Source organism: Halomicronema sp. CCY15110, assembly GCF_016888165.1.
In the GTDB taxonomy this organism is placed as follows: domain Bacteria; phylum Cyanobacteriota; class Cyanobacteriia; order Phormidesmidales; family Phormidesmidaceae; genus Halomicronema.
Map to the genome: position 1 here is coordinate 1 of NZ_JACSWC010000370.1, position 57,671 is coordinate 57,671.

The 57,671-nt window shown below is 55.4% G+C and carries 48 protein-coding genes and 1 pseudogene; 23 read left to right on the forward strand and 26 right to left on the reverse strand.

The features are described from left to right. Positions 1-264: 264 nt before the first annotated feature. Complete coding sequence (locus JUK32_RS17645; protein WP_204140181.1) at positions 265-765, forward strand: YbjN domain-containing protein; 501 nt, start codon at positions 265-267, stop codon at positions 763-765. A gap of 5 nt (positions 766-770) precedes the next feature. On the opposite strand, the gene JUK32_RS17650 is transcribed toward JUK32_RS17645, so the two are convergent. Further along, positions 771-1,433, reverse strand: a complete 663-nt coding sequence (locus JUK32_RS17650) for a hypothetical protein (protein WP_204140182.1) — start codon at positions 1,431-1,433, stop codon at positions 771-773. Between the two features lie 279 nt (positions 1,434-1,712). Between JUK32_RS17650 and JUK32_RS17655 the strand changes: the two genes are divergently transcribed. The 3 genes from JUK32_RS17655 (at position 1,713) to JUK32_RS17665 (ending at position 4,867) form a co-directional block, all read left to right on the forward strand. Next, positions 1,713-3,743: an elongation factor G gene (locus JUK32_RS17655; RefSeq protein WP_204140183.1), complete on the forward strand. Its 2,031-nt coding sequence runs from the start codon at positions 1,713-1,715 to the stop codon at positions 3,741-3,743. Between the two features lie 240 nt (positions 3,744-3,983). Continuing rightward, positions 3,984-4,220, forward strand: coding sequence for a 50S ribosomal protein L28 (gene rpmB, locus JUK32_RS17660; RefSeq protein WP_204140184.1), 237 nt, complete (start codon positions 3,984-3,986; stop codon positions 4,218-4,220). A 230-nt stretch (positions 4,221-4,450) separates the two neighbouring features. Beyond that, positions 4,451-4,867, forward strand: coding sequence for an ACT domain-containing protein (locus JUK32_RS17665; protein WP_204140185.1), 417 nt, complete (start codon positions 4,451-4,453; stop codon positions 4,865-4,867). 192 nt (positions 4,868-5,059) lie between these two features. On the opposite strand, the gene JUK32_RS17670 is transcribed toward JUK32_RS17665, so the two are convergent. Further along, on the reverse strand, positions 5,060-5,224 hold the full coding sequence (locus tag JUK32_RS17670) for a hypothetical protein (protein WP_204140186.1): 165 nt from the start codon (positions 5,222-5,224) through the stop codon (positions 5,060-5,062). Positions 5,225-5,504: 280 nt separating this feature from the next. Here JUK32_RS17670 and JUK32_RS17675 point away from each other — a divergent pair, with 280 nt between their 5' ends. Continuing rightward, entirely contained in the window at positions 5,505-5,882 is a 378-nt protein-coding gene (locus JUK32_RS17675) for a rhodanese-like domain-containing protein (protein ID WP_204140187.1), read from the forward strand. Between the two features lie 75 nt (positions 5,883-5,957). On the opposite strand, the gene JUK32_RS17680 is transcribed toward JUK32_RS17675, so the two are convergent. The 5 genes from JUK32_RS17680 to JUK32_RS17695 form a co-directional block, all read right to left on the reverse strand. Further along, a complete protein-coding gene (locus JUK32_RS17680) occupies positions 5,958-6,575 on the reverse strand; it encodes a ribonuclease D (RefSeq protein WP_204140245.1) in 618 nt (205 codons plus the stop codon). A gap of 20 nt (positions 6,576-6,595) precedes the next feature. Continuing rightward, positions 6,596-7,879: a tryptophan synthase subunit beta gene (trpB, locus tag JUK32_RS17685; RefSeq protein WP_309224570.1), complete on the reverse strand. Its 1,284-nt coding sequence runs from the start codon at positions 7,877-7,879 to the stop codon at positions 6,596-6,598. A gap of 263 nt (positions 7,880-8,142) precedes the next feature. Then, complete coding sequence (locus tag JUK32_RS28075) at positions 8,143-8,265, reverse strand: hypothetical protein (RefSeq protein WP_255538286.1); 123 nt, start codon at positions 8,263-8,265, stop codon at positions 8,143-8,145. A gap of 111 nt (positions 8,266-8,376) precedes the next feature. Beyond that, entirely contained in the window at positions 8,377-9,900 is a 1,524-nt protein-coding gene (locus tag JUK32_RS17690) for a hypothetical protein (protein WP_204140188.1), read from the reverse strand. 214 nt (positions 9,901-10,114) lie between these two features. Further along, positions 10,115-10,486, reverse strand: coding sequence for a hypothetical protein (locus JUK32_RS17695; protein ID WP_204140189.1), 372 nt, complete (start codon positions 10,484-10,486; stop codon positions 10,115-10,117). A 393-nt stretch (positions 10,487-10,879) separates the two neighbouring features. Between JUK32_RS17695 and JUK32_RS17700 the strand changes: the two genes are divergently transcribed. Beyond that, positions 10,880-11,716, forward strand: a complete 837-nt coding sequence (locus JUK32_RS17700; RefSeq protein WP_204140190.1) for a photosystem II manganese-stabilizing polypeptide — start codon at positions 10,880-10,882, stop codon at positions 11,714-11,716. A 500-nt stretch (positions 11,717-12,216) separates the two neighbouring features. On the opposite strand, the gene ftsH is transcribed toward JUK32_RS17700, so the two are convergent. Then, a complete protein-coding gene (gene ftsH / locus JUK32_RS17705) occupies positions 12,217-14,133 on the reverse strand; it encodes an ATP-dependent zinc metalloprotease FtsH (RefSeq protein WP_204140191.1) in 1,917 nt (638 codons plus the stop codon). 364 nt (positions 14,134-14,497) lie between these two features. On the opposite strand from ftsH, the gene JUK32_RS17710 reads away from it, so the two are divergent. Continuing rightward, entirely contained in the window at positions 14,498-14,692 is a 195-nt protein-coding gene (locus JUK32_RS17710; RefSeq protein ID WP_204140192.1) for a hypothetical protein, read from the forward strand. A 22-nt stretch (positions 14,693-14,714) separates the two neighbouring features. Here JUK32_RS17710 and glmM read toward each other — a convergent pair whose 3' ends face one another. Beyond that, positions 14,715-16,157: a phosphoglucosamine mutase gene (gene glmM / locus JUK32_RS17715; protein WP_204140193.1), complete on the reverse strand. Its 1,443-nt coding sequence runs from the start codon at positions 16,155-16,157 to the stop codon at positions 14,715-14,717. 120 nt (positions 16,158-16,277) lie between these two features. Here glmM and JUK32_RS17720 point away from each other — a divergent pair, with 120 nt between their 5' ends. From JUK32_RS17720 to JUK32_RS17735, 4 genes are all read left to right on the forward strand, one after another. Continuing rightward, positions 16,278-16,736, forward strand: a complete 459-nt coding sequence (locus JUK32_RS17720; RefSeq protein WP_204140194.1) for a DUF309 domain-containing protein — start codon at positions 16,278-16,280, stop codon at positions 16,734-16,736. A gap of 159 nt (positions 16,737-16,895) precedes the next feature. Further along, a complete protein-coding gene (locus JUK32_RS17725) occupies positions 16,896-17,450 on the forward strand; it encodes an LptA/OstA family protein (protein WP_204140195.1) in 555 nt (184 codons plus the stop codon). Between the two features lie 312 nt (positions 17,451-17,762). Further along, positions 17,763-18,491, forward strand: coding sequence for an LPS export ABC transporter ATP-binding protein (gene lptB / locus JUK32_RS17730; RefSeq protein ID WP_204140196.1), 729 nt, complete (start codon positions 17,763-17,765; stop codon positions 18,489-18,491). A 51-nt stretch (positions 18,492-18,542) separates the two neighbouring features. Further along, positions 18,543-19,724, forward strand: coding sequence for an LptF/LptG family permease (locus JUK32_RS17735; RefSeq protein ID WP_239112795.1), 1,182 nt, complete (start codon positions 18,543-18,545; stop codon positions 19,722-19,724). 117 nt (positions 19,725-19,841) lie between these two features. Here the strand turns inward: JUK32_RS17735 and JUK32_RS17740 are convergent, their stop codons facing one another. After that, complete coding sequence (locus JUK32_RS17740; RefSeq protein ID WP_204140197.1) at positions 19,842-20,378, reverse strand: hypothetical protein; 537 nt, start codon at positions 20,376-20,378, stop codon at positions 19,842-19,844. Positions 20,379-20,595: 217 nt separating this feature from the next. Here JUK32_RS17740 and dxs point away from each other — a divergent pair, with 217 nt between their 5' ends. Then, positions 20,596-22,515 carry a 1-deoxy-D-xylulose-5-phosphate synthase gene (gene dxs / locus JUK32_RS17745; protein WP_204140198.1) on the forward strand — a complete coding sequence of 640 codons (1,920 nt, stop codon included), beginning with the start codon at positions 20,596-20,598 and terminating at the stop codon, positions 22,513-22,515. A gap of 308 nt (positions 22,516-22,823) precedes the next feature. Here the strand turns inward: dxs and JUK32_RS17750 are convergent, their stop codons facing one another. The 5 genes from JUK32_RS17750 to JUK32_RS17770 form a co-directional block, all read right to left on the reverse strand. After that, positions 22,824-24,104, reverse strand: coding sequence for a sensor histidine kinase (locus JUK32_RS17750; protein WP_204140199.1), 1,281 nt, complete (start codon positions 24,102-24,104; stop codon positions 22,824-22,826). A 23-nt stretch (positions 24,105-24,127) separates the two neighbouring features. Continuing rightward, positions 24,128-25,897, reverse strand: a complete 1,770-nt coding sequence (locus JUK32_RS17755) for an EAL domain-containing response regulator (protein WP_204140200.1) — start codon at positions 25,895-25,897, stop codon at positions 24,128-24,130. Between the two features lie 41 nt (positions 25,898-25,938). Then, complete coding sequence (locus JUK32_RS17760; RefSeq protein WP_204140201.1) at positions 25,939-29,034, reverse strand: GAF domain-containing protein; 3,096 nt, start codon at positions 29,032-29,034, stop codon at positions 25,939-25,941. Between the two features lie 257 nt (positions 29,035-29,291). Then, positions 29,292-31,820 (reverse strand): glycogen/starch/alpha-glucan phosphorylase, encoded by a 2,529-nt coding sequence (locus JUK32_RS17765; protein WP_204140202.1) that lies wholly within the window; start codon positions 31,818-31,820, stop codon positions 29,292-29,294. Positions 31,821-32,208: 388 nt separating this feature from the next. Continuing rightward, positions 32,209-33,807 carry a glucose-6-phosphate isomerase gene (locus JUK32_RS17770; RefSeq protein ID WP_204140203.1) on the reverse strand — a complete coding sequence of 533 codons (1,599 nt, stop codon included), beginning with the start codon at positions 33,805-33,807 and terminating at the stop codon, positions 32,209-32,211. A 333-nt stretch (positions 33,808-34,140) separates the two neighbouring features. On the opposite strand from JUK32_RS17770, the gene JUK32_RS17775 reads away from it, so the two are divergent. The 5 genes from JUK32_RS17775 (at position 34,141) to JUK32_RS28080 (ending at position 40,695) form a co-directional block, all read left to right on the forward strand. After that, positions 34,141-36,126, forward strand: coding sequence for an FAD-dependent oxidoreductase (locus tag JUK32_RS17775; RefSeq protein ID WP_204140204.1), 1,986 nt, complete (start codon positions 34,141-34,143; stop codon positions 36,124-36,126). Positions 36,127-36,152: 26 nt separating this feature from the next. Then, complete coding sequence (locus JUK32_RS17780; RefSeq protein ID WP_309224571.1) at positions 36,153-37,385, forward strand: esterase-like activity of phytase family protein; 1,233 nt, start codon at positions 36,153-36,155, stop codon at positions 37,383-37,385. Positions 37,386-37,627: 242 nt separating this feature from the next. Further along, positions 37,628-38,779, forward strand: coding sequence for an NAD-dependent epimerase/dehydratase family protein (locus JUK32_RS17785; RefSeq protein WP_204140205.1), 1,152 nt, complete (start codon positions 37,628-37,630; stop codon positions 38,777-38,779). Between the two features lie 154 nt (positions 38,780-38,933). Further along, positions 38,934-40,067 (forward strand): glycosyltransferase family 1 protein, encoded by a 1,134-nt coding sequence (locus JUK32_RS17790; RefSeq protein ID WP_204140206.1) that lies wholly within the window; start codon positions 38,934-38,936, stop codon positions 40,065-40,067. A 106-nt stretch (positions 40,068-40,173) separates the two neighbouring features. After that, the gene (locus tag JUK32_RS28080) at positions 40,174-40,695 is read left to right on the forward strand and encodes a DUF4864 domain-containing protein (protein WP_204140207.1); all 522 of its coding nucleotides are present in this window, start codon (positions 40,174-40,176) and stop codon (positions 40,693-40,695) included. On the opposite strand, the gene JUK32_RS17800 is transcribed toward JUK32_RS28080, so the two are convergent. Next, complete coding sequence (locus tag JUK32_RS17800) at positions 40,692-41,858, reverse strand: DNA double-strand break repair nuclease NurA (protein WP_204140208.1); 1,167 nt, start codon at positions 41,856-41,858, stop codon at positions 40,692-40,694. The genes JUK32_RS28080 and JUK32_RS17800 overlap by 4 nt on opposite strands. A 27-nt stretch (positions 41,859-41,885) precedes the next feature. On the opposite strand from JUK32_RS17800, the gene JUK32_RS17805 reads away from it, so the two are divergent. Together JUK32_RS17805 and JUK32_RS17810 are read left to right on the forward strand one after the other, a co-directional pair. Further along, positions 41,886-42,038 (forward strand): hypothetical protein, encoded by a 153-nt coding sequence (locus tag JUK32_RS17805; RefSeq protein ID WP_204140209.1) that lies wholly within the window; start codon positions 41,886-41,888, stop codon positions 42,036-42,038. Between the two features lie 83 nt (positions 42,039-42,121). Next, a complete protein-coding gene (locus JUK32_RS17810; RefSeq protein ID WP_375541581.1) occupies positions 42,122-43,066 on the forward strand; it encodes a succinylglutamate desuccinylase/aspartoacylase family protein in 945 nt (314 codons plus the stop codon). A gap of 40 nt (positions 43,067-43,106) precedes the next feature. Here the strand turns inward: JUK32_RS17810 and JUK32_RS27680 are convergent, their stop codons facing one another. The 5 genes and pseudogenes from JUK32_RS27680 to JUK32_RS17830 all read right to left on the reverse strand — a co-directional run bounded on the left by JUK32_RS27680 (position 43,107) and on the right by JUK32_RS17830 (position 46,950). Then, the gene (locus JUK32_RS27680; protein WP_239112796.1) at positions 43,107-44,219 is read right to left on the reverse strand and encodes a pentapeptide repeat-containing protein; all 1,113 of its coding nucleotides are present in this window, start codon (positions 44,217-44,219) and stop codon (positions 43,107-43,109) included. An 867-nt stretch (positions 44,220-45,086) separates the two neighbouring features. Then, a pseudogene (locus tag JUK32_RS28775) lies at positions 45,087-45,281 on the reverse strand (pentapeptide repeat-containing protein); the annotation flags it as partial. 87 nt (positions 45,282-45,368) lie between these two features. Continuing rightward, the gene (locus JUK32_RS17820; RefSeq protein WP_204140212.1) at positions 45,369-45,641 is read right to left on the reverse strand and encodes a DUF2442 domain-containing protein; all 273 of its coding nucleotides are present in this window, start codon (positions 45,639-45,641) and stop codon (positions 45,369-45,371) included. After that, complete coding sequence (locus tag JUK32_RS17825; protein WP_309224572.1) at positions 45,613-45,963, reverse strand: DUF4160 domain-containing protein; 351 nt, start codon at positions 45,961-45,963, stop codon at positions 45,613-45,615. Before JUK32_RS17825 ends, JUK32_RS17820 begins: the two co-directional genes overlap by 29 nt. Before the next feature lie 303 nt (positions 45,964-46,266). After that, the gene (locus JUK32_RS17830; RefSeq protein ID WP_204140214.1) at positions 46,267-46,950 is read right to left on the reverse strand and encodes a hypothetical protein; all 684 of its coding nucleotides are present in this window, start codon (positions 46,948-46,950) and stop codon (positions 46,267-46,269) included. Positions 46,951-47,027: 77 nt separating this feature from the next. Here JUK32_RS17830 and JUK32_RS17835 point away from each other — a divergent pair, with 77 nt between their 5' ends. Continuing rightward, positions 47,028-47,471, forward strand: coding sequence for a thioesterase family protein (locus JUK32_RS17835; protein WP_204140215.1), 444 nt, complete (start codon positions 47,028-47,030; stop codon positions 47,469-47,471). On the opposite strand, the gene JUK32_RS17840 is transcribed toward JUK32_RS17835, so the two are convergent. Genes JUK32_RS17840 through menA form a run of 3 tightly spaced genes read right to left on the reverse strand, consistent with a single transcriptional unit; the run spans position 47,371 to position 50,770 of the window. After that, complete coding sequence (locus JUK32_RS17840) at positions 47,371-48,864, reverse strand: AMP-binding protein (RefSeq protein ID WP_204140216.1); 1,494 nt, start codon at positions 48,862-48,864, stop codon at positions 47,371-47,373. The two genes, JUK32_RS17835 and JUK32_RS17840, sit on opposite strands and share 101 nt — an antisense overlap. Next, on the reverse strand, positions 48,861-49,853 hold the full coding sequence (locus tag JUK32_RS17845) for an o-succinylbenzoate synthase (RefSeq protein ID WP_204140217.1): 993 nt from the start codon (positions 49,851-49,853) through the stop codon (positions 48,861-48,863). The genes JUK32_RS17840 and JUK32_RS17845 overlap by 4 nt, the downstream gene beginning before the upstream one ends. Before the next feature lie 2 nt (positions 49,854-49,855). Continuing rightward, positions 49,856-50,770 carry a 2-carboxy-1,4-naphthoquinone phytyltransferase gene (gene menA, locus JUK32_RS17850; protein ID WP_375541582.1) on the reverse strand — a complete coding sequence of 305 codons (915 nt, stop codon included), beginning with the start codon at positions 50,768-50,770 and terminating at the stop codon, positions 49,856-49,858. A 278-nt stretch (positions 50,771-51,048) separates the two neighbouring features. On the opposite strand from menA, the gene JUK32_RS17855 reads away from it, so the two are divergent. Continuing rightward, positions 51,049-53,253 carry a SulP family inorganic anion transporter gene (locus JUK32_RS17855; RefSeq protein ID WP_204140219.1) on the forward strand — a complete coding sequence of 735 codons (2,205 nt, stop codon included), beginning with the start codon at positions 51,049-51,051 and terminating at the stop codon, positions 53,251-53,253. Between the two features lie 73 nt (positions 53,254-53,326). On the opposite strand, the gene JUK32_RS17860 is transcribed toward JUK32_RS17855, so the two are convergent. Beyond that, positions 53,327-53,980, reverse strand: coding sequence for a Uma2 family endonuclease (locus JUK32_RS17860; protein ID WP_204140220.1), 654 nt, complete (start codon positions 53,978-53,980; stop codon positions 53,327-53,329). 177 nt (positions 53,981-54,157) lie between these two features. Here JUK32_RS17860 and JUK32_RS17865 point away from each other — a divergent pair, with 177 nt between their 5' ends. Together JUK32_RS17865 and JUK32_RS17870 are read left to right on the forward strand one after the other, a co-directional pair. Continuing rightward, a complete protein-coding gene (locus tag JUK32_RS17865; RefSeq protein WP_204140221.1) occupies positions 54,158-55,054 on the forward strand; it encodes an ROK family protein in 897 nt (298 codons plus the stop codon). Positions 55,055-55,176: 122 nt separating this feature from the next. Further along, entirely contained in the window at positions 55,177-56,745 is a 1,569-nt protein-coding gene (locus JUK32_RS17870; RefSeq protein ID WP_204140222.1) for an OmpA family protein, read from the forward strand. An 82-nt stretch (positions 56,746-56,827) separates the two neighbouring features. On the opposite strand, the gene JUK32_RS17875 is transcribed toward JUK32_RS17870, so the two are convergent. Further along, entirely contained in the window at positions 56,828-57,136 is a 309-nt protein-coding gene (locus JUK32_RS17875) for an NfeD family protein (RefSeq protein ID WP_204140223.1), read from the reverse strand. Positions 57,137-57,671: the final 535 nt, after the last annotated feature.

Genomic DNA, 57,671 nt, shown 5'->3' on the forward strand with positions numbered 1-57,671 from the left:
ACCAGGCATTCGACGTCAGCCTCTAAAACTCACTCCTTAAGGATATATGCATTTCCGCCATGCGGTACTAGACAACGCGGGTTAAATCTAGGTGTATTGTTATTGACAACAATGCGCTCAGGCGTCAAAGCACAAGGCTCAGAACCCACTGGTGCCGCGCACAATCTGGCCGCTGCGCCTATGTGACCCGCAGGATCGTAGGCGATCGCGGTGCTGGGCTAATAACGGTGCCCATAATGTTTATCCAGTCTTGATCCTGACCCTATGGCCCTGACCTTCTCCAACACCGTACAACAGCTGACTTATCAAAAAGTGGCTGACTATTTGAGGGGGTCGGAGCTGTTTCAGGCGGCGCTGCGCGAATATGGCGATCGCCCCAAATTTGACATTCTCTACGGGTCAGCGTTGATCGAAATTGAGGTGCTGCCGTGGGAAGTGCATCCGTGGGAGGCGGGCGATTTGGCGACGGTGCGGGCGACCAGTTGCGTCACCGTGGGCAGCACGTTGGAATGTGAATTGCTGCAGTTCTTGCTAACGGAAAATCGCCGGATGCGCTTTGGCGCGTTTCACTTGGACGATGCCGGGCAAGTCGTCTTTTCGGAAAGTGTGCTGGGCGGCGAAGAGATGTCGCTCATCGAGCTGCAAACTTGCATCCTTTCAGTCGTCACCATCGCCGATACCTACGACGACATCATTGCCGAGCGCTTTGGCGGCCAACGGGCCAGCGATCGCCACCCCCAAACCTTTGCCACCGAGGCAGGCTAAAGCCTCTACGGCATCGCCGTCATCGCCGTCGTCATGAATGTCTCACCTCTCAAGCCTGGGGTAAATGTTAGCGCTTGGCCGGAGATGGTGATTTCGTCGGTATAGCCAACGCCCACCACAGACGCGTCCCGCCGCCTCATCGTCAAGCGGGGCCGCAGGTCTCCGTCCCACGCAATTTCTGCATCTAACCCAAAGTTCGCCAACATCACGTAAGGAAACACCGCATTACCACCAGTGTTGACAAAGACTTTGAGCACCTGAGTCCCGTCCGACAGTTGGCCGATGTTCTGATAGCTGGCAAAGCGTTCTTCTCCGAACTGCTCCCAAACGGCGGTTGCCCGTCCCGCTTCATCCACGAACACATCGGCGTAAAACTGATTGGTATCGGCGGTGCTGCCCTCAATGTCGATCGCGATCGCCCCCGGCAACCGATCAGACAACCAGGGCAACATCGCTGTTACCGCTCGCGGGTTAGTCGGTTCACCCTGAAACGTGAAGGACGTTTGCAGCTCCGTCAACGCCGCCTCATAGTCCAGCTCGACATCTTGGCCCGCGATTGATCCGCCTTGATCAGCTCCGGCGACCAGATCAAGATTGACCCATCCCAATCCACCCACCCAGATAGTGACTACAAGACCCAAATAACTTAAATATTTATTTAGCTTCATTATATTCTGGCCGCCAAAAGGCTGTTTTTATTAAGAATTTAATTTCACTTTGCCATGGGTATTCAACAGTCAAATTCATCTCCCAAAACCGTTCATTTTTCGCAATATAGGCTTACGCTTCTTAGTTCGGTGAATTTTTTTGTGGAAGATAATCCTCCAGTTTATGAGAGCGTTATTGTGAAACTAAGCCAGTCAATGTGCTGGTCATTGATGCACTCAACTCTCCAGACGCTACGGGTGAGTGGGTGAAGTCGTTTCACCTCAATGGAAGGGGTACTTATGACCCAGAAAGTATTAGCGGGGCCTCGCAATGTTGCCATTGTTGGCCCCTACTCTAGTGGCAAAACCACCCTGTTAGAAAGTTTGCTGTATGTCGGTAAAGCCATTACCCGCAAAGGCAAAATTGAAGAGGGAACGACGCTGGGAGACGCCACACCGGAAGCCCGCGATCGCACCATGACCGTTGAGTTAAACGCCGCCAGCGCTGAGTATGGCGGCGTTCGCTTTAATTTTTTGGATTGTCCGGGATCAGTAGAGCTGCAACAAGAAACCGACAACGCTTTGATTGGGGCCGATGCTGCCATCATCGTGTGCGAAGCCGATCCGAGTCGGGTGTTGACCCTAGCTCCATTGTTCCAGTTTTTAGACAGTTTGGAAATTCCTCACCTGATCTGGATTAACAAAATGGATCGGGCCACAGCGCCGTTTCAAGAAGTTTTAGAAGCGCTGAAAACCGTCTCCAGTCGGCCCATTTTGCCTCAGCAATACCCCATTCGCGATGATCAGCAGCTGGTCGGCTTTATCGACCTCATCACTGAGCAGGCTTACCACTACCATGCCAATGCTCCTGCCGACCCCGTGCCCCTACCCGAAGCTTTGAAGGAGCGCGAACACGCCGCCCGCGAAGAAATGTTGGAAGCACTGGCCGACTTTGATGATCACTTGCTTGAAGAGTTGTTGGAAGAAGTCGAACCGCCGCAAGCAGAAATTGTCCGAGATCTGAAGCAAGATTTGGGCGCTGATCTCATCGTGCCCGTATTCTTTGGCATTGCATCCGCCGATTTTGGCACCCGTCCACTCTGGGATGCCTTAGTCAAAGAAGCGCCAGCAGCAGATGCTACGGCAGCGAATCGAGGGCTAGAAGCCGACGGTGACGAGACCTTGGCCCAGGTGCTGAAAACCTTTTACACCCCACAGGGCGGCAAGCTGTCGCTGGTCAGAGTTTGGCAGGGCAGCCTCACCGATGGCGATAGTCTGAATGGCGATCGCATGGGCGGCATTTATCAGCTCATGGGGCAGCAGCAAAATAGCGTGACCCAGGCCCAGGCGGGCGATATTGTGGCGATCGCCCGGCTCGACAGCGCCCTCACGGGTGCCACCCTGACCACGGACGGTGAACCCAGCATCGCACTGCCCACCGCCGCAGTCCTCGCCCCCGTGTACGCCCTCGCCATCACCCCCGAAAAGCGCAGCGACGAAGTGAAGCTGACCGATGCGCTCACCAAGCTGATAGAAGAAGATCCCTCCCTGCGATGGGAGCAGCACGGCGATACTCATGAAGTCATTCTGTGGGGCCAGGGCGAAGTTCACCTCAACATCACCCTGGATCGCCTGCGCCGTAAATACAACTTGCCAATGACGACCCACCTGCCGCGCGTCCCTTACAAAGAGACGATTCGCAAAGCGGGCAAAGAAATTCGCGGTCGCTATAAGCACCAAACCGGCGGTCACGGCCAGTTCGGCGATGTCTATCTCGACATTCAACCCCTCGACCGAGGCGCAGGCTTCAGCTTTGAGCAAAAGATTGTGGGCGGCGTGATCCCCCGACAGTACATCCCCAGTGTGGAAACCGGCGTGCGGGAATATCTGAGCCAGGGTCCCCTCGGGTTCCCGGTGGTGGATGTCGCGGTGACCCTGACCAATGGTTCCTATCACAATGTCGATAGCTCTGATCAAGCGTTCAAGCAGGCGGCGCGCATTGCCATGCAAGAGGGCTTGCCCCAGTGCGACCCCGTGCTGCTAGAGCCCGTGGACGCGGTGGAAATCTCGGTGCCGACGAGCTTTACCGCTAACGTGTTGAAACTCATCAGCACCCACCGAGGCCAGATTCTCGGCTACGAAGGCAAGGCTGGTTGGCAAGGTTGGGATGTGGTTGCGGCCTACATTCCCGAAGCGGAAATGCAAAAGCTGATTCTGGAACTGCGATCGCTCTCCATGGGGGTCGGCACATTCAACTGGCAGTACGACCATCTCAACCCGGTACCGGATGAGTTGCGCGATCGCATCCTGGCCGACGCCAGCCACTCGTGATGGTGTCTGTTTCCTGACCAGCGATTGCCAGTTCATCAACATCAAGCGCCTCTCCCTGGGGTGAGCAGTACCCCAGGGAGATTTTTTCGGGCTCCGGTGGGTCGTTCGCCTCTAGGCCAAGAGCGCCACCGCTGGAAACAAGCTGGAAAGTCCGCAAAAGCTGCGATCGGCCTTCCGTTGACGAAAGATTTCGCCTATGATAATTATTTGTGAATAAAACCGACCGTTTTGGAGAAGCTGATGCCTCGTCATTGTGATCTCACTGGCAAAAAGGCCAACAACGCCTTTGCAATTTCCCACTCCCACCGCCGTACCAAGCGCCTGCAAGAAGCCAATTTACAGTCCAAGCGGGTTTGGTGGCCCCAGGGTAAACGGTATGTAAAACTCCGCCTCTCGACTAAGGCGATCAAAACGCTGGAGAAAAAAGGTCTCAGTGCCATGGCTCGTGAAGCTGGCCTTGACCTATCGAAGTATTAATGGTTTCACCCTGACGGTCGGTGATAGTCATTCAAGTTCCCTAAGGGCATCGCTCCTTGAGGGAACTTTGTCTTGTCTAGCGATGTAACACTGTCCGCACCCATGATGTTGGCTCACCGGCAATGATGGCTCTGATCAGTCATGGCATCTTTCAGCGGGGGTGAGCGTCATCGAGTCCCCTGTTTTATCAGCCGTGACCAACTGTTTTGATCAGGGACTTCAATCTCAGCATGTCTTCTTCACCAGTGGGCGAAACGCAGTTATCGGTCTTACTCAGCACGCTGCGACCGCAGCTGCATCCAGCAACTTTCGTGTTTGCCACCCTACCAACGGCACAACTGCCCGAAGGATTGACGCCGATATGTCAGTTTCGTGAGGCGGAAGGTTGGACGCTCATTGTGCCCCAAGCGCAAGCAGAGCAGGCACAACTGCCCTATCAATACCCCTGCCGCATGATCACCCTGACGGTGCACTCTAGTCTGGCCGCCGTAGGTATGTTAGCCGCGATTACTCAGGCACTGGCGGCAGAGGGGATCAGTACTAACGTGGTGTCAGCCTACTTTCACGATCATCTTTTTGTGGCCGGCGATCGCGTTGAAGCGACCCTTCACTGCTTGGCCCAACTGTCAGCTTCATCAACTCGCTGAGCCCAGACCAAAGCGTCAGCCAGCAGTTCAATCACTAGCTGAGACATTCTCGTCTGATCGCAAAAGCTCCCCGCGACCTAGTCAAACCCATTGAGGTTGAGCGCGATCGCAGAGAGCTAGTAAATGATTGAGCAGCGCTGAGCATTCAGTCGCACACCGACTGTGGCCTGATGCTTGCACCATTTCGACAAATTAGTGCAGCGCCAAAAACAGGTTCCAGGCAAGCAAAGCGGCTGAAAACACCCAAAACAGATTGGCCAAAGATGACGAGGCGTCACTATCAGCCCGCATCTGATCAGCCAGCACAGCAACTTTCACCTCATCTCTGCCATTTTGGTAGCGGCTTGAATAACGCATGTTTAATTAACCTTTTTGGTCGATATGTTAATAATGTAACAAAAGCGTTACAAGATTGCCACTATTTCTCAGGATGCCACGGCAACATCACAGACAATCAGCATCCATCGTAGTTCTCGGATCGTGTCATCCCTAGCGGCTATGGCATTGGCGGTGCATCTGGGCGGTCATCGCCCAGCAGGACTTTTGAACATAAAAGGGGATCGCTTTGCAAGTAATTCAAAGTTTTGTTAACTTGCAAGTAGTTCGAAAAACTTAACTCAGTTATTAGGTATCTGAAATGACTAACCGTGTACTTGGTATTTTTCCAAAACCTCCTGAAATGCAGGAAATGTCTCGCGTGTACGACCTGAAATCACGCCTGGATTGGGGTGAACCGGCGCTGACGATTATTGATATTCGCGATCGCGCTTTGTTCAATGAGAGTCATATCATGGGCGCAATTTCTATGCCTATGGCTGAACTGCTGGAGCGCGTTCAAGCGGCTCTGGAATATGACCGCGATATTTATCTCTACAGCCACACTGACGAAGAAGCCACTACAGCGGCTCAGACGTTGCGCGATGCGGGTTACCAGAAGGTATCGGTTTTGCGGGGTGGGGTCGCCGCTTGGAAAGCCGCTAACTTTCAAGTCGAGACTGGCATGTCGGCGGTTTAAGGGCTGATGTCTTGGGGCAGTCCGCATTCGTGACTGCCCATGTAATAATGAGCATGACGAAATCACCGCCACAGGTTAATGCTCAAAAACATTGCCATATTGCAGCAGGTCGAGGGTGACTAAGGTGGGAATGCAAGCAAAGCATTCCGATGCCAGTTGCCCTCGACTTTCTCGTGTCAGCATATGAAGTAGCGATTGACGAATTTCGTGCAGAAACCGCACGTCATTAGCGGCATATCGTAGCTGGTCTTCCGAGAGGTTCATAACATTGCCCCAGTCGGAGCTTTGCTGAGTTTTGTCCAGTTCAACCCCAGTCATTTCCCTGACCAGCTCTTTGAGGCCATGTCTAGGACTGTAAGTGCGGATCAGCTTGCTCGCGACCTTGGTACAAAAGATGGGATTCACATCAATTTCCAAGTGATATCGCATCGTTGCCAGGTCAAAACGGGCAAAGTGGAAAATTTTGGTGATACCTTTAGCTTCCATCAAGCGTTTCAAGTTAGGGGCGGCTTGCTGACCCAGGTCGATCCGCACGACTGAGACATACCCGGCTTCATCACAAAGCTGCACTAAACAAAGCCGATCGCGCCAGGGCAGCAGACCCATGGTTTCAGTATCCACAGCGATCGCTGCTGCCGCCAGGTACCGCTCTAACAACTCATCCGAGAGGTCGCGATCGCACACCTCAAACATCTCTGGGGTTAACCCTTCACTCACGACAGATTCCCCAAGGCTTTAGCAACCGTTTGCACATCTTTGTCACCCCGACCCGAACAGTTAATGACAATCCGAGGATTGCCTGACAGTTGCGGACATAGCGTTTCTAAGTAGGCAAAGGCATGGGCGGTTTCCAACGCGGGAATGATGCCTTCAAGTTGCGACACGAGCTGTAGGGCATCCAGCGCTTGCTGGTCTGTAACGCTGTAGTATTCGGCTCGACCTATTTCTTTTAAATAGCTGTGCTCTGGCCCCACCCCGGGATAATCCAAACCGGCGCTGATGGAATGGGCTTCTTGCACCTGACCATTGCTATCTTGCAGCAGATAACTCATGGCCCCGTGCAGCACCCCAACTCGTCCCTGGGTGAGGGTAGCCGCGTGCTTGCCCGAGAGGACGCCTTCGCCCTCAGCTTCGACCCCAATCATCCGGATCGACGTGTCGCCAATGAAGTCATGGAACAAACCCATGGCATTGGAGCCACCGCCCACACAAGCCATCAAGATGTCGGGCAAGCCGTTCCACTTTTCCACACACTGCGATCGCGTTTCTTGGCCAATAATGGCGTGAAAGTCGCGCACCATCATCGGGTAAGGATGCGGCCCGGCCACCGAGCCTAAGATGTAATGGGTCGTTTCGACGTTGGTAACCCAGTCGCGAATGGCTTCCGAAGTCGCATCCTTGAGGGTGCCAGTGCCCGCCGTGACGGGACTCACCTCGGCCCCCATCAAGCGCATCCGGAAAACATTCAGCGCTTGCCGCTCCATATCCTGCACGCCCATATAAATGACGCACTTAATGCCAAAGCGGGCGCAAACGGTCGCCGTCGCCACCCCGTGTTGACCCGCACCCGTTTCAGCAATGACTCGCGCTTTGCCCATGCGCTTGGCTAGCAGCACCTGACCCAGCGCATTGTTGATCTTGTGCGCTCCGGTATGGTTCAGGTCTTCGCGCTTTAAATAAATTTGTGGACCGCTGCCGTCGGGACGGGCGTAATGGGCCGTCAAGCGTTCGGCAAAGTAGAGCGGCGTGGCACGGCCCACATAGTCTCGCAGCAGGCCATCCAGCTCGGTCTTAAAGTCTTCGGTGTCGCGATATCGATAATATGCCTCTTCCAGTTCGGCAAGGGCTGGCATCAGCGTTTCGGGCACATATTTGCCCCCAAACTGCCCAAACCGACCGAGCGGATCTGGGCGCATCGACAGCGATAGCGCCTCAGCCGATAACTGGCTAAGGGAAGTGGGCTCAACGTTGGAAGGAGAAAGCGGCGTCTGAGTCACAGGTTTTAAGACGATAGAACAGCGACAGTGGCTCTCATTATAGAGAATTGCGTGAGTCTCTTTCAGGCGATATGAGTGTAAGCAAACAGAAAACGGGGCAGCGAGTGGTCGACAGACCGGGGGCAGAGGCCGCCCGTCGGGAATCCCTGTGATTGGCGCTGGGTCGATCGCTACCCGTGCATGTTGCCCTATGGGTTCTTTGGAGAATTGCCAATGATGCCAGTTGCTCAAGCACAGCCTTCATTCACCGCACTTACACCCGTTTAGCCGAGGCGGCGATCGCCGTCATCGCAGGGAAATATGTGTTGTTTGCCGCGATGCACCTTGCCGTTTTTGACGACTCGTGGGGAGTCACTGGCCGGACATGGCAGGCAGTGCGAAGACATCGGGCCTTGAGAAACTATCACCAGCCACACACATCAAGTTGGTGGCAGTCGGCGCATCGGTTAATGGCCAGATATCCTTACCTTTTAAGGACTCCCAGGGTTGGCGATGGATCAACGCAACTGGCAAAACTTTCGCGAGTTGTCGAATTCTGGATCTTGCCAGGAGTAGGCAAAGTGGCTCACCGAGTTGATTTGGGGCGTCGCTTGGCGAATCGCCTGCATCTGCGCTTCTAACGACGGACGATTGCGGAAAGATTGGCCCCAGGCTCCAGCCAGGGCCGGCTTCACGAATTGCGCTCCCTGTGGCCCCGCCGCTGCCAGCACCCGGCGAATTTCATCCACAATGCAGCCAGTATGCCCACACACCCCATAGGCCATGGGGTGCCAAGACATCCAGGTCGGAAAGCGATCCCAATATTGCAAGCGCGAGTCAAAGCCATTCCCCACGGTCTGATTGCCCAATGGAAAGAAGACTGCCCCGGTGCGCAAGCCCTGTTGCTGAGCTAGTTGTCCAGCTTCAGTGAGGTAGTCCACCACGCCCTGCACCGCATGGGCCACGGTCAATTGCCACAGCTCCCGTTGCAAGGTGGATAACGGGGCGGGGGCGGTGTTGCCTTTTTGATCCGACGGGACCCGACTCTGCCACAGGGGCTCGGAGTCGTTGGGATAGGCCTGTCTGGCCGCTTCCAAATCATTGGGCGATAGCTGTCCACTGTCCAGGTAGCGCTGGATTAACGACAAGCCTTGAGCATTGGTGGCTCGCCGCAGCAACGCGTTGCGGGACGCCTCTCCATGAATCCACAAGTCGGCGACTTCATCCGCCACTGAGTAGCCGCCGGTGCCTCGGGGATACCGGATGTAGTCAAACAAAATACCTTGGGGGCGGCGCTCGGCCACTTCCGACAGCACGACTTGAAAGTGTTGCCGTGCTTCCAAGCTGTAGGGATCAACAAAAACCTCATGGGCATTGCTGCTCAGCCCGCTTTGGGCAAAGGTGTGAGTGTCTTGGCCGCGCCCGTTCATGGCGAGGGTACGGCGCTGTTGCGGGTTGAGGGTGTAGGTGTAGCCGAAGTTCAGCGCAAACATCCAGGCATAGGTGTCCAACCCTCGGGGGGTGGCTTTGGCGATCGCTTCCGCCAGCAAGTCACGCTGCTCATAGCCGGGAGCCTGCACTACCGAAGGCCACACGGTGGGATTATCCGCCTTGGGCAGCAACACCATGCCGCTATAAAACGCTTCTGCATAGACCTGGTTGTAGCCCATGTTAGCGATGCGATCGAGCACCGCCTCTAGAATGCCGGGCTGCAAATCGCAGGGATAAAGTCGGAGCCAAACGGCTTGTTCGCGGGGCCAATTGGCGGCCCGACATTGGGCCAACGCCCGGGCGTGTTCTGCCACTAAAGCGTCATATTGGCCCTTGGCCTGCGCGTCATTATTTTCAAATGCCGCTCGGCGCAAGGCCTCTTTGCGGGAGGCGTCGGCCTGCGAAATTTGACAATAGCTGTTGAGCTGGATAGCACTGGCGCGCCTTGGCAAGGTGGCCTCTAGGGTCATGACGCTGCCTAACCCCGTCGCGATCGCCGCCAAGAGTGACGCCTTTACAGACCCTAGAAATGTTCGTCGCAAATTCTTCATGCCCATCCCGTGGTCGTGTTCATCCTGTCCCGGTAGACGTGATCGATACCCACCGCGTTTCCCATCATTTGGCCGTGAGCAATTCAACAATATTGTGGGCCATCTTAATAGCTACACAGACTTCCCGAGGATGCTCATCCCCACGAACCAAAACGCCGCAGAACGGGCAGGTGGCCCTTGGCCTTGCCCAATCGGTCAAAATCGATGCCCCATTCTAATCGGGCACGCTGAAATTGCCCTCAGCATCGCCAGCATCACTCGTTGACTCTGCATCGTTGCCTTGGCTAGCTTCAGCCAGTTCTAGTTGGGCTAATAAAGCCCGCAACCGCATGCGTTGAATGTGGGGCCAGCCGCCGCTGAGTTCGATATCGCGGAGCAGGGCATACAGTCGTTGGCGATTGGTCGGTAATGCATCTTGAAACCAGGCATCACGAATCTGACTATGCAGTTCCTCTAATAACCGCAACAGTCCTAACAGCGCAATTTCGTCGCCGGTGCGGGCGATCGCCGCTTGCTCCGACGCCTGCGCGAGCTGCTTGAGGTCATCCGACAACTGGTCAAAGTCAATATCAATGCGATCGCCCATTGTGCTTACTTCCCACTCAGCCTAGTTAGTCAAATCTCACCTACTGTATCGGTTCCTCTCCCAACATCCAGAAATTAATCTCGTTTACACTTCTTAACCTTAAGGTCTGAATCTTGCGACTCTACCGTGCTCCGTCGCTGAGCCATGTAGAATGCTAACTTGAGGCTTTGGATCGCACCCTTACACGGCTCCAGATCGTTCCCAGGTATCCCATCTTTGGGACTCTTTATGAGGGCACTATCCCCATGTATTCCTGGCAGGGTTCCCAGCTGAGCTCATTGGGCTTGCGATCAATCCATAAGACTGCTCCGGCAGTTTGCCAAAGCCGGATTAATATTCTGCTCCGACAGAACTCCATTTCATACAGAGACTCTATTGCTTTTGAGGTTGACCATGAGGTATCGCGCGCTCATTGTGGCTTTCCTGGCTGTGTGCTTGGGATTTGTAACCGCTTGTAGTAGTGGCCCCGTCGCCACCGCTGACGTTCCCCTAACCTATGACGAGATCCGTAATACGGGGCTGGCAAATAAGTGCCCTCAGCTCTCAGAGACCGCTCGGGGGACGATTCCAGTCAATGCTGGTCAGTCTTATCAACTGTCTGGTCTATGCCTAGAGCCGACTAGCTTTTTCATCAAAGAAGAGCCGACTAATAGCCGCCGCGAAGCGGAATTCATTCCGGGCAAGTCATTAACTCGCTACACCTCTTCCCTGGATCAAGTACGCGGTGATCTCGTACTCGAAGATGATGGCAGTCTGACCTTTCTTGAAAAGGGCGGCATCGATTTCCAAGCCATCACCGTTCAACTTCCCGGTGGCGAACAAGAACCGTTCCTCTTCACCATCAAAGGATTGGCAGCCCGTTCGCAAAGCGACCTAAATGCGCTCACGACTTACACTGACTTCGAAGGTGATTACCGCGTTCCGTCCTATCGGACTTCTAACTTCCTTGATCCGAAAGGGCGTGGTTTGGCAACAGGCTATGACACTGCGGTTGCACTGCCAGCACGTGGTGATGAGGATCTGCTGCGGGAAAACACCAAAGCCTTCGATGTTTTAGAAGGTCATATTTCTTTGATGGTCTCTAAAGTTAATCCTGAAACTGGTGAAATTGGTGGCACCTTCGAAGCAATCCAGCCTTCTGACACTGATATGGGCACTGCGGAGCCTGTAGACGTCAAGATTCAAGGAATTTTCTACGGCTATCTAGAAGAAGGGTTGGACGAAGCCTAACCTAAGTTACAGTCATTCCAGCTTGCAATTCCAGCTTGCATAAGCTTGTTCAATGAAAAAGGAGGGGCTGAATCAGCCCCTCCTTTTTCGTGTTGTGATTTTGCTTGCTGATATAGCAATCCCATGATCAAAGCGTTTTACGATCGCCTCCGTGAGGCGGGTAAACCGATGAAAGTAGCCCGATGCGCAGCGGCTCGAAAGCTTTTACACCTGGACTGGGTCGTGGTGAAGAAAGGACAGCCGTTTGATCCTGATTACAGGAAAGAGCCTTACCCAGCTTGACATCTGACTACCGTATCTTCGCTAGCTTAGGGCCAAAAAGAGCCGTTAAACGTCTCCTCACAGCTGCTAATTAAAACGATGAAGGCTACAACCATATTCAAATAGCGGCAACCTTCAAATCAAGGAACCTGCCCCAACCGCCCACCAGCTGCCGCAAGTTGACTCTGTCAACACTCTGTCAACGATCAACTGAGTCATTAAGGATTCTGGGAAGGCAATTAAACGGCTGCGGGTGATTGCTGAGTTTGCTTCTCAGGAATGTCCGTATATTTTTCGACGATTTGACGAAATTCATCGCCATCCATCGTTTCAATTTCCAGCAGCCGATCCACCAGATAGTCAATCAGTTCCCGATTGTCGCTTAATATGCTCCGAGCGCGATTGTAAGCATGTTGAGCGATCGCCCGCACCTGCTTATCAATCTTGGCCGCCAATGCCTCCGAATATTCGGAGCGGGGCATCATGTTGCGCCCCAAAAAGACCTCGCCACCCATACTTTCTAAGGCAACTGGTCCCAAGTCAGACATCCCGTATAGGGTCACCATTTGCCGGGCCAGGTTGGTCACCTGCTTAATGTCACCGCCAGCCCCGGTGCTGACTTCTAGGTCGCCAAAGACTTCCGCCTCAGCGGCCATTCCCCCCAGGGCAACGGTAATGCGATCAAGCAGCCAGTTGCGCGTGTACAGACCACTGTCAATGACATCTTCGTCCGGTAAGGACTGGGTAAAGCCTTCCACCCCGCCGGAACGGGGAATAATGGTGACTTTATTCAGGGAATCAGCGTGCTCTAGCAGCGTCGTCAGCAACGCATGTCCGACTTCGTGGTAGGCGGTCATTTTCTTGCGATTGCTGTCGAGCAGCGGCGTCAGGCTCAGGCCAATGGTCAACCGATCAATGGCATCTTCCACGTCTTGCATGGTGATAGCATCCTTGCGGCGACGAGCCGTGAGAATGGCCGATTCGTTCAACAAGTTGGCCAACTCAGCCCCGGAGAAGCCAGGGGTGCGGCGGGCGATCGCTTCCATCGACACGCCATCGGCAATCTTTTTGTTGCGGGCATGTACCTTCAAAATTTCTAGGCGACCCCCATAGGTGGGTAGATCGACCATCACCTGGCGATCAAACCGTCCCGGTCGCATCAGGGCCAGATCCAGCACATCTACCCGATTGGTCGCGGCAATGACAATGACGCCACTGTTGCCCTCAAAACCGTCCATCTCGGTCAGCAACTGGTTGAGGGTTTGCTCACGTTCGTCGTTGCCACCGCCGATGCCCGTGCCCCGCTGCCGTCCCACGGCGTCAATCTCGTCGATGAAGACGATACAGGGAGCATTTTCTTTAGCTTTTTTGAAGAGATCGCGAACTCGGGAAGCGCCCACCCCGACAAACATTTCCACAAATTCGGAACCGGAAATGCTGAAGAAAGGTACTGCCGCCTCGCCCGCGATCGCTTTGGCCAGCAGCGTTTTCCCCGTACCAGGAGGACCGACTAGCAATACCCCCCGGGGAATTTTGGCTCCGATGGCCGTAAACTTTTCCGGATTCTTGAGAAACGAGACAACCTCTTGCAGTTCTTCCTTGGCTTCTTCGATGCCTGCAACGTCGTCAAACTGCACACCCGTTTTGGCCTCCATCTGAAACCGCGCCCGCGATCGACCAAAACTCATGGCCCCGCCCGCATTATTCGCCGTCCGCCGCAGAATGAGCAATAAGCCAAACAGCAGCAACATGATCAACAACGTGTTGGTGGCAATCCAAGCGAACGCATTGCCGCCCCCCTCGGGTTCGATCTCAACATCCACGTCTTGGGCGCGCAGTCGCTGAATCAGCTCTGGATTGTTGGCATCCCCCTCAAACAGCACCACTTCCTGAGGCGGGTCTTCTTCACCATCGCTTCTCAGCACAACATCAGCAGTATTGGTATTGGGGTCGATATCAACCTGCTCAACCTGTCCAGAGTCAACCAATTCTAAAAATTCGCCATAGGTCAGCTGGTCGTCTTCTTCGGTCTGTGCCAACACTGGCGGCAAAGCCGCCAAGCTCTGCATCAAAAACCAGGTCGTCGTCAACAAGCCAGAAGCTGTTACCTGAGCAGTCCGCCGGAAAAAAGAGGGTTGACGCAAACGGTTTGCCATAAAACGTGCCTTTAATCTTCGTATCTGCGAGAATTCGTCCATCCCTTGAATCAGGGGGAAATGAGTTGTCAGCGCTGAGAAAGCCTGATCATCCCCTAGTGTAATCGGTCTGCCCTAGACTGTGTCGCAGTCTAAGCAGTTGCAGCTGAGCGCACTGACCGCCGCCGAAAACTGATGGTGACCTCCCGCCTGAAATCTGACGTGGCCCCCGGGCTCAACAGCCCAGCTTTACCGAAACTTCATGGCCTTTCACACCCTCTTCATCCACCCTTGATTCATCAACGTCTCCGGATGTTTACCATCAACTGATAATGGGAATAGACCGCGTAGCCGTCGTGACGACGGAGCAAGGAGATGCCCAGGCATGAACCGACAACTGAAGCATTTTTGGCAAAAGATAGCGGGCCTCGTAGCGGTAGAAGTACCGACAGCAGTGGCAGCGTGCGAATTTGACTGCCGAGAGCTGAATTGTGACGCCGAGCGGTGGACCCATTGTCCCCGCCGCCAGCAAACAGAACTCGCGATCGCTGACTCGCTTCCAGATCAGCAATCGCGCTAATCCGCCAGCGCTCCGGTCGTGCCTAGACTGCCAAGTGTTGTCGCACCGCGGCCGCAATGTGATCAGTCCAGTGATCGACTAAGGGCTGCTGTTCCGCTTCGACCATGACGCGAATCAAGGGCTCAGTGCCCGATGGCCGCACCAACACACGCCCCAAGGCTCCCATGTCGGCTTCGGCTTGGGCGATCGCTTGCACCACCGGGTCACAGGTTTGCCAGTTTTTACGGCGATCGCGATCCTCAACGCGAATATTGTCCAACCGTTGAGGATAGGTGGTGAAACTTTGATCCACCAGGGCCGCCAGGGAACCCCCGACTTGTTGTACCAAATCGGCTAGGTGTAGTGCCGTCAAAATGCCATCGCCCGTCAGGCTGTAATGGTGGCAGAGAATATGGCCAGATTGTTCACCGCCCAGCTTAGCGCCCCGGTCAATCATTTCTGCATGGACGTGCTGGTCGCCGACTTGGGTGCGCAACAGCTCGCCGCCGAGAGCGTTCCAAGCCCGCTCAAAGCCGAGATTCGCCATCACGGTGGAAATAATCAGGTTATTGGGCAAGCGCTGGGCATCTTTCAGCAGCTTGCCCCAGAAATAGAGGATGTAATCGCCATCCACAATCCGCCCTTGACCATCGACCGCAATCACCCGATCGGCATCGCCGTCAAAGGCAAAACCAATATCGGCTTGATGCTCGCGGACAGCAGCTTTGAGTGGCTCTAAATGGGTCGAACCACAGTTGACGTTGATGCGATCGCCATCGGGTAGACCATGAATGCCAATGACTTCTGCCTGAGTGCTGTCAAAAGCCTGTATGGCAATGCCAGCCGCCGCGCCCCAGGCCATATCCAACACAATCTTCAAGCCGCTCAAATTGAGATCGGGCAAGGGCTGACGCAAAAAGTCGAGGTACTGACCCACCAGCTCTGGGCGATGGTGCCATTGTCCCCAGGCCCTGACGGGGGTGGAGTTAGGCACTTCTAAACCCCGGAGTGATCGCTCAATGTGCTGCTGCACAGCGGTCGGCAACTTTGTGCCCTCAGGGCCAAAAAACTTGATGCCATTATCTTGGGGCGGGTTGTGGCTGGCGGAAATCATCACGCCCCCAATGGCCCCTACCGCTGGCGTTAGATTCGCCACGGCGGCCGTCGGACACAAGCCTAAATTCCATACGTCTAAGCCCGCTGAGGTGAGGCCCGCCGCCAGGGCTGATGACAGCATATGTCCGGAGTTGCGGGAATCTTGACCTAACAAAATCGGTCCCTGAGTGCCAGAGTGCTGTTGCAACACCCGGCCTGCCCAGTAACCAATTTGGGTCGCCAGGGGCGCATTCAAGAGCTCACCGGCCTGCCCGCGAATGCCATCGGTGCCAAATAATTGGGTCTGGGGCAAGTCCAAAGTCTGCCAGCCCAAGCCTGGGGGCCGCAACAGATGCTGGCGACTCGCCGGTCGCGCTGGAATGCTTACCATAAAATTGACTCCTCACACACTCATCAGTGGAGAATACCACCTCTGCTTAACAATCTGTAGTTTGCTGGCAGAATGCTCGATCTGATCAGAGGATGAAAGGGTTCACCTATTGATGGATCGATGCCTTTAGAACCATCGCCGACTGACGATGCTCAACTCCATACCGGTATCCAGCAATTTAATCAGGGCGATTATTACGCTTGCCACGACACGCTGGAAGCGATTTGGATGGCAGCCGAGATCCCTGAAAAGCCATTTTTTCAAGGCATTTTGCAGCTAGCGGTCGCGCTCTACCACCTTGGCAACCATAATTGGCATGGCACTGCCATCTTGTTAGGCGAGGGCCTCAGACGGCTGGAACCCTTTGAACCTAAGTATCGCGGCGTCGATGTAACGCCGTTGCTGGATTGCGCCAGCGCTTGGTTAGAGGCGGTGCAACAACTTGGAGTTGAGCAAGTGGCGAAGCTGGCCGAGGCTTTGCAACAAAGTCAACTCGGTCACCCTACGACGCTGGCTACCATCTCTTTACCACAGTGGCGAATTCACTATGATGCCCCTGCCGATCAACCAACAGATTGAATGTCATCAAGTGTCTACATAAACGGCAGAATGGATCAGCGATCGCATAAAAATTAATACGGATGCGATGCCGCTCGTGGGAACTGAGAATAATGAGATTGCGTCTTAAACAACTACTATGAGAGACGGAGAATGGTGGGTCAGGCGGGAATATCAACCATGAGGCATACGCAATATTTCAGGCGGAGATGGCGATCGCTGGCGGCGGTCGTTACCCTCGGCGGTTTGGGATTTTGGTTGGCGATCGCGCCAGTTCCCCATCCGCAGGCACTGGCACAAACAGCGAGTCCCGGCGTCATCACCCTGCGAGCCGACATCCAAGAGGCCAATGCCAATACCGGGGTGATTGTGGCCCGAGGCAATGTCCGCATTGATTATCCGGCCCGTGATATTGTCGCCACCTCGGCCCAGGCGCAATACTTCAGTAACGAAAATCGGATGATCCTCAGTGGCAATGTCGTGGTGCTGCAAGAGGGCAATCGCCTCCAGGCAGAAGTCGTGACTTACTTGGTAGATGAGGGGCGCTTTATCGCGATGCCCCAACCCAATGAACAAGTCGAAACGACCTACATTATTCAAGACAATCCCACTGCCCAACCGGGTGACGGCACGGCAACCGATGAGGCTCCGACGGGAGCGGCTGATGCCATCACACCCGACGAGACCCTGCTAATCGCGCCTTTAGAGCCGCCAACGTTACCCGATACGGAGTGATGTGGGGCGATCGCTTTGCGCCATTTTCTGAGCATCGTTGCTGAGTGGTGATGGATGGTAATGCCTCAACGCTGGCAGACATCGCCTGGTTAACTGGGCATAGTCAATGAGGGTGGGGGCGATCGCGACCAGTCGCCTACCAATAAAACACAGGGGCTCGTCACCACCACCACCTACTGTCTCGCCCAGTTATCTCGCCCAAGTCCAGCCGCGAGCAGCGCCTGACTAACAGCGACATTTCCTGTCATCAAGGGAAAGCGCTTTGATAAAATTTGAGCCAAGCCTTGACCATTCCTCTGGATACCCAGTCCCTTGAAAATCATTCTGGAAAATGTAGAAAAGACCTACGGCAAGCGGCAAGTCGTGCATCAAGTGAGCTTGTCAGTGGGCCAAGGCGAAGTTGTGGGACTATTGGGGCCAAACGGCGCGGGCAAAACCACCACTTTTTACATGGCCACTGGACTAGAGCGTCCTGACATGGGTCGGGTCTGTCTAGATCAAATTGACATCACCGACCTGCCCATGCACCAAAGAGCTCGCCTGGGAATTGGTTATTTGGCCCAAGAGCCGAGTATTTTTCGTCACCTGTCGGTGCAAGATAACCTGCTATTGGTAATGGAGCAAACGAGTGTACCCACTCACCTGTATCACGCCAAACTCACCAAATTGCTCAAGGAGTTTCGCTTGGAAACCGTCGCTAAAACCCAGGGAAACCTAGTGTCTGGGGGGGAACGCCGCCGCACTGAACTGGCCCGAGCTCTGGCCGCCGGGGAAGAAGGTCCCAGGTTCCTGTTTCTGGACGAACCCTTTGCCGGGGTTGACCCCATCGCAGTGACCGAGATTCAAGGGATGGTGGCGCAGTTGCGCGATCGCGACATTGGCATGCTGATCACTGACCACAACGTGCGGGAAACGCTCCAGATTATCGATCGCGCTTACATCATGAGCGAAGGACGGATTCTCGCCTCGGGCACGGCTCAGGATCTATACAACAATCCTTTAGTTCGGCAACATTACTTAGGGGAGGATTTCAAGCTCTAGATTTGCCTGGTTTGCTCCATCCTTTCAACTTGCATCCCTCCTAATTTCCCTATGGACACGCCTTTTTCTAAATCCACCGTGCCGCAGCCCTTGCGCAATCCTCTTGATTGGTTGCAAGTTTCCGTCATGGATGGGTACATCATGCGCGAAATTCTCATGCCATTCTTGTTTGGCGTGGGAGCTTTTTCGTCCATTGGCATCTCAGTCGGCGCGCTGTTCGAACTCATTCGTCGCGTCACTGAGTCGGGGCTCTCCATTGGGTTAGCCATGCAAATCTTTGTGCTGAAGCTGCCAGAATTCATCGTCCTGGCGTTTCCGATGTCTACCTTGCTGGCGACGATGATGGCTTACAGCCGCCTCTCAGCAGACAGTGAACTCATTGCGTTGCGCGGCTGTGGCGTGAGCATTCGACGCATTATTGCGCCGGCAATTGTTTTTAGTATTGCCGTGACTGGGGTGACCTTTGCCTTTAACGAAATGATTACACCAGCCGCCAACTATCAGGCGGATATCACCCTCGATCGCGCGCTCAATTCTGATCGCCCCCCCTTTCGCGAACGCAATATTCTCTACCGCGAGTTTGAAGATATTGCTGGCGATGATGAGCAGCGCATGAAACGCTTATTCTATGCCGAACGTTTTGACGGCGAACGAATGTATGAGGTTACGGTGCTGGACTATTCCCAAGCTGGATTAAGCCAAATTGTCAGTGCTGATTCCGCCATCTTTGATATCGACGAAAAAACCTGGGACTTTTATGAAGGCACCCTTTACGCAGTGTCGCCGGACGGTTCATTTGGTCAAACCATCACCTTTGATACCCAAGAAATTCAGCTGCCCAGTACGCCATTCGATATCGCCAATCGCACCAAAGGTGACGAAGAGATGAATATCGCTGAAGCTTCGCGATATCTCGACGAAGTCATCATGAAAACGGGCGATGAAAAGGAAATTCGCACGTTCAAGATCCGGATTCAGCAAAAGTATTCGTTACCGTTTGTCTGCGTCGTGTTTGGCCTCGTGGGGGCTGCGCTCGGTGTGCGGCCTCAGCGGACGGGTAAAGCCACCAGCTTTGGTATTAGTGTCGTCATTATTTTCAGTTACTACCTGATTGCTTTTATCTCGAATGCCATGGGCGAAGTGGGCATCTTCTCGCCAGTCATTTCTGCTTGGCTACCGATTTTTCTGTTTCTCGGCGTCGGGGTGCTCCTCCTCCAGCAGACCTCAAATTAAACCTTACGGCGTTTTCAAGCTGCTGGAGGGGAAGTTCTGACCACCGAGGGTGACGCCAAAGCCACCAACTTAGATCATTGAGAATCAAACTAAGTTGGGAGAGCCGTCTGGGCTGCCCTAGTCCATGGGGATGTAGGTAGGGGCGACGTTTTCTGGCCGATAGCCCGCGGCAATGCAGGTCGCCAGCGAGTCTTCTGTGGCAGATCCGACTGCATCAGCGATGCCAGTCACGCAGGCGGCGTAGCGCTCTGGCAAAATGGTGCGATGGCAATGATCCAGCACGGACTGGGAATCGGCCACGACCAAATCGCCATGGATGGTAGCCACACAAGAGGCGACTTCGTCCGGGCGACGATCGCGACTACAGGCCGATAGGGCAGCAGTTGGCGTCACATCGGCAGCATTCAGGACACCCGAAACACAGCCCGACACTTCCGTGGGGCGATAAGCATTGGCGCAGGCGATCGCTGCGGCCTCAGCGCTCACCCCGGCATCCAGCAACTCACTGGCGCACGCTCCATAATTTTGATCCGTGGCTTGGGCTTGGGCGGCGGTGGCCAGAAACGGCAGCGTACTGGCGGATAATAAGGCTCCCGCGACAAACGGTATCACGGGCCACTGGAAAAGTTGCACAGTCCGAGAAGAATAAATCATGACAGAAGATTAACGGTTTTATCAGTTGATTAACAGTTGAATTAGGCCCTGTCAGCAAAAATTAAGGCTAATTTACGATATTTGAGGTCTGCCGTTGCAAAAACCTCCTCCCTATTCCACCACAAACCGACCAGTTTGAAATGAGGACGACGGCGCTAATCTTCTACAGTAGAAGATAACTAACACGTTACCTACGTAAACCTGAGGGTATCTCGCTATGCATTTGAGTGACGTAACTCACCCGAACCAGCTTCACGGTTTGTCCCTTCATCAACTAGAGCAGATGGCGCGACAAATCCGCGAGAAGCACCTGGAAACGGTCGCCACTAGCGGCGGCCATTTGGGGCCAGGTTTGGGAGTCGTCGAACTGACATTGGCACTGTATCAAACGCTCGATCTGGATCATGACAAGGTCGTTTGGGATGTGGGCCATCAAGCTTATCCCCATAAGCTCATCACAGGACGCTACAACGATTTTCATACCCTGCGGCAAAAAGACGGGGTAGCGGGCTATCTCAAACTTTCCGAGAGTCCGTTTGACCACTTTGGTGCGGGTCACGCCTCAACGAGTATCTCAGCCGCTCTGGGGATGGCCTTGGCGCGCGATTTACAGGGCGAGGATTTCAAAGTTGCCGCCATTATTGGCGATGGGGCACTGACCGGGGGCATGGCCTTAGAAGCCATCAACCATGCGGGGCACCTGCCCAATACGCGCTTGCTGGTGGTGCTGAACGACAATGAAATGTCGATTTCGCCGAACGTCGGTGCCATCCCCCGTTATTTGAACAAGATGCGCCTCAGCCCGCCGATGCAGTTCCTCACTGATAATTTGGAAGAGCAGTTCAAGCATCTGCCGTTTGTGGGGGATTCTCTCACTCCCGAACTGAGCCGCGTGAAAGAAGGGATGAAGCGGTTGGCGGTGCCCAAAGTCGGGGCAGTCTTTGAAGAGTTGGGCTTCACCTATATGGGACCAGTGGATGGTCACAATCTGGGTGAACTGATCAATACCTTTAACGAAGCGCACAAGATTGAAGGGCCAGTGCTGGTGCATGTGGCCACCGTGAAAGGGAAAGGCTATGCGATCGCGGAAGAAGATCAAGTCGGCTACCATGCGCAGAATCCGTTTGACCTAGCCACGGGCAAAGCCAAGCCTTCGAACAAGCCGAAGCCGCCCAAATATGCCAAAGTCTTTGGCAACACTCTGACCAAAATTGCGACCGACAATCCTAAGGTCGTGGGCATCACGGCGGCGATGGCGACAGGCACCGGGCTCGAGATTCTGGCGGACAAGCTGCCCAAGCAGTACATTGATGTGGGCATTGCCGAACAGCACGCTGTCACCCTCGCGGCTGGCCTTGCAGCGGAAGGGATGCGGCCCGTCGCAGCAATTTACTCCACCTTTTTGCAGCGGGCATTTGACCAGATTATTCACGATGTCTGTATTCAGAAGCTGCCTGTCTTTTTCTGTCTTGACCGCGCGGGCATTGTCGGCGCTGATGGCCCCACCCACCAGGGCATGTATGATATTGCCTATCTGCGATCGATCCCCAATATGGTGCTGATGGCTCCGAAGGATGAAGCCGAACTCCAGCGCATGATCGTGACGGGCATCGACTACACCAATGGTCCGATCGCAATGCGGTATCCACGCGGCAATGGCGTCGGTGCCCCGCTGATGGAAGAGGGCTGGGAGGCACTGCCCATCGGCAAAGCCGAACTGCTGCGAAGTGGTGACGATGTGTTGATTTTGGGCTACGGCTCGATGGTATATCCCGCCATGCAGACTGCTGAAATTCTTAGCGAACACGGCGTCCAAGCGACCGTGGTGAATGCCCGCTTTGCTAAACCGATTGATGAAGAGCTGATTTTGCCGTTGGCGAAGCAGATTGGCCGAGTCGTCACCATGGAAGAAGGCTGCACAATGGGGGGCTTTGGAACTGGCGTCGCGGAGGCTCTGTTGGATGCGCAGGTGCCCGCTCAAGTTGTCCGGCTGGGTATTCCCGATGTGTTGGTGGATCATGCCACTCCAGATCAGTCTAAGGCCGCGTTGGGCCTGACCCCGTCCCAAATGGCTAGTACCATTCTCGAAAAGTTCCAGATGTCAGAGCTGTCGGCCACTACTTTGCAGAAGACCTAGTGGTCGGCGATCGCTGAGCATCAGACTCACAACGATATCAGGCAAGTGGGGGCGAGATGATCGCCCCCTTATTTTTGAGAATTTGAGCAACGTCAATTCGACTGACGCTTTTTGCCCTCTCTCCAAACCTCTCTCCCGAAGGGAGAAAGGCTTCAAACCCTGATGCCCTGGTGAGAATCTTGCAAATTCAGAGGACTCTGCGAAAATTTTCAACGTTTCGTCGAACTCACGTTGAGCCATGTGAGCGATCGCCCCTGACGTGCCCTTCCTATTGCCGCAGCAGGATACCAGCCATCGCCGAAAACACATCAAGCGAAACCAGCTTGGGTGACCGGCAGGGTCACCACAAACTCGGTACCTGCAGACACAGCGCTGCTAAAAGTCAGGGTGCCATGGTGAATGTCAGTCACAATGCGGTAGCTCGTTGCCAGCCCCAACCCTTTGGCTCCGACTGGCTTGGTGCTAAAAAACGGCTCATACACCCGATGTTGAATCTCGTCGGGAATGCCACAGCCGGTGTCAGCGATCGTAATCTGTACTTGATCGGGGTTGAGCTGTTGCGTCTGGAGCGTGATACACGGAATCACACGCGCATCGTCATCCGGTATGGGTGACTCCCACAGGGCATCAATACTGTCGATCGCATTCTCCAGCAAATCTAAAAACACTTGCCCAATGAGTTTCGCCTCACAAGCGACCGGCGACAACGATCCGTAGTGACAATCAACCCTAATTTCTGGGCGCTGATGGCTTGGCCGCAAACGCGGTTTGAGCAAGATCAAGAGACTATCTAAAGTTTGATGCAAATCAATTGCTTTCACCCCCGCTTCGCCATGATGCGAGAAGGTTTTGAGCGCCTGCACAATCGTGCCGATACGCTCAGCTCCCACTTGCATGGAACTCATCAAACTAGGCAAATCATCAAGCGCAAAGTCAATTTCTTCTGCCTCTGGGTCAGGAATTGCCGTCGGTGTGGCAGCGCGATATTGCTGGATAGCCTGCTTCAAAGTCTGAAAATAATCCTGTGCGTGGGACAGGTTGACAGAAATAAAGCTGACTGGATTATTGATTTCATGGGCGACCCCGGCAATGAGATTTTCTAACGCCGCCATTTTTTCTTGCTGGATAATCTCGGCCTGATTTTCCTTCAAATATTGCAGAGCAGTCTCCAAAACTTGGTTCTGACTGACGAGCTGCTGATTGAGTTGAGCAATGGCTAGCTGAGTACGAATGCGACTAACAATTTCGGCTTGCGAAAAGGGCTTAGACACATAATCTACCGCCCCCAAGTCAAACGACTTGACTTTAGCAGCAACAGCATCGAGCGCACTTAAAAAGATGATCGGAATATCACGGGTTGCCTCGCAGTCTTTTAAGCGACGACAGACCTCATAGCCGTCCATTTCTGGCATGTTGATGTCAAGTAAAATCAAATCCGGGAGATTGGCCTGCACTGCCATCAGGGCCATACTGCCGCTCACCGCTTGCCGCACGGCAAAGCCTTCCTCCTTCAACATTTCAGACAATAACTGAATGTTTTCGGGCACGTCATCCACGATCAAAATGCTGTCTGCTACGTCCCCTGCCATCGCCCTTAATTAAACCTCGAAGTTCAAGAAATCTGCTGGATCATTTGCTCGGCTGATGCAGGTTTACCAAACCAATACCCTTGCCCTGAATTACAGTTCAAACCTTTGAGTAACTGTAGCTGTTCGGGGGTCTCAATGCCTTCTGAAACCGTGATCATATTTAAACTGCTGGCCATGCTGAGGATGGCTGAGATGATCTGAAAGTCGCGATCTTTTTGCGATAATCGATTGATAAAAGAGCGATCGATTTTCAAGGTTTTAACTGGCAACTTGTGCAGATAACTAAAGGATGAATAGCCGGTGCCGAAGTCATCAATACAGAGGTGAAAGCCTCGCTCGGCCAAGGCTCTAATCACTTCGGTAGCCAAAGCATTATCTAAGAGAGCAGTTTCAGTGATTTCGAGCCTTAAATGCTGGGGCGACAAGCCGTAGCGGTTGAGGAGTTGTTCTAATTCTTCGGGCAAGGTAGATTGCGTAATTTGCGACACCGACAGATTGAAGCCGAGGTAAAAATCTTCTCTCACTTTGCCCTGCTGACGCCACTCACGCAGTTGCTGACAGGCGGCTTCGAGCAGTTGTTTGCCAATGGGTAAAAGCAGGCTGGTTTCTTCGGCCACTGACAGAAATGAGTGGGGCAAGAGTAGGCCACGCTCTGGGTGCTGCCACCGTATGAGGACTTCGCAACCGATGGGTTGATCCGTCGTGAGATCGACAATGGGTTGATAGTAGGGCTGAAACTCTTGGGCGATAATGGCGCGATTGAGGTCGGCTTCGACTTGCAAAAGTTCGATGCTGGCCTGCTGCATGATGGGATTAAAGATGCTGTAGCAGCCTTTGCCGTTGGCTTTGGCGTTGTACATGGCGATATCAGCATCGCGCAAAATGTGTTCGGGCTGCTGATGTTGCACAGGATTACTCAAGACAATGCCCACACTGAGGCTAATAAAGGCTTCGCCATGGGGCAGGTGAAAACCAGGGCGAATGGCCTTGATGAGCTTTTCGGCACAGGCGATCGCGGCTGCTTGCGACTCCACTTGGGGCAGTAAGACGACGAACTCATCGCCACTAAACCGGGCCAAAACATCTTCTGTGCCCAACTCCTGGCTTAAGCGCCCGGCCACCTGAATGAGTACCTGGTCGCCGACAAAATGACCGTACGAATCGTTGATCAGCTTGAAGCGATCGCAGTCGCAAAACAGCACCGCAAACCGGTAGTCGGGATCCGTCTGTACGGCTTCCAGCAGACGTGCGATCGATTCCATCAGCAGCGATCGGTTGGCTAAGTCTGTGAGCTGGTCATGATAGGCCGCCTGGGTGAGTTGAGCGTTCGCGATTTGCAAGGCTTTGGTCCGCTCTTTAATGATTTGCTCCAGCGTCAACAGGGTCTGCCGGGCCAGCACCTGATTGCGCACCCTCACCAATACCTCAGCCATTTGAAAGGGTTTAGTAATGTAGTCAACGCCACCGACATCAAAGGCTTTGACCTTATCAAAGGCATCGCTTAAGGCGCTGAGAAAAATAATGGGAACGTCAGCCGTCACCTCATCGGCTTTGAGTTCTTGGCAGAGAGTGTAGCCGTCCACTTCGGGCATACAAATATCGAGGAGGACGACATCGGGTAACATCGCCGCGATCGCAGTTTTGGCCATGGCGGCGTTGACAGCTTTGCGGACACTGTAACCGTTCGTCTCCAAGATTTCGGATAGGAGGGCGATATTTTCGATGGTGTCATCGACAATCAATATATCGGCCTGTAACGGGGCAGCCAAAGTCTTCTGCAGGGTCGTACTCATTAATTTTTCTCAGGGCGACAATTCAAGTCAGCAATGCATCGCTATTTCACTTTCTCTTCAGATCTTCCCAACAACTCTAGAACTTGGTCGAATCTGAACACATCTGCAAGTTGGTAGAGTTTCTCCGCCAATATCGCATGGTCTGAATTAATTTGTTCTATTAAGGTGCGGAGTTCTGTATCACTACAGCGGGTAGCGGCTGTTCGTAACTGATCACGCCACTCTAGCGGCATCTTGAACAGGCTAGCGACAACGGCAGCGGCGTTGGTCGCCTCAGCCTCAGCCGGGATGAGGGTGGGTTCGTCGGTGGCGTAGCAATACTGCAAATTCAGATGGGTTTTCATCAAATTAAAGAGATCCTTCGATTGGAAGGGTTTGCGCAGAATTGCATCACAACCAGCGGCCACAATATCAGTGTGGCTTTCTTCAAAGGCGGTGGCGGTGAGGGCCAAGATGACGGTGGGCGAGAGTTGGCGATCGCGTTCCAACTGGCGAATGCGGCGGGTGGCCTCGTAGCCATCCATCACGGGCATCCGCATGTCCATCCAAATCAGGTGGGGCTGCCAATCTTGCCACAGGGCGATCGCTGCTTCACCGTTGGGGGCCTCGCGGATGTCAAAGTTGAGGGGGGTGAGCACATCGAGTAGCAGCACACGGTTAATGGCATTATCTTCGACCACCAGGCAACGCAGCCGGGGTTGTCCAGGGGCAAGACCGATGACGTCGTGCTCAGTTTGCGGTTCCTCCGCGAGGGCTGGCGTCATCGTGGGCGTCGCCTGGAGCGTGAACGAGAAGCAGCTGCCCTGGCCCAACTCACTGGTCACGTTGAGATTCCCCCCCATCTCCTGCACATATTGTTGACAGAGAGCGACGCCAAGCCCGGTACCCTGGCCCGATTGCCGACCCGATTGGGTTTGCTGAAAGGGGACAAACAAAGCGTCGATTTCTTCGGCTGAGATGCCCATGCCCGTATCTTCCACGGTGAATTGGAGGACGATCGCTTCGGGATGCTCACGGTCGATAGCCTGGGTTGCGACTGCTGCCGTGAGCTGCACATACCCCGACTGAGTAAACTTGATGCCATTGCTGAGGAGATTGAGCAGAATCTGCCGCAATTTGCCTTGGTCCGCCAGCACATATTGCGGTAACTCCGTCGCGATGACGAGTTTTAGCTGTAAGCCTTTTTTGTCGGCTTTTACCCGCAGCATATCTTGCAGCGTATGGAGCAACCGCCATAGGTTAAACTCCTCTGGATTGAGCTGGAACTTACCCGCTTCAATTTTGGACATTTCCAGCACATTATTAATCAGCCCCAGCAGATGTTCGCCGCTGTTGTTAATGATCTCGACGTAGTTTTGTTGACGACTAGGCAAATGATCATTGCGCTGGAGCAATTGAGAAAAGCCGAGGATCGCATTCAGCGGGGTGCGCAATTCGTGGCTCATATTAGCCAAAAACTCACTCTTAGCCTGGTTGGCCCGCTCGGATTCTTCTTTGGCGGCCTTGAGTGCTTGGGCTTGTTGGTGAGTGCGGGCAAATAAATCGGCCTGTTTGATCGCGATGCCGAGTTGGATGCCAATGCGCCCCAGCATCTGACATTCGCCCGGTTGCCACTGGCGCGGGCCATCGTTTTGATAACAAGAGAGCAATCCCCATAGTCGATCGTTTAAGAAGATCGGGACGATGACATAGGCCCGCGCTTGCAGGGCTTTGAGCAGGTCAAGATAGCAGTCATTAAATCCTTTGGCATAAACATCTTCCACCGCGATGTAGTCAATGCCCTGGGCGTAAATGCCCCCCTGGCTTTCTTGCAAGTAGGTATCGCGGATCGCAGTCGCATCGACGGCTAAACGACCCGGAATACATTGATCTTGTTGCAGCAATTGCTCTTGCCAAGGGCCGACAGCGGTTTTTTGCAACAGGGCTTGCCACGGGGCATCGACAGCCTCGGCGATGACCTCACCACTCCAGTCCGGTTGGAATCGGTAAACGATGACGCGATCGCACTGAATCGCCTGGCGCACCTCTTTGACCGTGCTGCGAAAAATTACGTCGAGCTTCATGCTGCGACGCATCCGTTGCAGCACTAGCGACGTGGCTCGTTCTTGTTGGGCGATTTGGGCCAGTTGCACGTTACGCTGGCTCAGTTCCTCCGTGCGCTGAATGACCTGCTGTTCCATGCCCGCATAGGTGGCGCGCAATTCGGCTTCGGCCTGCTGGCGTTGCAACTCAGCCGTCGCCCGCGCGGCAAAAATGTTCATAATCGCTTCGGCTTCGTCAGGACGCGGTAAGGGGCGATCGTGCAATACGCAGAGCGTCCCCATGACCTCACCCGTATCAGTCAGTAACGGCACGCCGAGATAAGACTCCGCGTTGGCCTCAGTCAACAGGCGAGCAGTGGGAAACTCGGTCTGAATCGCCTCCGGCCAATAATGGGGCTGCCCCGTGGCGATCACCTGGCTACAAGCGGTGCCTTGCCGCGCCACTCGAAAGTTGCCACAGACTTGGCCATTGCCCCACACGGCCAGCGCCTGCAGGGTGTCCGTTGCCGACTGATATTCCGAAATAAATGCACAGTTCACTTTGAGGGCTTGGGCCATATTTTTGGCTAGCGCGGCGAAGAAGGCTGCTCCGGTGGCCGACGCCGTCCCTTCTACAAGGCGGTGCAGCGTCTCCTGAGAGTCTTGGCGGGCAGTCATTTCTGCTTTTAACTGTTGATTGAGATTTTCCAGCTCTTGGGGCGATCGCAGCGCCAAAAACTGCGGCATCCACTCCACCAGCTTGAGCGCCGTCACCACAGAGATGAACGCAGTCAACGCCCGCGCTGTACCCGCCACCCAATAGTTGGGAAACCACAATACCCAAATATCGAGTAAATGCCCTATGCCACATAACGCAATAAACGCCCCAAAGAGCAAGAACACTGGCGTAAAGGGCGTATCGCGGCGGCGGCGCACGAAATAGACCAGCATGATGGGAATTGAGAAATAGGCCAGAACAATTAACAGGTTGCTGACCACATGCAGCGTGACTAAGGGGGTTTGCCATAAATAGCAATGCCCATGGGGAATATAAGCATTCTGGGCTTGCGCTAACCAAGCAGTGCTACCAACTGTATTCCAAGCCGCCCCGGCCATATGTTTTACCCTCTATGCAAAAGCCTGGTCATAGTTTGCCCATTTGCCATACCAGAGCTTGATTGTTGCCAGTTATACCATCAGCTTACTGAGAGTTCAGGAATACCACACAAACTATCTAGACCTTTAATCAGGTTGGGGACACTGCCCCTACCTCTGCTGAGGGTTTCCACCTCAAGGGACGGCAATTTCGTCAAACACCAAAAAAGCGGGCTAGACCAATCTAGCCCGCTCATCGTGCAACAGAATTATCTGCTTTACACCTTCAGCGCGGCTTGGGATTGGTCGTATTCCGGCACAGTGACAGGTAAAGGTTTGACCTTCCAAATGTCTTCACAGTACTCACTGATGGAGCGATCGCTGGAAAACTTGCCCGTCCGGGCCGCATTCAAAATCGACATGCGGGTCCAGTTGTCCTGGTCGCGGTAGGCCGCACTGACCTGATCTTGACAATCAATGTACGCCTGATAATCAGCCAATACCAAGAACGGATCATGGTGCAGAAGATTATCTAACAGGGGTCGGAAGAGTTGTGGATCGCCATGGGAAAAATGCCCGTGGGCAACCAAATCGAGCACGGCTTTCAGCGTGTCATTGCTGTCGTAATAGTCCCAAGGGTTGTAGCCGTTAGCTTTGAGTTCTTGCACTTCCGGCGTCTTGAGGCCAAACAGGAAGAAGTTTTCCGCCCCAACTTCTTCGCGAATTTCGATATTCGCACCATCCAACGTGCCAATGGTGAGCGCCCCGTTCATCGAGAACTTCATGTTGCCGGTGCCGGAGGCTTCTTTACCAGCGGTGGAGATCTGTTCGGACAGTTCCGCCGCAGGATACACTCGCTGACCAAAAGTGACATTGTAATCGGGCAGGAAAACGACCTTCAGGCGATCGCGCACGTCCGGGTCATTATTCACCACGTCTCCTACGGAGGTGATGAATTTAATGATCAACTTCGCCATCGTATAGCCCGGAGCCGCTTTACCCCCAAAGATAAAGGTGCGCGGGGTAATATCCGCATTCGGATTGGCCTTGATCCGGTTGTACAGCGTGATGATGTGTAGCACCTTCAAGTGCTGGCGCTTGTACTCATGGATGCGCTTGACCAAGACATCAAACATCGACTCAGGATTCACCGTGATCCCCGTGCGACGCTGAATGTGCTCGGCCAGGTCGCGCTTGATGGACAGCTTGATTTGCCGCCACTCATGACGGAACGCCGAATCATCCGCATACTGTTCCAGACCCTGCAGCTCATGGAGATGCTTGATCCAGCTGTCACCAATCTTGCTGCTAATCAGGTTAGATAACCGAGGGTTCGCCTGCACTAGCCAGCGCCGGGGAGTGACGCCGTTCGTTTTATTGTTGAACTTTTCAGGAGACAGTTCGTAGAAGTCCTTGAGAATGGTGGACTTCACCAGTTCGGTGTGCAGCGCCGCCACGCCGTTGATGGAGTAGCTGCCCACACAGGCGAGATTCGCCATGCGCACCGAGCGACTGCCGCTTTCATCAATCAGCGATAGCCGTTCGAGGTGACCTTCATCCCCCATGAATTTCACCCGCACTTGATCCAAAAAGCGACGGTTGATTTCATAGATGATTTCGAGGTGACGGGGCAAGATACGCCCAAATAGATCCACCGACCACTTCTCTAAGGCCTCGGGCAGCAAGGTGTGGTTAGTAAAGGCAAAGGAGCGACTAGTGACGTTCCAAGCGTTGTCCCACGCCATGTCGTGCTCATCGATCAGCAGTCGCATGAGTTCGGCCACGCCGATCGCAGGGTGAGTGTCGTTGAGCTGCACCGCAAACTTTTCGTGGAAGGTGTTGAGCCGCCGACCGCTGGTCAGATGAACGCGGATCATGTCTTGCAGCGCGCAGGAGACGAAGAAGAACTGCTGCATTAAGCGCAACTCTTTGCCCTGCACTTGCTCATCATTGGGATAGAGCACTTTGCTGATATTCTCAGACACGATCTTTTGATCAACCGCACCGTAGTAGTCACCCACGTTAAAGACTTGGAAATCGAAGGACTCGGGCGCTTCCGATTTCCACAATCGCAGCGTGTTGACCGTATTGACCTTGTAACCCGTGATGGGGGTGTCGTAGGGGATGCCTTTAACGATTTGGGCTGGCACCCACCGAACTTTGTATTGCCCTTGGTTATCCACATAGGGCTCAGTGTGACCGCCGAGCTTGACGGTGACGGCAAAGCTGGGGCGAGCGATTTCCCACGGGTTGCCAAACTGAAGCCATTTGTCGGTCATCTCGACCTGCCAGCCGTCGCGAATATCTTGGTCAAAGATGCCAAATTCGTAACGGATGCCGTAGCCGATCGCGGGAATTTCCAAACTGGACAGGGAGTCCATGTAGCAGGCGGCCAAGCGACCCAAGCCACCATTGCCTAAACCGGGCTCTTCTTCTTGATCAACCAGGGCTGAGTAGTCCAGGTTCGATTCTTGAACCGCTTGCCGCACTTCGTCCTGAATCCCCAGATTGATCAGGTTATTTTCCAGGTGTGGGCCGAGCAAAAATTCCGCTGAAAGGTAGGAAACAATACGGGTCTCGGGCACCAGGTAGTTCTTTTTGGAGTAGAGCCAGCGGGGCATCAGGCGATCGCGCACCACAAAGGCCAGGGCCAAATAAAAGTCATTGCGAGAAGCATGTTCGGGCAGTTTGCCCTGAATGTAATAAAGGTGGTCCGTTAAGGCGCGGCGCAGGGTTTCTACGCTCAGGCCAGTGCGATCGTCTTCAATCGTAATGGGACAATTCACTAAAGAGTCAGCAGTCACCATATTTCAGGTTCCTCCAAGGGTTGGGACAAGATTTAGGAAAACAAAGCTAATTAAGGCATTGGGTCTGATCGTTGTGCCAGACGGCACATCAACTTTTCAGTTTTAAAGGGGGATGAGAGTCATGCAGTTATAAAAAGTTTGGGGCCACGGACGGCGATCGCTGACGGGGGCAGGGGGCGAGGATTACCCACAAGCGGCCACCGAGCTTGAGGACATCAAAGACTGTCAAGAATTAGCCACGCTATTTTTTTGCCACGGTAGCAATTGATCGTGGCACCTCAGCTGATTTCATAACAATTTATAAAGACTGGATAGCACTGACTTTTTCCCTATCGACTGTTCATGCTCTCAGCCCTTCCCGGGAAAGCGGCAAATTCACCCGCAAAATTTAAGACTCTGACGCTGCCTGGGCCGTCACGATGAGTTTCGAGGGGAAGCGGCGATCGCCCTCCAGGGTGATGCCGCGATCGTTGGCCGCCAAATGTCGCAGGATTTTGTACACCGATTCCACCTGATCGGCGACTCCAGCTGTTTCTGCCACGGTGGCCAATGGTAGGGGCTGATCCAGCGATCGCACCACGTCCAAGATGCGGCGCTGCAAGTCGAGAATGGTCGCCGCTGCTTTTTTGCCCGCTTCGACCCCAGGTTGGTGATAGGCGTTGATATTCACGAGCGAAGCATAGAGCCCCACGGCCCGCTCGTACAGCGCGATCAGCGCTCCCACGGTGCGGGGTGTCACCTCGTTGATGGTGATAGTGATAGATTCCCGCTGATTGTCATAGAGCGCGGCCCGCGTGCCCTGCAAAAACCCGTTCAAGAAGTCCCCCGAGGTGGCATCGGGTTCGACCTCAATGGATGGCCCTTCGCGATCCTTCAAAACTTCAATGAACGTGGCAAAAAAGTTAGGAACACCTTCTCGGAGCTGCTGCACATAGGCGTGCTGGTCGGTGGAACCTTTGTTGCCGTAAACGGCGATGCCCTGATGCACGACGTTGCCATCCAGGTCTTTTTCTTTGCCCAAAGACTCCATCACCAACTGCTGCAAATAGCGGGAAAACAGCAAGAGACTGTCTTTATAGGGCAACATCACCATGTCCTTTTCACCCTGGCCGTTGCCGGCGTGATACCAGGCCAAGGCCAGCAGCGCCGCCGGATTAGTGCGCAAATCAGCGACCCGGGTGGCGGCATCCATTTCCTTAGCGCCGACAAGCATGGAGCGGATGTCGATGCCCAACAGCGAGGCCGATAGCAGACCGACTGCGGACATTTCAGAGGTGCGGCCCCCCACCCAGTCGAACATGGGAAATTCGGCGAGCCAGCCCTCCATCCGTTCCAGCTCGTCCATCTTGCTGCCGATCATGGTGATGGCCACCGCGTGGGAGGGAAAATCCAGTCCCAGATCTTCAAAGCGGTGCTTGACCTCCAACATCGCGTTGCGGGTTTCGGGGGTGCCGCCCGACTTGCTGGTAATCAGCACGAGGGTACTTTTCAAGTCATCGCCCAAGCGATCGAGCACCAGATCCAACCCAGCGGGATCGGTGTTGTCCATAAAGTAAATATCCATCATGGGGTTGATGGGAGCGAGCGCTTCGGACACAAATTCGGGGCCGAGGGCGGAGCCGCCAATGCCCACGGAGAGAATGCTGGTGAATTTGTCTGCTTCCGCTGGCTTAATGGTGCCCGCATGAATTTGCTGGGCAAAGTCGTCGATTTCGTCGAGGACGGTGGTCACTTCTTGGCCCAAATCGTCGGGTGCCAGGTCAGGGTCGCGCAGCCAGTAGTGGCCGACCATCCGCTCTTCGTCGGGGTTAGCGATCGCGCCCCCCTCTAACGCCGTCATGTCGGCAAAGGCTTTTGCAAACTTGGGGGTCAGGCTGTCGACAAAGGCAGCATCAAAACCCATGCGGCTGATATCGACATAGAGATCAAGCTCGGCATGGTAATACAGCCAGTCTTCGTAACGCTGCCAGAGTTCGGTGGCATTCATGGAGAATCCTCAAGTTGCACTGCTTTCGTTGGGGTGTAGCTGATCGGAGGTGATGGGCGATCGCTTTTACCATAACCAATGATTTTTCCGCAGACAGAAGATTTAAGACTCCTTTTTCAATTCTGTTGGGGGTGAGGCGGGAGCTGTCAGGCCGTCAGCCACCGCGATGACTCCCCAAAGCTCGGGGCGATCGCGGCGCGTTATCCGGCAGCGGCAGCAAAGGCTCGTCGCCCCGAAAATTTCCCCAATTGAATTTGCAGAAAAGTGCGCCACATCAGGGTTCTATTGTTACACTCTGAAGCACTTAGACTGACTGTACTACTCCCATTCACAATGGCAACGCGCCGCTTTTATCGCAATCTGGCTGCTAAACGCCGACAACGCAAGCGTCGGGCCACCTTTCTCTCGATTTTGGCGATCGCGGGTGGGGCTTTGCTGCTGCAAGCTTTTAACATTGCGGCGAGTTATCTCGAAGTACCCGCCCCCCTGGGCACGATTCAAGTCGGCAAGACCCTGACCGAGGGCACCACCCTCATCGGTCTCCAGGATGTCAAAGCGGCCAATGGTCGTCCGCAGATTTCGCCCTTGCCCCAAGCCCAAGAAGTCTGGGAATGTGAGGTCGTCGTGGTCGGCGGTACCTTAGGAGGCGTCGCCGCGGCGACCCACGCCATGCGGACGGGAGCCCAAACTTGCCTGATTGAGGTGACGCCCTGGCTGGGAGGACAAGTGAGTTCCCAGGGGGTCTCGGCCATTGATGAGTCGCGATCGATGCGGCAAATACAGAATTTTTCGGAAAGCTGGCGCGAGTTCAAGCGGTCAATTCGCAGTCAGCCGGTGCGGCTGCCGGGGTGGACGGGGATGAGCGATCGCCAATTCACCTACGAAACCAATAGCTGCTGGGTCGGCTCCCTCTGCTTTTTGCCCCGGGCAGGAGCCAATGCCTCCGAGCAACTGTTGCAGTCGGCCTTAGCCGCATCGCCCCAGAGCCGCTGGGCCACCTCGACCGCCTTCAAAGGTGCAGCCTTCGACACATCGGGGCGCAACATCACCGCTGTTTACGCTGTGGGCCGGACGCCCAAGAACGACAATTACCTGCCCAAAGGGCGGCTATCGCAAGAGCTGTACGACTGGTATGCCTGGTCGAGCAGCGACCTCTATGACAAAAAGCCCATTCGCCTGCAACCGCCCGCCGGTCAGCGGATGATCGTGATCGACGCCACCGACACCGGGGAATTTATTGCTTGGGCCCAGATCCCCTTTCGGGTGGGCTCCGACGGCAAAGACGTGCTGGACGAGCCGAATGCCCCCGTGCAGTCGAATCCCGCTTGCACCCAGGCGTTTACCTATCCCTTTGTGATGGGCATCGTCGACGACGAGGGCGGCAGCAAACAGGCCCTCGCCCGCTTAGAAACCAGCCTGCCCAAAGATGAACATCGCAAAATGTTTGGCATGGAAGGGTTTCCCATGTTTAACAATCGCAGCTTGTTCAATTACCGCCGCATCATCAGCCGCCAGACCGGGGAAGGATCGGTCGCCCGCACCACCACCGGCGAGTTGACGATGATCAACTGGACGGAAGGCAATGACTGGAACATCATGGACGATGCCCTGGTGATGACCCAGGATGTATTGCAAGACACGGGGCAATATCAAAACTGGATGGGGGGGCTCTCGATTCAAGCGCTAAAAAATGGCGAGAACCATGCCCTGCTGTTTGCGGAATGGCTGATCGATCAGCAAGCGACGGATGAGTTTCCCCTGACGTTTTTATACGGGCCGGATGCCCCCATGTGGACCCAGTCGGGTCTCAGCATGGTGCCTTATATTCGCGAAGGGCGACGAATTATCGGTCGGCCCGCCTATGGCCAAGAACAGTTCATGATGACGGAGCGCGATTTGCGGGTGGATATTGACGGAGGACGCGAGTTTGCCCCCACCGCGATCGCCCTCACCCACTACGACATTGACATCCACGGCTGTCGTTGGCGTAACTGGGCACCCTCGTACGAAGCCACCCGCGCCAGCGTCAACGAACGGCTAGCTCGACCGTTACCCATTCCCATTGAGGCGTTGATCCCCGTCGGGGTGGATAACCTGATCATCGGCGGCAAAAGCATTGCCGGGTCGCACATTGTGAATGCCATGACGCGGGTGCATTATGGCGAATGGAGTGTCGGGGCAGCGGCCGGGGCCACCGCTGGCTGGTTGACTGAAAAAGCTCAACCCGTTGATCTCACGCCCTCCCAAATCGTCGTGACGGATCAGATCGGTGACCTGCAAAACTTCTTGGTCGATCAAAAACTGCGCTACTACTGGTAAAAGAAAAACTGGTAGAGGACGAATTTGTGGTCAAGGGTCTGTGGCAAGCGAGGTTAACGAGACTGCGCTACGGTTGGCAGCGATCGCGGCGGGGCCGCTCCCTGCTGTTGGGACTCGTGGCTGGCTGCATTCTGCTGACCCTAACCGGCTGTGACTTGCCCCAGGTCAGTGCCGAAGAGCGGCTATTTTTGCCCCTGCAAATTGAGCTCCTGGACGTAGCGACGCTGCCCCCACAAACCTTTGCCGATACCCCCGTCGGCGGTCTGTCGGCCCTCACCTACGATCGCCAGCAAGATGTGTTTTACGCCCTGTCAGACGATCGCGGTCGCCTCGCGCCGCCCCGGTTTTACACCCTGAAGATCGCCACCGACGTCAGTGCGCCGGAAGCGCCCACCATTGGGAGTATTGAGGTGCAAGCAGTCACCACGCTGAAAGATCAGGCGGGGAATGACTATCCCAGCGATCGCCTCGATCCCGAAGGCATGGTCCTCTCACCGCGCCAAACGGTGTTCATCTCTAGTGAAGGCGTGCCCGCCACTCAGGCTCCCCCAGCACTAAACGAGTACGATCTCGCCACGGGTCGCCTGCAAACCGAGTTCCGGCTCCCCGCTCGCTTCCTACCCGCGGTCGCCACCGAGGCTGATCCCGAACCGGAAGCGCGGGGCATTCGCGAGAATCTCGGCTTTGAGGCCCTGACCCTGGGGCCAACGTCCAGTGCCGGAGCCTTTGAACCCTTTCGCCTCTTCATGGCAACGGAATCAGCCCTCGCCCAAGACTTTGATCCTGACCCTGCGAATCCCCTCGCCAACCGTTTTGTGCATTACCTCATCGGGCCAGATCAATCCACCTTCATCTCTGAATACGCCTATCCCCTGAGTCTTGAACCCCTGGGCACTGTGGTGAACGGCTTGACGGAGCTGGTGGCGATCGACCAGGGCGGGCATTTTCTCGCCCTCGAACGGGTGTTGGGCATTCGGGGCTTTATCGTCAAACTTTTTCAACTCGCTACGGGCGGCGCAACTGACATTTCCACGGTGCCCGCGCTGCCCACCCTCGACAACCTCAACCCGATTCAAAAACAGTTGTTGCTGGATTTCACAACGCTCGATCTGCCGGTGGATGCGATCGATAACTTGGAAGGCATGACTTTGGGGCCACCCCTGCCCGACGGCAGCGCCAGTCTGTGGCTGATTAGTGATAACAATTTTTCTCAGGATCAAACGACTCAGGTGTGGTTATTTCGCCTTGCGATCGGGTAATTAATCACCACTGAACTCTGGGCTTTCTCTACCCCCAAAAAGTTGCCGAATTATCCTCTGCCCCGAGGGTGTGCTTCATAATCGCGGGACGTCTTAAAGCCCAATGATTTGACCACAATGCCTCTGGGCAAAGAAAACCCCAAGTTACCAACCCCGACCCGAGACTTTTTCAGGACACTATGTTTAGGGGACACAAAACTGATACATTAAGCGGGTATTGGCGATGTGTTTGATTGATTAATATGAGAGTCTTAGTCATCGGCGGCGACGGATATTGTGGTTGGGCAACGGCGCTTCACTTGTCTAACCGGGGCCACGAAGTTGGTATTTTCGATAGTCTGGTACGGCGTCATTGGGATGCACAATTGTGTGTCGACACTTTGACTCCGATCGCGCCCATCCAGACTCGTTTACAGCGCTGGAAAGATCTGACTGGCAAGGAAATTGACCTGTTTGTCGGTGACCTGAACGATTATCCCTATCTCGAAAAAGCGCTGCTACAGTTTCAGCCCGACGCGGTCGTTCACTTCGGTGAGCAGCGATCGGCACCGTTCTCGATGATTGACCGTGAGCACGCCGTCCTGACCCAGTCCAACAACGTCATCGGCAACCTCAATCTGCTGTACGCGCTGCGCGACCATTTCCCCGACTGCCACCTCGTGAAGCTGGGCACCATGGGCGAATACGGTACGCCCAACATCGACATCGAAGAAGGCTACATCACCATCGAGCACAATGGTCGCAAAGATACGCTGCCGTATCCCAAGCAGCCCGGCTCTTTCTACCACCTCTCCAAGGTGCACGATTCTCACAACATCCACTTCGCCTGCAAGATTTGGGGCCTGCGGGCAACTGACCTTAACCAAGGCGTAGTCTACGGCGTCTTGACCGAAGAGACTGGGATGGACGAATTGCTAATTAACCGTCTGGACTATGACGGGGTCTTTGGCACCGCTCTCAACCGCTTCTGTACTCAGGCGGCGGTAGGTCACCCGCTCACGGTCTACGGCAACGGCAGCCAAACCCGCGCCTTCCTCGACATTCGTGACACGGTGCGCTGTGTTGAAATTGCGATCAGCAATCCCGCCGATCCCGGTGAGTTCCGCGTGTTCAACCAGTTCACGGAAATGTTTAGCGTCAACGAATTGGCTAAGCAAGTGCAGCAAGCGGGCGGCACCCTGGGCGTCAAAGTCGAGGTCAAGAACCTCGAAAATCCTCGGGTAGAGGCCGAAGATCACTACTTCAACGCCAAGAATACTAACCTGCTGGATCTGGGCTTAGAGCCGCACTACCTGTCGGATTCTTTGCTGGATTCTTTGTTGAACTTTGCTACTAAGTACAAGGGTCGCATTGACCAGAGCCAAATTTTACCCCAAGTGAAGTGGCGTCGTTAGACTGCGAATTCATCTGGTTTCGTTAACTGGAAAGGAGATTAGGTTTGCCGATATTTTAGGGCCTTTACAGGTGTCTAGAAAGTTGGGAATCTAGTCTCTTTTTTTGTCTGTCGCTATTTTTTTGTTGGATGTCCTAGCTTCGAGTACCGAGCCCATGCGTATTGCCCTATTCACTGAAACCTTTTTGCCCAAAGTTGACGGGATTGTGACCCGCCTCAAGCATACGGTGGAGCATCTCCAGCGGTTGGGGCACGACGTGATGGTATTTTGTCCCGAAGGGGGAATGACGTCGTACAAAGGAGCGCAAATCCATGGGGTGTCGGGCATGGCGTTTCCGCTCTATCCTGAGCTGAAGCTGGCGTTGCCGCGCCCCTCGATTTGGGAAGCGGTCGAAGCGTTTGCCCCCGACTTAATTCACATTGTGAATCCAGCGGTGTTGGGGATGGCGGGGCTGTTTTATGCCAAGACGTTGAACCTGCCGCTGATGGCCTCGTACCACACCCATTTGCCGAAGTATTTAGAGCATTACGGCTTGGGCGTCTTGGAAGGGGTGATGTGGGAACTGATTAAAGCGGTTCACAATCAGGCGCGGATTAATTTGGTCACTTCGACGGCGATGCAGGAAGAACTGACGGAGCACGGGGTGGAGCGGGTGCAGGTGTGGCAGCGGGGGGTTGATACGGAGCTGTTCCGCCCGGAACTCGCGAGCCGAGACATGCGCGATCGCCTCACTCAGGGCCATCCCGACGCGCCGCTGCTGTTGTATGTCGGTCGCCTCTCAGCCGAGAAAGAAGTCGATCGCATTAAACCTGTGCTGGAATCCATCCCCGATGCGCGGTTAGCGCTGGTGGGCGATGGCCCCCACCGCGAAGATCTGGAACGGCACTTTGCCGGGACGAACACCAACTTTGTGGGGTATTTAGCCGGGGAAGCGTTGGGATCGGCGTATGCTTCTGCCGATGCGTTTGTGTTCCCCTCGCGGACGGAAACGTTGGGCTTGGTGCTGCTGGAAGCGATGGCGGCGGGGTGTCCGGTGGTGGCAGCCAACGCTGGCGGCATTCCCGATATTGTCACCAACGGCGAGAACGGCTATTTGTTTGATCCGAAAGATGACGGGGGGGCGATCGCCGCCACCCAGCGCCTGCTCGATCGGGGCGCTGAACGCGAGCTGATGCGCCGCAATGCCCGCATGGAAGCCGAAAAGTGGGGCTGGAACGCCGCCACGCGGCAACTGGTTGACTTCTATGCGGAAATTTTGAACGCTGGCGCGATGCCAACAGCCGCTTAGGCTTCAGTCCGCCCAGAAGGCGGGCATCGTCAGCATGTGTTCAGTGATATAGCAGGTCACCCCCAATGTCGTTAGGCTGAAACCAGTCTGAAATTGAGGATTGGTTGTGCAGCGACGTCGGATCTACACCATCGGTGCCTTGCTGGTCGCGATCGCCCTGCCGCTGGCTTGGTGGGGGCAACAGCAGCGCGCCCGCGCACCCGAATCGCCGCCGGGGATCGCCGTGTTTCCCGCTTCTAAGCCAGGGCCGGCCGCGAGTGCGCCCCTGGAACTGACCGCCGCTGATGAAACCGCGATCGCCGCAATCATTCGCCAACAGTTGGCCGCGTTTCAAGCCGATGACGCTGAGTTAGCCTTGAGCTTTGCCAGCCCCGATATTCAAGATCAGTTTGAGACGGCAGATGAGTTCATGGGCATGGTGCAGACGATGTACGAACCCGTCTATCGACCGCAGTCCGTCGATTTTGGCCCGGTTGAATTCATTCAGGGGCGGCCCGTACAAGCGGTCATCGTCCTCGGCCCCAGCGGCACCTGGGTGACCGCCTATTACCAAATGGAAAAACAGCCGGACGAAACCTGGCGCATCGCGGGTTGTGTGTTGGCCCCCGTGGAGGGCGAAACCATTTAACGCCGCCGCAGTTTGCTCACCAGCTTGCGCGAAAACTGGACATTGAGTTTTTCGCGATCGGCCCAGTCTTGCAAGATGCGGTAGAACAGTTGGCGATCGGGCGCTTGCAGCACCGCCGTTTGGTCGGCAGTTTCGATCGCATACGGGTACCCACTGCCCACAATGACTTCCGCTTTCACCCAGTTAATGACAGTTTCCGCTAGGCCCGCTTCCCAAAGCCACCGGGGCAGTTCCAGCCGCGCGGGGGGGCGATCGCGGGTCGTCTGCAAATACGTGAAAATGACCTGATCTTGCTGGTCGCCATATTTATCGAGAATGCCCTCGCGATCGCAGTGCAGCAGCGGCGTGCGATCGCCCCAGGACATCAACTTTTTGAGCACCTGGGCATCGTGAATCGTCTCAACGGCTTTGACCTGTGGGTCATAGTGCTGCAATAGCGTGGTGAGGTCACGGGCATAGGAGGTATCGATAAAGCCCACCAGCGGCACCCGGCACTGCTGACTGGTGGCGAGCAGCTTCACCATCGCATTCACGTAGGCGGCCTGACTTTCGGGATCAAACGCATCGGCAAAGGTCACCACCAGCGAGCCGTCAAACAGCACCAGCGTCCGGTCTGGACACTGACAAGTTTGCATGTAGCCCACCAACCGCTCCACTTCCATTTCAAAGCGGCGGATGTTGACCCGGCGATCGACCGGCTCGCCCTGGTGGTTGACCCGCAGGTCATCCGGCGTCAGCACATCCAGCGCAATGTCTTTGGTGTATTGCCCGTCCGGCGTGTGGGGATTTTCGAACCAGCCAATCTGAATCAGCGCCACGGGCAGCGACACATCTTTGCTGGGAAAGATCTGAGAGCCATCGACCGCAAAGGTCGTCACCCCCGCCAGTTGCGCCTTCACCCATTCCAGACTGTCTTCCCGATTGGCCCAGTGATGCTGAGTGGCGATTACGCCTTTGCCCACCGCGTCAAAATTTTCCAGCAGATGCGCCCCGATGCCTGATTTCGACAGCCGCTTAGCCGTTTTTGCAAAGGGTTCCTGAGTCAAGCTTTGCCAGGCTTTGCGATAGCGATCAAGATCGTCCTTAAATGTCTGGTTAAAAGTCGAGAGCGCCTCGCGTTTCTCTTCCAACACGGCGCGGATTTGAGCAGGGCTAACGGGCATATATCCTGACTCTTTGCTTTAGGACTAATGTATTATAGTGCCGTTTTTTCGGATCGCACCGGCCAATTTCGGGGGGCGGGGCGGCGGGCAGGGATGGCGCGGGACACCTGTCGTGACGAGCGGCCCGACCCAGGGGAGAACAATCGCGGCGCGATAGATTTGTTACCCTATGCAGACTGAATGGATGGAGCCTACTGCCGTTGGAAGGGGAATCTGAGATCGCGCCACCACCGCATCCCAACACCGATTTAGGGCGATCGCCGCTGGTGATTGGCAAAGTCGAAATTCCGCCCGGCAAGCGGGTCAAAGTCGAGATTCCGGTCACGCGGTTACCGACGGGCACGACACTTTCGCTACCCGTCGCCGTGGTGCGAGGGCGCTATCCCGGCCCCTGTCTTTGGCTGAGCGCCGCCATTCATGGGGATGAATTGAACGGCGTCGAAATTATTCGCCGCGTGGTGCGATCGCTCAAATCGTCTTACCTGCACGGCACGGTGCTCGCCGTTCCCGTGGTGAATATCTTTGGTCTGATCGAACAGTCGCGCTACCTGCCCGATCGCCGCGATCTCAACCGTTCCTTTCCCGGCTCTGCGCGGGGATCGCTGGCGGCTCGCCTCGCCGCCATTTTCATGCAAGAGGTGGTGAGTCACTGCACCCACGGCATCGACCTCCACACCGCCGCGATTCACCGCAACAACTTCCCCCAAATTCGCGCCAATTTGCAAGACCCGACGACCCACGCTTTTGCCAAAGCCTTTGGCGCGCCGATCATGATCCATGCCAGTACGCGGGACGGCTCCCTGCGAGAAGCCGCCGCCAAGCGGAATATCCCCACGCTGCTGTATGAGGGGGGTGAGGCGCTGCGGTTTGGGGAAGACGCGATTCAAGTGGGGGTGGATGGGGTGCGGCGGGTGCTGGCGTATTTGGATATGTACACCCTGGATGCGCCGACGCAGGTGCCGATCGCGATCGAATCCTCTGAAACAAGATGGATTCGGGCTTCGCGGGGGGGCTTTTGGCATCGCAAAGTGGAACTGGGTCAGCGGGTCAGCGCCAAAGAAACCCTGGGCTTTGTCACCGATGCCTTTGGCGACAAACCCACCCCCGCCCGCAGCCCGCTGGATGGCTACGTCATCGGCTACAGCCAAAATCCCCTCATTCACCAGGGCGACGCCCTCGTCCACATTGCGAAGGTTCAATCCAGTTGAGCACCCGGTACGCGGCAGCGGAGACGACGATGCCGTAGCGTCAAAACACCGCCAAAATCAAAGGCAGCAAGGACTTACACACCGTCACCAAATTCGACGCCTCCGTCAGCGGCTCAGCGATCGCCTTCAAGTTCGCCGTCGCCCGCTTTGCCACTCGCTGCATCGCGTTTTCTTGGGGCTTGCTTCCAGCCTCCGCCAGCTTGCCCACTTCCCCCAGGGCTTCTTTTTTCTCGATGTCGCTGAGTTCTGTCTCCGCTACAATGGCGGCTTGCAACTCCGTGAGCAACTCTTTCAGGCTGCGCTGATCGGCACTCGGGGCCGCGTCCGGCAGTTGGCTGATCTGCACCGTTACCTGACCGCTGAGTTCGCCCAGGTTGACGACATTGCCCTCCATGCTGCCCGTGTTGATAAAGCCACCGTCACCCGCATTAATGGGATTATTCATGTTGTTAATTTGAATAGACGACAGAAACTTGCTGAAGCCCAAAGCGACTTCTTTCACGTCCTCGGCTCGCTGCGTTTGCCCTTGCAGCAGCCCCTTGGTGTAGCCTGCTTCGAGTCCGATCTGATAGCCCTGATCCCAACTGCGCTCGACCTGAGCTTTATCGGTGCCGTCGGACACTTGCAGGGTCAGCAACACATCCTCGCCCTGCTTTTCCATGCCTTGAATGGACTCGCGGGTGATCTCAGGATTGTCAGCCATGACCTGCTCAAACGCGGCTTGAAATGCTTGCGGGTCAACCCCATTACGGATCAGGATTTGCACCGTGTCGAGCATTTCTTTGAAGAACTTCTCGAAGTCACCGGGTTGGAAGATCTTGTCGGGATTGTGGGGTCGCCGCTCCCGGTTGCCCTTGTCATCCGGCTCGGCTTTGAGGAAAACATACTCGCAGTCAATGTCTTTGAGGATGGTCGTCTCGTCAATGTTCCACGCTTCCAGGCAAGCTCCGGTCAGGTGCGCCCCCGTGAAGTCAGTGCCGACACATTGCGCATTGGTCAAATTCGCCCCGTGCAGTTCCGCTCCCTCCAGAGTTGCGCCGTTGAGGTTGGTTCCCTTGAGACGAATGCGGTGGAGTGTCGCCCCCGCTAAATTGACTCCCCGCAGGTCAGCATTGGTCAGGTCTTGGTCAACGCCATTGAGGGAAACCAGCAAATTGCGAACGCGGGGATCTTGCAGGTTACTGGTGCCGAGGCGGGCGTAATCTAATCCCTTTGTTTGATGCCAACGAACACGGTTTATGCAAGCTGGCGAGCCATCATGAGCAGCAAACCTTACATTTCTAAGGCTTGCCGATATAAAAGTTGCATTTGTCAAATCTGAACCATGGAAGGAAGATGCTCCAAATGCTGCTAAAGCTAAGGCCATCCTCCGAAGATAAGAATGTTCAAAATCGGGTTGAGTGATTTGGTGAGCGTTGTAGAAAGTGCCGCTCATATGAAGTGCAAAAATCAACCAGAAAATCCATGAAAATACATGGCTATCTAGCTGAATAATTAAAGGTCTTAGACTACTTGCCGCTAACACAGCCCCACCACAATAACCAAAGCCTGATAATATCCAACCTGATCTTCTTAAAGAAAAAACGTTGACCGAGATAGAGATTGAGCATGTCAATGCAAACAAGATAGAGGCTGATTGCGTCACAAGTAGGAAGGGCAAAACGGAAAAAGAATCGACGCTAAAGCCTTGACGTGTAACAAATACTGAGAACGCAACTATCCCATTTAAAGACAAGAGAAATAGAGCTCCACTAATTTGATAGGAACTAGGTAATGTCAGCATTGGAATACTTAGCATGAAAATTATCGAATGCATGAGTATGAGGAAAGCGTATTCTGCTGCTGAAAATAGTTCTGTACCAAGAACTGGAGAAAAGATGAGGATAATTGGCAATAGGTAACTTGAAAGACTGGCAAGAGAATTAGTGAATACTAAAAGCCAGTAAAAAAGATGGTTTTGAACAAAGGTCACATCCTCACCTAAAAATGCCTTTCCCCCTTGAGACCGATTGAAATTTGCGGCGGTTAAATTAGTATTTATGAAAGTGGTACTTCGAATATCGGCTCCGGTGAAGTCGGCCCCTGATAGGTCGGCCCCACGAAAGTCGCAGCTGCGCAAGATAGTGCCGCGAAAGTCACGCTCACCAGCGGCGTAGAGGCGCAACACATCTTTGGCTTGGAGGCGCTGCCCGTGGTACTTGCCGCGTTCTGACATGGGGGAGAGGGTAGTGGGACGGTAAGAGAGTGGGATGGTGGGTGCCCAGCAAATTTTCTCTATTTAAGCCCAATTCTCAGAGCAAGGCTACGACTGTTTCCTGATGGCTTCCGGTGAAGGTGCGCCGCGTAACAAGCCCGCTGTGCTGAGATCTTCGTCCAGTGCTTCCCAGTGCATACCATAGCCGCCGCCACAGACTTCCCACTGCTTTCGCTGGGCTGGCGTGGCGTTCAATAATCGGGGATACCAGACCAAAGGCACTGTAATAGTTCGCCCATCCATGAGGTCTACGCTGATGGTGTCTTCGGTGAAATGGACATCTTTGACCCGCTCATCGATTTGAATCGCCAAACCATCCATACCAGGCCTCCAAAAACAGTTGCTGATGGTCTAAAACAAGCTTGCGTAGTTTGCGTAATTCCTTGGGACTAAAGCCAATATTGTTAGCCAACTCTCCTGAATGTAACCAAAATTTAGCGGATGCACAGTCTCGATCAACATGAATATGAGGGGGTTCATTAGGTTCATGACTGTAGAAATAAAACCGGTAAGGCCCAAGCTTTAATCCTGCTGGCATCTTTCTGATTTGGCTGGAAAGAGTTGACCGGGGTATTGGCGGCGATCTGACATGGCGGGCGAGAGGGTAAGAGTGGGGAGTGGGTGCCCAGCAAATTTTCTCCATTTAAGCCCAATTCTCAGAGCGAGGCTATTGTTGCCGACTTGTCAGGCACTTTTGTAAAGACGTCAGGCCCAATTCTGAGTAGAGTCGGCACCATCATTAAGCCTGTAGATGCCCAAAACTGTCGCTGATCTAAACATTAGCGGTCAAATGAAGATTGCGTAGACCGCCAATCTTTATAGTCCAGCGCGATCGCCCTCTGGTGGCCGGGCCAAGTGGCACTGGTGGCGCGATCGCCCGTGGCTACAATCCCGCCCGATCCAGTTCTTGTTGCAGGGCTGGGTGCCGCGTGTGGTGCGATCGCGCCTATTCCAAATCGTTTAACCGAATGTCATCGCCGCTCATGTCGGTGTGATAGACCAGGGTTGCACCCCCACCTTCCACCACTGCCCGCCAGCCAAATATCGCGATATCAGTACAGGCAGTATTGGGCGCAGCGATGCCTAAACAGCCATCCCATACGCGCGGTTCTGAGCTGGTCACCTGGAGTTGTTCGGCAGGGACTCCGGCTTCTGCGGCGGCGAGGGCGATGACTTTTTCACCAATCGAGGGGGGGAGATTGTTGTCGAGGGGCGATCGCCGAATGGCATTTCCCTCAGCATCCGTGCGGTAAAAATCGCTGGTGTCGTGATGCACCACTTCCACCTGCCAACCGGGCACTAGCGCTTGTAGGCACCCTTCATCGGGGCGACCCAACCCCAAGCAGCCATCAAGCCAGGTTTCTTGATTGACTCGCAAAATGCTGAGTTCGCTGATGGGCAGTTGCAGGTCTTGGGCGGCTTGCTCTAGGACGCGATCGCTCACCGATGCGGGCACCATTTCGGGCGGCATGGTGTGCTCCGTTGCCGGCGGCGCAGACGACTCTGAGCCAGTTTCAGTCGGGACGACGCAGCCCGCCAAGGTACTCACTGCGAGTCCGCTGATGATACATCCGATCTGTACCCAAGGCCGCCGCCGCGTGACTGGGAGCTGAGGGAGGGAGCCAACCATACTGTTATCCTTGCAAGCTCAATGATGTTGATGGTAGCTGGCTGAGCTGGCGATGTGATCTGTGATACGAATTGTTTATGCCATTTGATTACTCCCGGACCATTCATTTTGCGGACACCGATGCGGCGGGCGTCGTCTACTTCGCGCGAGTGTTGAGCATTTGCCACGAAGCGTATGAGGCGTCGTTGCAGGCATCGGGGGTGGATGTAAGGGCGTTTTTTAGTCGGGGGGCGATCGCCGTTCCCATCACCCATACTCAGGCAGACTTTCGGCGACCACTGCTGTGTGGCGATGCAATTACCGTGCAGCTCACCCCCACACCAACGGGAGACGACAGCTTCGAGGTTGCTTACCAAGTGTTGACCCCAGAGGCCAAACGAGCCGCGATCGCCACCACTCGCCACGTCTGCATCGACACCGCTACCCGTCAGCGTCATCCCCTAACGCCGGAGTTGATTCGCTGGTGGCAGCAGTGGGGGACAGCTGAGCCAACACCCATTGACGCAGCGCCGCCCGATTGAGTTTGCCCTGGGCATGGCGCGGCAGGCTAGGGCAATACAGCCAGTGCTTGGGAATCTTGTAGGGGCTGAGCTGACCTCTGAGGATGTGGCCGAGGCGATCGCTCACGTTCGACTCAGTCTCAGGGTGGGCAATAATCGCCACCACCGCTTCCCCCCAGTCCGCATCAGGCACCCCCAGGATGGCCACATCGCGCACCCACCCCGTCGCCAAAATCGCCGCTTCCACCTCTTCGGGGAGCACTTTTTCGCCCCCGGTCATAATCAGGGTCTGTTGGCGGCCCACCACATGCAGATAGCCAGCGGCGTCGAGGTAGCCCAAATCCCCCGTGCGCCACGGTGGGGCGATCGCATCTAGCCCGCGCGCCAGGGCGAGCGATTTCGCCGCAATCATAATGTGTCCCGGCTGGTTGGGGGGTAAGGCGTTGCCAGCCTCGTCGTGAATGGTCAGGCGGGCATGGGGCAGCGCCCGACCGCTCCCCGTCTGCCCCGCGAGAAATTCCTGGGGCAGCAGCGTCGCCACCTGGGAGGCCGTTTCCGTCATGCCGTAGGTAGGGGCGAGGGGCAAGCGGAGGTCACGCGCCGTTTGCAACAGAGCGGGCCAGGGCGGTGCCCCCCCCAGCAAAATGGCTGAGCACGATCGCAGCCAGGGAAGGAAATCGAGATCGCTGCTCAACAATCGCTGTAACTGCGTCGGCACCAGTGAGAGAAATGAGGGCGCGGCGGTGGGAGCGATCGCTCCAGCCTGCAACAATTCGCGAAACGGTTGCAGCGTCAGCCGACCGCCGGAGACCCAACACCGCAGCGCCTGCATCAGCCCGCTGACGTGATACAGCGGCAGCACGCAGTAGGCATTCACCGTGGCACAGTCAAAATGCTGGCAAAAGCCCTGTACAGAAGCGGTCAGGGTGTCCCAGGTGTGGGTGGCGAATTGGATATTGCCGGATGAGCCGCCCGTGGGGATGAGGATGGCGGGAGAGGAGTGGTGGGGTGGCAGGGGGATTGGGTGGCAGGGTGGTGGGGTAGGTGATGTTGATGAGGTGAGTGAGGTGGGTGAGGTGGGTGAGGTGGGTGAAATCCCGTTGGGAGTTTGAAGTTTCTCGGCGATAGAGGCGGTGCCGAGAACCATGTCGGCGGGGCACTGGGCCATCACTTGTGACCATTCCTGCGTGCCCCATTGGGGATTGGCGAGCCAGAGGCGGCAGGGGGATTGGAGGGCGGCGAAAAAGGCGGCGAGGAACCGCACCGGATCCGGTTCTGCCAAGAGCACGTTACGCGGAGCCTCGGCCTGGAGCTGGGTCTGAAACTGTTCCAGTTGATCCCAGAAAGTTGCGGCTCCCATACCCACGAGCCAGGGTTCGCCCCACCGTCGCTGCAAGCTCTCCGCAGGGGTCATAGCTGCTCCCACAGGGCCGTCGCCGAGAGGGTTTGCCAGTCATCGGCAAACCAGTGGCCAATGCCAAAGCCGAGCGCTCGTTTGGCCATGCCCTGCGTCCATAATGTTTGCGCCAGCTGCATCGCTTGGTTGCGCCCAATCGGGGTTTCGAGGGCGGAGGAAAAGACGACATCGAGGCGATGCTGCAAACAAAAGTCCGCCAGTCGCTGAGAGCAGCCCGCGATCGCGGGTTTCACCACATACACCACCCGATTCCCCACTCGCTCATAAACCTGCTGGAGTTGCCGAAACGTGGCCACCGATTCATCGAGGGCGATCGCGGTGCGAAACTGTCCTTGCACCTGGGGCAACCAGTCGAGAATGCGATCCGGTGGCAAGGGCTGCTCCAAAAACTCGATGGTCAGGGGAGCGCGATCGCACTCGGCCAACCAGGCTGCCGCGCCCTCCGCCGTGAGTCCACCATTCGCATCCAGCCGCAGCCGCAGGTCCGACGGGGCCGCCGCCACCAGTTGTTGAAAAATCGCCAACTCCGGCTCAACGGGAGCGACCCCAATTTTCCACTTAAACGTGCGATGCCCCGCTTGCCAAAGTCCCTGCCACCCCTCGATCACCGCGGCCCCCGTCGGCAACAGCGCACACATGTTTAAGGGATCGGGTGGCTGGGGTGATGGCTGTTTAAGTTGACAGGCAGATGAAAAAGCCACCCGGTCCCTGACGGCCCCGAACCCGAATTGGCAAGCGGGCAGCGAGTCGGGGATTGCGTTGATTTGCTCAGGGGAAAAATGCCGGGGGACGCGATCGCAAAACGCCCGCGCCTGTTCCAGCGTCTCCGTGCCAAACCAGGGAAGCGGCGCGATCTCCCCAAAGCACACCTGACCCGACTCATCTTCAAACCGCAGGATCAGCCCCTCACGGACTTCCCAAGGGCCGTGAGCCGTCCGCAGCGGCTGACGAAAAGGGCGACGGTAGGGGCGCACATCCAGGCGCATCTTTACAGCACCGATGGCAACACCAGCCCCAAACTCAGCAACACCCCACTCCAAAAGTGAAAGCCGATGGCGTAAAACTTCAAGTTAAAGATTTTCACCGGCTGATCGTGGTAAGTCAGAGCCTGCAGCGATAACCGCACAGCCGAAATGCCACTCAATAACGCCAGCAATGACCACCGGGGCAAATAGCCCGCGATCGCCGCTCCTAAAATCAGCACCAGCACCAGCCCACACAGCCAGGGAATGAGCTGCGCCCCCCGTTGGGTGCCGAGCCGGACGATGGGCGATCGCTTGCCCGCCGCCACGTCATCCTCCACCTGATGAAAGTGTGAGCAAAACAGCACCAGCGACGTGGTGATCCCAATGATCACGCCCACCACCTGACTGCCCACCGACCAACTCTGGGTCTGACTGTAATACGCCGCCCCCACCCCCAGCGGCCCGAAGGCAAAAAAGCAGAGGATTTCACCAAATCCTTGATAGCCCAAGCGCAACGGTGGTCCCTGATAGGCGTAGCCCAGCAGACAGCTCAGCAAAATGAGCCCTAACACGGTCGGATCTTGTTGGCGGAGGGCGATCGCGATGATCCCCGCAATGCCCAGCCCCAGCAATCCGTTGCCAATGGCAAAAACCAGCCGCTTATTCCGCGTCAGATTCACCAGCGAATGATGCTTGTTCACATCGATCCCCGTTTCCGAATCAAACACATCATTGCAAATATTTTCCCAAGCCAAAATCAAAATGGCCGACGCCAAAAACGTCAGAAAAATGCCGACCTGCAACACCTGAGTTTCGGCAAAAGCGACCAGACTGCCGACCAAAATGGGCATCATCGCCACGCTATACATCGGCGGCTTGAGGGCCGCCAACCATAACTTCTTACGTTTTCCCGACGCCTCGATGGACTGGGTGGTAATCTCCATAAGTTCAAAAATCAAGGGCTAAATCAGCATAGATCGCTCTCGTAGAAATGCACCGAAACGATAGAGTCGGTAAAATTTCGCGCCCAGCGCCTCTCGATCGATCGCTGGCAAGGGCGCAAGGCAAGATTATCAAAGGCAACGGATTTGACCTGGCGTATTCTGTAGGGTGAAACAGCCTGGGCCATAGTGACCGGCAAGACTGTCCGTTCGGTCACGTCCGTTTAAGCTAGCTGCATTACCTCCCACCATTGCCATCTGAAAATTTGACCGATATGAAATTCTGGCGTCCTCAGGTCTTAATTCCTAATGTGACCGCAGGACTCATTACCGGACTGCTGACGCTGACCTACAGCGTGTCCTATGCCGCGCTGATTTTTTCGGGCGATCTCTCGCCCTACCTGTCCATCGGCATTAGCAGTGCCCTGGTGGGGGCGGTCGTGTTGGCGTTGATTGTGGCCTGGGGCAGTTCGCTACCCTTCATCATCGCAGGGCCAGATGGCAACGCCGCCGCGATTTTGGCGCTCATTGCTACCACCGTTTCCACGCAGTTAGTCGGCACGGTGGATAGTAGCGCGATCGCCCTCACCATTTGGTTTGCCATTTTGGGCAGCACCTTGCTGACCGGGGGCTTCTTATGGCTGCTGGGGCGACTGCGGCTGGGGCGGTTTATCCGCTTCATTCCCTACCCGGTGGTGGGGGGCTTTTTGGCCGGGGTCGGCTTGCTGCTGGCGCAAGGGGCGATCAAGGTGATGACCGGGACTAGCCCCACCCTGCGCAACCTGCCAGATTTTTTCACCCCAGCGCAGCTGATGCTGTGGCTCCCCGGCCTACTGCTCGCGATCGTGTTGCGATGGGCCTTGGGACGCTTTCGCCATTGCCTGACCTTGCCCGCCATCTTGCTGGGGGCGACCTTGTTGCTGCATGGCTGGTTGCAACTGCGGGGGCTGAGTCGAGCGCAAGCGATCGCTCAAGGCTGGCTGTTGGAACCCGTGAGCGCCACCAATCCGCTGCAAGCTTGGCAGTCGATGTCTCTGAGCACCGTGCAGTGGTCAGCCCTATGGAGTCAGACGGGGAGCTTGCTGACGCTATTTGCCGTCGTCGCCATCACCATTTTGCTCTGTGCCACCAGCATTGAAATGGCCACCAACCAGGACATGGATTTTGACCAGGAGCTGCGCATCGCGGGTATTGCTAACCTCGTCACGGGCGGGCTGGGGGGCATGGTGGGGCACCTCTCCGTCAGCCGTAGCTTGCTCAACCGCGAAGCCGGGGCGACCAACCGCCTCTCCGGAATCGTCGCCGCCGGATTTTGTGGCAGTGTCGCCATTGGGGGCAGCGACGTCCTAGCCTTTTTGCCCAAAGCGATGTTGGGCGGTTTGCTGCTGTACCTGGGGTTGGCCTTGCTGATCGAGTGGGTCTACGAAGCCTACTTCCGGCTGTCCTGGGTGGATTATGGCTTAGTGCTCGCCATCTTGTTGATTGGGGCGCGGTTTGGTTTCCTGGCGGGGGTCGGCGTGGGGTTGCTCGTCGCCTGCCTGCTGTTTGTGATTACCTACAGCTCGCTCCAGGTCATTCGCAATCGGCTGTCCGGACTGACTTATCCCAGCCGCCACAACCGCACCTTCCACGAGCGCCGCATTTTGCAGCGGGAGGGCAACAACATCCAGATTTTTGTGGTGCAGGGTTATCTGTTCTTTGGCACGGCCTATTCCCTGCTGAGCGAGATGCGCGCCTATCTCGAAGGGCTCGCGCCAGAACATGAGCAGTATCTGGTGCTGGACTTTCGCCTGGTGTCGGGGTTGGATTCGTCGGCCATCAACAGCTTTATCAAAATGAAGCACCTGGCCGAACAGGTCAACGCTTACCTGCTCTTTAGCGATTTGTCGCCCCAGATTGAGGCGGTTTTGCGGGGCAAGCAAGGGGCGATCGCTGCCGAAGATCCCATTTGCCACACCTTCCCTAATCTCGATGCCGCCATTGACTGGTGCGAAGCCAAAATCATTGACCAGGGGACGTTTCGCCGCAAGCGCTTTATCCCTTTTGCCATGCAGCTCGAAGAGTTTTTCACCGATCCCGATCAGGTGCGGCCCTTCATGCAGTATTTAGAAAAAGTTCGACTGCCCGCAGGCGCACCCCTCTTTCAGCAAGGAGACACGGCGAACGCTCTTTACTTTATTGAGACGGGGCAAATTTCCACCGTTTTGACCGTCGAGAATGGCAACACCAAGCTGCTACAGACCAGCGGGCCGGGCACCATTGTGGGAGAAATTGGCTTGTACGGACAGACTGAATATGCGGGATCAGGCATCGCCGATAAACCCACCACGGTGTACCAGTTATCGCAGCGATCGCTCCAGCAAATGCAACAAGAGCAGCCCGCCATTGCCGCTGAGTTCCACCAAACGGTGGCCCGTGTACTCGCCAGTCGCCTCACCCAAGCCGTCACCGGGGTCGAAAAGCTCATGCGCCTCCAGTAGTCATCGTTTTGTCGTTCAGGGCGATGACTACAGAGCACGGCTGAGAGACAGCAAGAGGAGGGGAGAAAATACCTTAACGATCGCTCGATTGCCAGATATCCATCAGCCAGCGCATGAGTGCACTATCATCCTCAGTTTGCGATCGCGTCAGAGCCGCTTCAATGAGCGACATCTCCAAGCCTGGCAAAACGGCTGACGTCACAATTTCACCGCTACGACGATTCGCCATCGCAAAGGCAATGACCGTGCGGTCAGCCACATTCACCACCCAATATTCCGTTACGCCTAACCGCTCATAAAGTAAACGCTTCGCCCCTAAATCATCTTTAAATGTGCTGCTCGCCACCTCCACCACTAGCGTGGGTGGGCCATAACGGTTGACATCAACCGGAGCATTATTCTGCGGCGGCAGTTCAAAATCGGCACCAATGTAGAAAGCCAAATCCGGCTGACAGCCTCGCTCTCCGGCCTGATGAAAGCTGCCATTCACAAACTCTGCTGTGCGTAGACAATGAATCATGGCAAAAAGACTGACGACCTTTGACACCACTGAATTTTGCCGACTATGCCCAGCGCCTAACGGAGACATCTCAATCCTCATGTAGCCGTTGTCAAAATAGCTGCGACCCATCTCAAATGAGGGCGCATCTATCAGATCAGCAAAAGTTGACCAAACGGCTTTGCACCAGGTGTCGGTCTGCACTTGGGGCGATGCTGACAAGCTCATGTCACCTATCCCAGAACACTAAAATTCAACATCAGTGGCCTCTGGCTCTAGTGTACTCGCTACCATTTGGCGGTGATCTAGGGGCGGTCAGAGCCGGGGGGGGCGATCGCGACGTTTGGCTAAGCTCTGGCCAAAATCTGGGACAATGCCTCTGATCGGCAATCGTGATGCAACCTCGTGGCCAACGAATCTCAAGTTATCGGCGTTGATCTGGGCGGCACCGCCATCAAACTCGGGCACTATTCTCAATCGGGCGACTGCTTAGCCCAGCTCGTGGTCGATACCCCCCAACCCGCTACTCCCGAAGCCGTCCTCACCGCGATCGTGCAGGCGATTGACCAACTTGATCCCGATCGCCAGGCACGAGCGATCGGCATTGGCACCCCCGGCCCCGCCTGCGCCCAGGGAAGAGTCGCTCGGGTCGCCATCAATCTGGCGGGCTGGCAAGATGTGCCCCTGGCCGACTGGGTCGAGGCCAAAACTGGTTTGCCGACCGTGCTTGCCAATGACGCTAACTGTGCGGGATTAGGCGAAGCTTGGCTCGGGGCGGGCAGCGATTTTCAAGATTTGATCGTGCTCACGCTGGGCACCGGAGTCGGGGGCGCGGTCATTCTCAATGGCGAGCTGTTTGTCGGACGCACGGGAGCTGCGGGTGAGCTGGGCCTCATCACGCTCGATCCCGAGGGGCCACCCTGCAACAGCGGCAATCGCGGATCGTTGGAGCAGCACTGTTCGGTGCAGGCGGTACGGCGCGACATGGGCTGTGAACCCGGCAAGTTAGCCGCCCAAGCGTTGCTCGGCGATGATGCCGCGATCGCCTATTGGCAGCAATATGGCCGTTACCTCGGCGCGGGCTTGACTAGCCTGATCTATGTGCTCACGCCAGAAGCGATTATTCTGGGGGGCGGCATTAGCGCTGGGGCCGATCTCTTTTTGCCCACCGTTTGGCAAGAGATTGAGCAGCGGGTGTTACCCAGTTCCCGCGAGGATTTACAAATTCTCACCGCTCAACTGGGGAACCAAGCAGGCGTGGTCGGCGCGGCGCGTTTAGCGCTCAACCGCTATGGTCAGTAGCGTGAAAACGCGACTCAATTAAGGCCATACATGTGAACTTTTCCGTAAGTAGCCGCACAATTTTTCGTGATCTTGGGTAAACAAGTGGTACGCATTCCCAGGGTTAAGGCAACCTCAATTCCATGACTAAAACCAACTATCCCGCCCTGGTCGGTACGTTCGTAATTACCGCCGGGTTGCTGGGGGGCGGAGCCTGGTATCTCAGCAAAGCCGCTCCGACCTTATTGGGTAACAGCAATTCCAGTAATAATCAAAGCGCGATCGCTCCCCAGGGCGAAACCCAACTCACCTTGCTGGGCGACACGTTCAGCGGCTATAGCACCTTTCGCAACGAAGCCTTTCAGACCGTGCTCGCCGATACTGGCGTTACATTGACCTATGGCGACGAATTTGACCAAGCCGCCCGCGCCGCCGCGCTCGGTTCCGGCGAGGCCGACATCATCGTCACCACCCTCGATCAGTATCTCCAGCAGCAGCCCGAGGGCACCATCGTCGGCATGATCGATCGCACCATTGGAGCCGATGCCGTCGTACTCAACACGCCCAAATACTCATCCCTGACTTCTTTGCTCGACCTCGCGCCCCTGGTACAGCAGGCCCAGAGCCAGGGCCAATCCCTCAAAATCGCCTTTGCCGGGGATACGCCGAGTGAATATCTCGCCCTCGTGTTGGATACCAAATTTGACGCCTTTAACCTGGCCGATTTTGAAGTGGTGCGGGTGGCCGATGCCTCCGAAGCCTGGGCACTGATGCAAGACCCGAACGAAAATGTGGCGATCGCCGTGCTGTGGGAACCCTTCGTGGCCCAAGCCCGACAGCAGAACTACACCGTTGTCCTTTCCAGCAATGATGCCCCCAACTCCATCGTGGATGTGATCGTCGCGTCCGATCGCCTCATCCAGTCCCGCCCCGAGGTCATTTCCGCTTTTCTGGAGAACTACTATCGCCGCATCGACTCCAACGTGCGCGATGCCTCACAACTGCAAACCCAAATTGCGGAAGATGGTGCCCTCTCCCCCAGCGATGCCGGAGCCGTCTTGCAGGGCATCGACTTTTTCACCGCTGCCGAAGCGCAAGCCTGGATGACCGATGGCACCTTGCAACGGCGGATTGAAGCGATCGCCGCCGTCCTCGTCCTCTCTGGTCGCCTGAACGATTTGCCCAGCAACCCCGCCGACCGCTTCACCGATACCTACCTGAACGACGCCGCCCAAAATACCCAAACCCTCATCGACCTCGTGCGGGCCGACAATCCCGAACTGGCCGAACGCCTCGCCGGCAGCACCGAACAAACCCTCAGCATTCCCCAGGTTACTGCCGAAGAAGTGCAGGCCGCCCCCGACATCGGCAACCTCGACGTGCAAGGCAAAGTGGAATTTGGCACGGGTTCCGCGCAACTCACCGCGGCTGGTCAGCAAACCCTGCAAGGTCTAACTCAGGAAATTCAGGAATTCAATCCGGAAACCGTCGCGGTGCGGGTCATCGGCCACACCTCTCGCACGGGTACGCCAGACCTCAACCAGCAGCTCAGTCAGCAGCGCGCCCAAGTGGTAGTCGATTTCTTGAGAAATCAGGGCATTCAGCACAACATCGTCGCCGAGGGCAAAGGCTTCTATTTGCCGCTATCGGGGGTCGATCCCGCCGACCCGGCGCAACAACGCACCGAGATTCGGCTCGTCCGCGTGAACTAAAACTCAAACGCCCCGGCCAAAGCGATTTCCCTGGCCGGGGCGGATTAACTGACGAATGACTAAACAGTAAACAGTGAACTACCTAGCAGGTAACACAAGCCGCGATCGGCTCCACCACCAGGATATTGGCGCGGCGGCCCAGCACTTTGACTCGCGTTCCTTCTGCTAGGGTAACCGCGCGATCGCAGCAGGCGCGCCACCGCACCCCCTGAAACCGCACCCGTCCGAGCTGTCCTGGTTGAATCGCCGTTGTCACTACAGCAATTGACTCTGAATGGGCATACCAAGCGGCTTGATCGCGATCGAGAAAGTCGTTTGTTAAGGGATAAGTCGTTTCGAAGAAATCTGTGTCCTCCAAATCTGAACTGAACAGTGTTTTCAACAGGTTCATGATGATCTCCCTTACGAGATTCATCTCAAGGGTAGTGATTTCTCGGAGATATCCTCAATGCGTTTTGACTGAAATCGACTAAAGAAAATAGCAATGCTTTCACCAAAAACCACACCAATTAGCAGCCTAGATTCAATAGAGAATTTAGCCATCAGTCAGGCAGAGTACTCAAACCGAGGTATCAGACAGACGTATGATAGTTACTGCCGTCGCGCGTCTTTGCACAACATTAACTAGCATGGATGTCGACCTGAGGTCGCTGCGCGCTCAGTCGCCAAAACCATAGTTTAGAAAAATATAGATGTTAAATATGGGTGGCTCAAAAGCTCATACCAGAGGTCGAAGTTCGGCCGGTAGGAGGCTCGCCACCTGGCGGAACATAGTCAGCTTGGGCGCTCATACTGCCTCCCGCTAAGGCAGCAGCTGTGATCGCGACTAAAGCAGTAGCTCGCAAAAAAATAGGGGAGAGGTAATTCCAAGTCATGGTCTAATTTTCCTGTAAGTGCAAGGTTACACGACACAACACATAGCAATA

What these genes read in the sequence shown, in the direction of transcription:
- JUK32_RS17645 (WP_204140181.1), top strand. Translation starts at nt 265, where the DNA reads ATGGCCCTGACCTTCTCCAACACCGTACAACAGCTGACTTATCAAAAA.
- JUK32_RS17650 (WP_204140182.1), bottom strand. Translation starts at nt 1,433, where the DNA reads ATGAAGCTAAATAAATATTTAAGTTATTTGGGTCTTGTAGTCACTATC.
- JUK32_RS17655 (WP_204140183.1), top strand. Translation starts at nt 1,713, where the DNA reads ATGACCCAGAAAGTATTAGCGGGGCCTCGCAATGTTGCCATTGTTGGC.
- rpmB (WP_204140184.1), top strand. Translation starts at nt 3,984, where the DNA reads ATGCCTCGTCATTGTGATCTCACTGGCAAAAAGGCCAACAACGCCTTT.
- JUK32_RS17665 (WP_204140185.1), top strand. Translation starts at nt 4,451, where the DNA reads ATGTCTTCTTCACCAGTGGGCGAAACGCAGTTATCGGTCTTACTCAGC.
- JUK32_RS17670 (WP_204140186.1), bottom strand. Translation starts at nt 5,224, where the DNA reads ATGCGTTATTCAAGCCGCTACCAAAATGGCAGAGATGAGGTGAAAGTT.
- JUK32_RS17675 (WP_204140187.1), top strand. Translation starts at nt 5,505, where the DNA reads ATGACTAACCGTGTACTTGGTATTTTTCCAAAACCTCCTGAAATGCAG.
- JUK32_RS17680 (WP_204140245.1), bottom strand. Translation starts at nt 6,575, where the DNA reads ATGTTTGAGGTGTGCGATCGCGACCTCTCGGATGAGTTGTTAGAGCGG.
- JUK32_RS28075 (WP_255538286.1), bottom strand. Translation starts at nt 8,265, where the DNA reads ATGTCTTCGCACTGCCTGCCATGTCCGGCCAGTGACTCCCCACGAGTC.
- JUK32_RS17690 (WP_204140188.1), bottom strand. Translation starts at nt 9,900, where the DNA reads ATGAAGAATTTGCGACGAACATTTCTAGGGTCTGTAAAGGCGTCACTC.
- JUK32_RS17695 (WP_204140189.1), bottom strand. Translation starts at nt 10,486, where the DNA reads ATGGGCGATCGCATTGATATTGACTTTGACCAGTTGTCGGATGACCTC.
- JUK32_RS17700 (WP_204140190.1), top strand. Translation starts at nt 10,880, where the DNA reads ATGAGGTATCGCGCGCTCATTGTGGCTTTCCTGGCTGTGTGCTTGGGA.
- ftsH (WP_204140191.1), bottom strand. Translation starts at nt 14,133, where the DNA reads ATGGCAAACCGTTTGCGTCAACCCTCTTTTTTCCGGCGGACTGCTCAG.
- JUK32_RS17710 (WP_204140192.1), top strand. Translation starts at nt 14,498, where the DNA reads ATGAACCGACAACTGAAGCATTTTTGGCAAAAGATAGCGGGCCTCGTA.
- glmM (WP_204140193.1), bottom strand. Translation starts at nt 16,157, where the DNA reads ATGGTAAGCATTCCAGCGCGACCGGCGAGTCGCCAGCATCTGTTGCGG.
- JUK32_RS17720 (WP_204140194.1), top strand. Translation starts at nt 16,278, where the DNA reads ATGCCTTTAGAACCATCGCCGACTGACGATGCTCAACTCCATACCGGT.
- JUK32_RS17725 (WP_204140195.1), top strand. Translation starts at nt 16,896, where the DNA reads ATGAGGCATACGCAATATTTCAGGCGGAGATGGCGATCGCTGGCGGCG.
- JUK32_RS17735 (WP_239112795.1), top strand. Translation starts at nt 18,543, where the DNA reads ATGGACACGCCTTTTTCTAAATCCACCGTGCCGCAGCCCTTGCGCAAT.
- JUK32_RS17740 (WP_204140197.1), bottom strand. Translation starts at nt 20,378, where the DNA reads ATGATTTATTCTTCTCGGACTGTGCAACTTTTCCAGTGGCCCGTGATA.
- dxs (WP_204140198.1), top strand. Translation starts at nt 20,596, where the DNA reads ATGCATTTGAGTGACGTAACTCACCCGAACCAGCTTCACGGTTTGTCC.
- JUK32_RS17750 (WP_204140199.1), bottom strand. Translation starts at nt 24,104, where the DNA reads ATGGCAGGGGACGTAGCAGACAGCATTTTGATCGTGGATGACGTGCCC.
- JUK32_RS17755 (WP_204140200.1), bottom strand. Translation starts at nt 25,897, where the DNA reads ATGAGTACGACCCTGCAGAAGACTTTGGCTGCCCCGTTACAGGCCGAT.
- JUK32_RS17760 (WP_204140201.1), bottom strand. Translation starts at nt 29,034, where the DNA reads ATGGCCGGGGCGGCTTGGAATACAGTTGGTAGCACTGCTTGGTTAGCG.
- JUK32_RS17765 (WP_204140202.1), bottom strand. Translation starts at nt 31,820, where the DNA reads ATGGTGACTGCTGACTCTTTAGTGAATTGTCCCATTACGATTGAAGAC.
- JUK32_RS17770 (WP_204140203.1), bottom strand. Translation starts at nt 33,807, where the DNA reads ATGAATGCCACCGAACTCTGGCAGCGTTACGAAGACTGGCTGTATTAC.
- JUK32_RS17775 (WP_204140204.1), top strand. Translation starts at nt 34,141, where the DNA reads ATGGCAACGCGCCGCTTTTATCGCAATCTGGCTGCTAAACGCCGACAA.
- JUK32_RS17785 (WP_204140205.1), top strand. Translation starts at nt 37,628, where the DNA reads ATGAGAGTCTTAGTCATCGGCGGCGACGGATATTGTGGTTGGGCAACG.
- JUK32_RS17790 (WP_204140206.1), top strand. Translation starts at nt 38,934, where the DNA reads ATGCGTATTGCCCTATTCACTGAAACCTTTTTGCCCAAAGTTGACGGG.
- JUK32_RS17800 (WP_204140208.1), bottom strand. Translation starts at nt 41,858, where the DNA reads ATGCCCGTTAGCCCTGCTCAAATCCGCGCCGTGTTGGAAGAGAAACGC.
- JUK32_RS17805 (WP_204140209.1), top strand. Translation starts at nt 41,886, where the DNA reads ATGTATTATAGTGCCGTTTTTTCGGATCGCACCGGCCAATTTCGGGGG.
- JUK32_RS17820 (WP_204140212.1), bottom strand. Translation starts at nt 45,641, where the DNA reads ATGGATGGTTTGGCGATTCAAATCGATGAGCGGGTCAAAGATGTCCAT.
- JUK32_RS17825 (WP_309224572.1), bottom strand. Translation starts at nt 45,963, where the DNA reads ATGGAGAAAATTTGCTGGGCACCCACTCCCCACTCTTACCCTCTCGCC.
- JUK32_RS17830 (WP_204140214.1), bottom strand. Translation starts at nt 46,950, where the DNA reads ATGGTTGGCTCCCTCCCTCAGCTCCCAGTCACGCGGCGGCGGCCTTGG.
- JUK32_RS17835 (WP_204140215.1), top strand. Translation starts at nt 47,028, where the DNA reads ATGCCATTTGATTACTCCCGGACCATTCATTTTGCGGACACCGATGCG.
- JUK32_RS17840 (WP_204140216.1), bottom strand. Translation starts at nt 48,864, where the DNA reads ATGACCCCTGCGGAGAGCTTGCAGCGACGGTGGGGCGAACCCTGGCTC.
- JUK32_RS17845 (WP_204140217.1), bottom strand. Translation starts at nt 49,853, where the DNA reads ATGCGCCTGGATGTGCGCCCCTACCGTCGCCCTTTTCGTCAGCCGCTG.
- JUK32_RS17855 (WP_204140219.1), top strand. Translation starts at nt 51,049, where the DNA reads ATGAAATTCTGGCGTCCTCAGGTCTTAATTCCTAATGTGACCGCAGGA.
- JUK32_RS17860 (WP_204140220.1), bottom strand. Translation starts at nt 53,980, where the DNA reads ATGAGCTTGTCAGCATCGCCCCAAGTGCAGACCGACACCTGGTGCAAA.
- JUK32_RS17870 (WP_204140222.1), top strand. Translation starts at nt 55,177, where the DNA reads ATGACTAAAACCAACTATCCCGCCCTGGTCGGTACGTTCGTAATTACC.
- JUK32_RS17875 (WP_204140223.1), bottom strand. Translation starts at nt 57,136, where the DNA reads ATGAACCTGTTGAAAACACTGTTCAGTTCAGATTTGGAGGACACAGAT.